This is a genomic window from Achromobacter sp. 46006, from assembly GCF_059761975.1.
The window spans coordinates 1-55916 of the sequence record NZ_JCBANN010000033.1 but is presented as its reverse complement, the minus strand read 5'-3'; the positions used below and the strand labels follow the sequence as shown (position 1 = coordinate 55916).

The 55916-nt window shown below is 68.5% G+C and carries 55 protein-coding genes and 1 pseudogene (1 of these 56 running past the window's edge); 43 read left to right on the top strand and 13 right to left on the bottom strand.

Going from position 1 to position 55916, the window contains the following annotated elements; genetic code table 11:
- Positions 1-37 carry the final stretch of a copper homeostasis membrane protein CopD gene (gene copD / locus AC6LKG_RS16655; RefSeq protein ID WP_498166022.1) on the top strand. The gene continues 851 nt to the left of window position 1, outside the view, so 37 of the gene's 888 nt are visible here — the last part of the coding sequence; the start codon falls outside the window, past its left edge; the stop codon is at positions 35-37.
- Positions 38-89: 52 nt separating this feature from the next.
- Here copD and AC6LKG_RS16650 read toward each other — a convergent pair whose 3' ends face one another.
- The 3 genes from AC6LKG_RS16650 to AC6LKG_RS16640 form a co-directional block, all read right to left on the bottom strand.
- Positions 90-1556 carry a hypothetical protein gene (locus tag AC6LKG_RS16650; RefSeq protein ID WP_498166020.1) on the bottom strand — a complete coding sequence of 489 codons (1467 nt, stop codon included), beginning with the start codon at positions 1554-1556 and terminating at the stop codon, positions 90-92.
- Between the two features lie 67 nt (positions 1557-1623).
- Positions 1624-2337 (bottom strand): glutamine amidotransferase, encoded by a 714-nt coding sequence (locus AC6LKG_RS16645; protein WP_498166019.1) that lies wholly within the window; start codon positions 2335-2337, stop codon positions 1624-1626.
- 136 nt (positions 2338-2473) lie between these two features.
- The gene (locus tag AC6LKG_RS16640; RefSeq protein ID WP_498166018.1) at positions 2474-3418 is read right to left on the bottom strand and encodes a LysR family transcriptional regulator; all 945 of its coding nucleotides are present in this window, start codon (positions 3416-3418) and stop codon (positions 2474-2476) included.
- A 181-nt stretch (positions 3419-3599) separates the two neighbouring features.
- Here AC6LKG_RS16640 and AC6LKG_RS16635 point away from each other — a divergent pair, with 181 nt between their 5' ends.
- The 8 genes from AC6LKG_RS16635 (at position 3600) to AC6LKG_RS16600 (ending at position 12568) form a co-directional block, all read left to right on the top strand.
- Entirely contained in the window at positions 3600-4805 is a 1206-nt protein-coding gene (locus tag AC6LKG_RS16635; RefSeq protein WP_498166016.1) for an aminotransferase class V-fold PLP-dependent enzyme, read from the top strand.
- 44 nt (positions 4806-4849) lie between these two features.
- Positions 4850-6403 carry an ABC transporter substrate-binding protein gene (locus AC6LKG_RS16630; protein WP_498166014.1) on the top strand — a complete coding sequence of 518 codons (1554 nt, stop codon included), beginning with the start codon at positions 4850-4852 and terminating at the stop codon, positions 6401-6403.
- A gap of 10 nt (positions 6404-6413) precedes the next feature.
- The gene (locus tag AC6LKG_RS16625) at positions 6414-7370 is read left to right on the top strand and encodes an ABC transporter permease (RefSeq protein ID WP_498166011.1); all 957 of its coding nucleotides are present in this window, start codon (positions 6414-6416) and stop codon (positions 7368-7370) included.
- The gene (locus AC6LKG_RS16620) at positions 7367-8197 is read left to right on the top strand and encodes an ABC transporter permease (protein WP_498166010.1); all 831 of its coding nucleotides are present in this window, start codon (positions 7367-7369) and stop codon (positions 8195-8197) included. Before AC6LKG_RS16625 ends, AC6LKG_RS16620 begins: the two co-directional genes overlap by 4 nt.
- Complete coding sequence (locus AC6LKG_RS16615; protein WP_498166008.1) at positions 8194-9060, top strand: ABC transporter ATP-binding protein; 867 nt, start codon at positions 8194-8196, stop codon at positions 9058-9060. Before AC6LKG_RS16620 ends, AC6LKG_RS16615 begins: the two co-directional genes overlap by 4 nt.
- A complete protein-coding gene (locus AC6LKG_RS16610) occupies positions 9057-9896 on the top strand; it encodes an ABC transporter ATP-binding protein (protein ID WP_498166007.1) in 840 nt (279 codons plus the stop codon). The genes AC6LKG_RS16615 and AC6LKG_RS16610 overlap by 4 nt, the downstream gene beginning before the upstream one ends.
- 121 nt (positions 9897-10017) lie before the next feature.
- The gene (locus AC6LKG_RS16605; protein WP_498166005.1) at positions 10018-10416 is read left to right on the top strand and encodes a DUF2946 family protein; all 399 of its coding nucleotides are present in this window, start codon (positions 10018-10020) and stop codon (positions 10414-10416) included.
- An 88-nt stretch (positions 10417-10504) separates the two neighbouring features.
- Positions 10505-12568, top strand: coding sequence for a TonB-dependent copper receptor (locus AC6LKG_RS16600; RefSeq protein ID WP_498166003.1), 2064 nt, complete (start codon positions 10505-10507; stop codon positions 12566-12568).
- Here the strand turns inward: AC6LKG_RS16600 and AC6LKG_RS16595 are convergent.
- Positions 12558-12743, bottom strand: coding sequence for a hypothetical protein (locus AC6LKG_RS16595; protein ID WP_498166000.1), 186 nt, complete (start codon positions 12741-12743; stop codon positions 12558-12560). The genes AC6LKG_RS16600 and AC6LKG_RS16595 overlap by 11 nt on opposite strands.
- A 153-nt stretch (positions 12744-12896) precedes the next feature.
- On the opposite strand from AC6LKG_RS16595, the gene AC6LKG_RS16590 reads away from it, so the two are divergent.
- The 20 genes and pseudogenes from AC6LKG_RS16590 to AC6LKG_RS16495 all read left to right on the top strand — a co-directional run bounded on the left by AC6LKG_RS16590 (position 12897) and on the right by AC6LKG_RS16495 (position 33232).
- Complete coding sequence (locus AC6LKG_RS16590; RefSeq protein ID WP_498165998.1) at positions 12897-13400, top strand: sigma-70 family RNA polymerase sigma factor; 504 nt, start codon at positions 12897-12899, stop codon at positions 13398-13400.
- A complete protein-coding gene (locus AC6LKG_RS16585; protein ID WP_498165995.1) occupies positions 13387-14370 on the top strand; it encodes a FecR family protein in 984 nt (327 codons plus the stop codon). Before AC6LKG_RS16590 ends, AC6LKG_RS16585 begins: the two co-directional genes overlap by 14 nt.
- A 162-nt stretch (positions 14371-14532) precedes the next feature.
- Positions 14533-16914 (top strand): TonB-dependent receptor, encoded by a 2382-nt coding sequence (locus AC6LKG_RS16580; RefSeq protein WP_498166025.1) that lies wholly within the window; start codon positions 14533-14535, stop codon positions 16912-16914.
- 113 nt (positions 16915-17027) lie between these two features.
- Positions 17028-18701 carry an NAD(P)/FAD-dependent oxidoreductase gene (locus AC6LKG_RS16575; protein WP_498165993.1) on the top strand — a complete coding sequence of 558 codons (1674 nt, stop codon included), beginning with the start codon at positions 17028-17030 and terminating at the stop codon, positions 18699-18701.
- 44 nt (positions 18702-18745) lie between these two features.
- Positions 18746-18901: pseudogene (locus AC6LKG_RS16570) on the top strand (aldehyde dehydrogenase family protein); the annotation flags it as partial.
- A gap of 209 nt (positions 18902-19110) precedes the next feature.
- Positions 19111-20319 carry an amino acid ABC transporter substrate-binding protein gene (locus AC6LKG_RS16565; RefSeq protein ID WP_498165992.1) on the top strand — a complete coding sequence of 403 codons (1209 nt, stop codon included), beginning with the start codon at positions 19111-19113 and terminating at the stop codon, positions 20317-20319.
- A gap of 54 nt (positions 20320-20373) precedes the next feature.
- A complete protein-coding gene (locus AC6LKG_RS16560; protein ID WP_498165989.1) occupies positions 20374-21237 on the top strand; it encodes a branched-chain amino acid ABC transporter permease in 864 nt (287 codons plus the stop codon).
- The gene (locus tag AC6LKG_RS16555; protein WP_498165986.1) at positions 21234-22181 is read left to right on the top strand and encodes a branched-chain amino acid ABC transporter permease; all 948 of its coding nucleotides are present in this window, start codon (positions 21234-21236) and stop codon (positions 22179-22181) included. Before AC6LKG_RS16560 ends, AC6LKG_RS16555 begins: the two co-directional genes overlap by 4 nt.
- Positions 22178-22912, top strand: coding sequence for an ABC transporter ATP-binding protein (locus AC6LKG_RS16550; RefSeq protein WP_498165985.1), 735 nt, complete (start codon positions 22178-22180; stop codon positions 22910-22912). The genes AC6LKG_RS16555 and AC6LKG_RS16550 overlap by 4 nt, the downstream gene beginning before the upstream one ends.
- The gene (locus AC6LKG_RS16545; protein ID WP_498165982.1) at positions 22909-23631 is read left to right on the top strand and encodes an ABC transporter ATP-binding protein; all 723 of its coding nucleotides are present in this window, start codon (positions 22909-22911) and stop codon (positions 23629-23631) included. The genes AC6LKG_RS16550 and AC6LKG_RS16545 overlap by 4 nt, the downstream gene beginning before the upstream one ends.
- Positions 23632-23687: 56 nt before the next feature.
- A complete protein-coding gene (locus tag AC6LKG_RS16540) occupies positions 23688-24998 on the top strand; it encodes a DUF2254 domain-containing protein (RefSeq protein ID WP_498165981.1) in 1311 nt (436 codons plus the stop codon).
- A gap of 54 nt (positions 24999-25052) precedes the next feature.
- Complete coding sequence (locus AC6LKG_RS16535) at positions 25053-25454, top strand: DUF2946 family protein (protein WP_498165979.1); 402 nt, start codon at positions 25053-25055, stop codon at positions 25452-25454.
- A 103-nt stretch (positions 25455-25557) separates the two neighbouring features.
- Positions 25558-26340: a helix-turn-helix domain-containing protein gene (locus tag AC6LKG_RS16530; protein WP_498165978.1), complete on the top strand. Its 783-nt coding sequence runs from the start codon at positions 25558-25560 to the stop codon at positions 26338-26340.
- A gap of 134 nt (positions 26341-26474) precedes the next feature.
- Positions 26475-26738 carry a FeoA family protein gene (locus AC6LKG_RS16525; protein ID WP_498165976.1) on the top strand — a complete coding sequence of 88 codons (264 nt, stop codon included), beginning with the start codon at positions 26475-26477 and terminating at the stop codon, positions 26736-26738.
- Entirely contained in the window at positions 26731-28554 is a 1824-nt protein-coding gene (gene feoB / locus AC6LKG_RS16520; protein ID WP_498165974.1) for a ferrous iron transporter B, read from the top strand. The genes AC6LKG_RS16525 and feoB overlap by 8 nt, the downstream gene beginning before the upstream one ends.
- On the top strand, positions 28554-28859 hold the full coding sequence (locus AC6LKG_RS16515) for a DUF6587 family protein (protein ID WP_498165973.1): 306 nt from the start codon (positions 28554-28556) through the stop codon (positions 28857-28859). Before feoB ends, AC6LKG_RS16515 begins: the two co-directional genes overlap by 1 nt.
- A 154-nt stretch (positions 28860-29013) precedes the next feature.
- Positions 29014-29439 (top strand): universal stress protein, encoded by a 426-nt coding sequence (locus AC6LKG_RS16510; RefSeq protein ID WP_498165971.1) that lies wholly within the window; start codon positions 29014-29016, stop codon positions 29437-29439.
- A 92-nt stretch (positions 29440-29531) separates the two neighbouring features.
- A complete protein-coding gene (locus AC6LKG_RS16505) occupies positions 29532-30323 on the top strand; it encodes a L,D-transpeptidase (protein WP_498165969.1) in 792 nt (263 codons plus the stop codon).
- On the top strand, positions 30320-32704 hold the full coding sequence (locus AC6LKG_RS16500) for a phosphoketolase family protein (protein ID WP_498165967.1): 2385 nt from the start codon (positions 30320-30322) through the stop codon (positions 32702-32704). The genes AC6LKG_RS16505 and AC6LKG_RS16500 overlap by 4 nt, the downstream gene beginning before the upstream one ends.
- A gap of 69 nt (positions 32705-32773) precedes the next feature.
- Positions 32774-33232: a universal stress protein gene (locus tag AC6LKG_RS16495; RefSeq protein WP_498165965.1), complete on the top strand. Its 459-nt coding sequence runs from the start codon at positions 32774-32776 to the stop codon at positions 33230-33232.
- Here the strand turns inward: AC6LKG_RS16495 and AC6LKG_RS16490 are convergent, their stop codons facing one another.
- Positions 33233-34606 (bottom strand): MBL fold metallo-hydrolase RNA specificity domain-containing protein, encoded by a 1374-nt coding sequence (locus AC6LKG_RS16490; protein ID WP_498165962.1) that lies wholly within the window; start codon positions 34604-34606, stop codon positions 33233-33235.
- 166 nt (positions 34607-34772) lie between these two features.
- On the opposite strand from AC6LKG_RS16490, the gene AC6LKG_RS16485 reads away from it, so the two are divergent.
- The 6 genes from AC6LKG_RS16485 to AC6LKG_RS16460 all read left to right on the top strand — a co-directional run bounded on the left by AC6LKG_RS16485 (position 34773) and on the right by AC6LKG_RS16460 (position 39106).
- A complete protein-coding gene (locus AC6LKG_RS16485) occupies positions 34773-35258 on the top strand; it encodes a CBS domain-containing protein (protein ID WP_498165960.1) in 486 nt (161 codons plus the stop codon).
- A complete protein-coding gene (locus AC6LKG_RS16480) occupies positions 35255-35776 on the top strand; it encodes a flavodoxin family protein (RefSeq protein WP_498165958.1) in 522 nt (173 codons plus the stop codon). Before AC6LKG_RS16485 ends, AC6LKG_RS16480 begins: the two co-directional genes overlap by 4 nt.
- Before the next feature lie 163 nt (positions 35777-35939).
- Positions 35940-37010, top strand: a complete 1071-nt coding sequence (locus tag AC6LKG_RS16475; RefSeq protein ID WP_498165955.1) for a PAS domain-containing sensor histidine kinase — start codon at positions 35940-35942, stop codon at positions 37008-37010.
- A complete protein-coding gene (locus tag AC6LKG_RS16470; protein WP_498165952.1) occupies positions 37007-37660 on the top strand; it encodes a response regulator in 654 nt (217 codons plus the stop codon). The genes AC6LKG_RS16475 and AC6LKG_RS16470 overlap by 4 nt, the downstream gene beginning before the upstream one ends.
- A 170-nt stretch (positions 37661-37830) precedes the next feature.
- Positions 37831-38559, top strand: a complete 729-nt coding sequence (locus AC6LKG_RS16465) for a helix-turn-helix domain-containing protein (RefSeq protein ID WP_498165949.1) — start codon at positions 37831-37833, stop codon at positions 38557-38559.
- 127 nt (positions 38560-38686) lie between these two features.
- On the top strand, positions 38687-39106 hold the full coding sequence (locus AC6LKG_RS16460) for a hypothetical protein (RefSeq protein WP_498165947.1): 420 nt from the start codon (positions 38687-38689) through the stop codon (positions 39104-39106).
- Here AC6LKG_RS16460 and AC6LKG_RS16455 read toward each other — a convergent pair.
- Positions 39091-40323 carry an MgtC/SapB family protein gene (locus tag AC6LKG_RS16455; RefSeq protein WP_498165944.1) on the bottom strand — a complete coding sequence of 411 codons (1233 nt, stop codon included), beginning with the start codon at positions 40321-40323 and terminating at the stop codon, positions 39091-39093. The genes AC6LKG_RS16460 and AC6LKG_RS16455 overlap by 16 nt on opposite strands.
- A gap of 193 nt (positions 40324-40516) precedes the next feature.
- Between AC6LKG_RS16455 and AC6LKG_RS16450 the strand changes: the two genes are divergently transcribed.
- The gene (locus AC6LKG_RS16450; RefSeq protein WP_498165941.1) at positions 40517-40975 is read left to right on the top strand and encodes a universal stress protein; all 459 of its coding nucleotides are present in this window, start codon (positions 40517-40519) and stop codon (positions 40973-40975) included.
- 12 nt (positions 40976-40987) lie between these two features.
- Here the strand turns inward: AC6LKG_RS16450 and AC6LKG_RS16445 are convergent, their stop codons facing one another.
- The gene (locus AC6LKG_RS16445) at positions 40988-41614 is read right to left on the bottom strand and encodes a lipid-binding SYLF domain-containing protein (RefSeq protein ID WP_498165939.1); all 627 of its coding nucleotides are present in this window, start codon (positions 41612-41614) and stop codon (positions 40988-40990) included.
- A gap of 188 nt (positions 41615-41802) precedes the next feature.
- Here AC6LKG_RS16445 and AC6LKG_RS16440 point away from each other — a divergent pair, with 188 nt between their 5' ends.
- Entirely contained in the window at positions 41803-43569 is a 1767-nt protein-coding gene (locus AC6LKG_RS16440; protein ID WP_498165937.1) for an adenosylcobalamin-dependent ribonucleoside-diphosphate reductase, read from the top strand.
- Positions 43570-43579: 10 nt separating this feature from the next.
- On the opposite strand, the gene AC6LKG_RS16435 is transcribed toward AC6LKG_RS16440, so the two are convergent.
- Positions 43580-44626, bottom strand: a complete 1047-nt coding sequence (locus tag AC6LKG_RS16435) for a CHAD domain-containing protein (protein ID WP_498165935.1) — start codon at positions 44624-44626, stop codon at positions 43580-43582.
- A 241-nt stretch (positions 44627-44867) separates the two neighbouring features.
- Between AC6LKG_RS16435 and AC6LKG_RS16430 the strand changes: the two genes are divergently transcribed.
- Positions 44868-45515 carry a BON domain-containing protein gene (locus AC6LKG_RS16430; protein ID WP_498165933.1) on the top strand — a complete coding sequence of 216 codons (648 nt, stop codon included), beginning with the start codon at positions 44868-44870 and terminating at the stop codon, positions 45513-45515.
- Between the two features lie 141 nt (positions 45516-45656).
- Here AC6LKG_RS16430 and AC6LKG_RS16425 read toward each other — a convergent pair whose 3' ends face one another.
- From AC6LKG_RS16425 to AC6LKG_RS16405, 5 genes are all read right to left on the bottom strand, one after another.
- Positions 45657-46640, bottom strand: coding sequence for a zinc-dependent alcohol dehydrogenase family protein (locus AC6LKG_RS16425; protein ID WP_498165931.1), 984 nt, complete (start codon positions 46638-46640; stop codon positions 45657-45659).
- Between the two features lie 24 nt (positions 46641-46664).
- Positions 46665-47312: a BON domain-containing protein gene (locus tag AC6LKG_RS16420; protein ID WP_498165929.1), complete on the bottom strand. Its 648-nt coding sequence runs from the start codon at positions 47310-47312 to the stop codon at positions 46665-46667.
- Positions 47313-47400: 88 nt separating this feature from the next.
- Entirely contained in the window at positions 47401-47826 is a 426-nt protein-coding gene (locus AC6LKG_RS16415) for an Hsp20/alpha crystallin family protein (RefSeq protein WP_498165927.1), read from the bottom strand.
- 145 nt (positions 47827-47971) lie between these two features.
- A complete protein-coding gene (locus tag AC6LKG_RS16410) occupies positions 47972-49198 on the bottom strand; it encodes a hypothetical protein (RefSeq protein WP_498165925.1) in 1227 nt (408 codons plus the stop codon).
- Positions 49199-49304: 106 nt separating this feature from the next.
- Positions 49305-49922, bottom strand: a complete 618-nt coding sequence (locus AC6LKG_RS16405; protein WP_498165923.1) for a TetR/AcrR family transcriptional regulator — start codon at positions 49920-49922, stop codon at positions 49305-49307.
- A gap of 133 nt (positions 49923-50055) precedes the next feature.
- Between AC6LKG_RS16405 and AC6LKG_RS16400 the strand changes: the two genes are divergently transcribed.
- The 5 genes from AC6LKG_RS16400 (at position 50056) to AC6LKG_RS16380 (ending at position 55884) form a co-directional block, all read left to right on the top strand.
- Positions 50056-51156 (top strand): MBL fold metallo-hydrolase, encoded by a 1101-nt coding sequence (locus AC6LKG_RS16400; protein WP_498165921.1) that lies wholly within the window; start codon positions 50056-50058, stop codon positions 51154-51156.
- Positions 51157-51284: 128 nt separating this feature from the next.
- The gene (locus AC6LKG_RS16395; protein WP_498165919.1) at positions 51285-52265 is read left to right on the top strand and encodes a hypothetical protein; all 981 of its coding nucleotides are present in this window, start codon (positions 51285-51287) and stop codon (positions 52263-52265) included.
- Between the two features lie 241 nt (positions 52266-52506).
- Positions 52507-53832, top strand: coding sequence for an MFS transporter (locus tag AC6LKG_RS16390; protein WP_498165917.1), 1326 nt, complete (start codon positions 52507-52509; stop codon positions 53830-53832).
- On the top strand, positions 53829-54848 hold the full coding sequence (locus tag AC6LKG_RS16385; protein WP_498165915.1) for a histone deacetylase family protein: 1020 nt from the start codon (positions 53829-53831) through the stop codon (positions 54846-54848). The genes AC6LKG_RS16390 and AC6LKG_RS16385 overlap by 4 nt, the downstream gene beginning before the upstream one ends.
- 64 nt (positions 54849-54912) lie before the next feature.
- Positions 54913-55884, top strand: a complete 972-nt coding sequence (locus tag AC6LKG_RS16380) for a LysR family transcriptional regulator (RefSeq protein ID WP_498165913.1) — start codon at positions 54913-54915, stop codon at positions 55882-55884.
- The last annotated feature ends 32 nt before the right edge of the window (positions 55885-55916 follow it).

Below are 55916 nucleotides of genomic sequence, written 5' to 3'. Positions count from 1 at the left end.
CAGCGTCGGTGTGCTGGGCCTGATGTCGCCGTCGTAGGCGGCGCGTGTCCACGGCATGCCGGCGGCAGGCGCCGTCGTCCTGCCGGTCCTCACCCCGCCAGCACCAGCAGCAGGGCCAGCGCCAGCAGCAGGCCGAAGGCGGCCAGCGCGAACGGCAGCAGTTGCGCATACACCGTACGCTCCTGGCCGTGGCCATGGGACAGGCCGGCGGCGATGGACATGCGCACCGGCGAGAAGAACCCCATCGAGGTGCCCGATACGTGCAGCAGCGCCGCCGCGGCCGGCAGGCTCAGGCCGGCGTGCAGGGCCAGGGATAGCTGCGACGGCATGAACAGGCTGTTGGGCGCGTTGCCGCTGTTGGCCAGGATGCCGAAGGCGCCGGCCATGAGCGGCGTGATCAGCAGGGTCCAATCGTTCAGGGCGCGGAACAGGCCGTCGGCGTAGGCTTGCGAAATGCCGGCGCCCGCCAGCACCTCGGCCATCATCGCGAACAGGAATACCGAAAGCACCGCATGCCTGCCGGTGCGCCAGGCGTGGCGGGCATTGTCCGCCAGCAGGCCCGGCCGGCGGCGCACGGCCGCCATCAGCAGCGCGCCGCCGATCAGCCAACTGCCGGCATGCAGGAACGGCGCCCAGGCGGGCAGGTCGGGGTAGGGGCTGAAGCGCGCCAGGCCGGCCAGGCCGTGGTTCAGCGCCGGCACCAGGCGCGTGGCGACCAGGCAGGCGATCAACGCGATGTATGGTAGCGCGCCCTTGGCTGCGGCGCGCAATTGCGCGCGTCGGGGACGTCGGTCCAGCACGAAGCGCAGCACGATCAAGGGGCCGAAGGCCGCCAGCAAGGCGGTTTCCGGGCCCAACAGCGCCGTGGCGGCTGTCAGCAGGGCCAGACTGGCCAGCATCCAGGCCGCCTCGCGCCCGCGTTCGGCCCAGGTGGCCGGCAGGCCCGCGCGCCGCGCGGTGAACCAGAACAGCGTCATCCATATGCCCATCAGCAGGGCCACGGGCGCCATGCCGTACAGGGCCAGTTGCGCCGGCGGCACGCGCGCGTAGGCGGAGGCCAGCAGCGTGCCGCTGCCCATTGCGCCCCACGGGATCAGGGTCTGGCTCAGGAGCGCGAAGATCATCAGCTCGCGCGGCTTGAACCCGAGCGGACGGATCAACAGCACGGTGCCCAGCATGCCGACGCCGAAGCCGGTGGCCGATTCGGCGAATGGCCCCACCAGGAAACAGGCGAAGAACAACAGGCGGCGGCGCGCCAGGGCATCGGCCGGCGTGTTGGCGGCCTCGGCGCCGGCCGCTGACGGGCCGCCCCGCGCCGCCATCTGCCAGAACAGCAGGCCGCCCAGGATGTAGGGGGTGATGACGGCGCCGATCCAGAGTCCGCGCGCCAGCGCCTGGCCCAGCGCGCCAGCCCCAAAAGCGCCGGGGGCAGCGAAGCCTGCCACAGGTATCGCGGCCAGTAGCCCGAGGACGGCGGCCAACGTGGTGTTGAGGCGGCCGCTGGCGATGGCACCGATCACGATCAGCGCCGGCAGGGACCATAGCAGATACATCATGGCGCGGCGCCCGCCAGGAGGGATTTGCGGCCGCCGCGGCGCGGGGCGGGAGCGCGGCGCGCCACGCTTAGCAGGCCGCCGCGAAGGCGCGCAGGATGTCCCGCGCGTGCGGCGTGGGCGCCAGCGCCGCACGCAGCGCGGACACATCATGGCCTTCGGCCGCCAGGAGGTCCTGGCGCCGCGCCAGGCACGCATCCATCAGCCCGGCGGTGAATTCCGGGTGGAACTGCACCGACAGCGCGCGCGGGCCGTAGCGCAGGATCTGGTGCGGATCGTGCGCCGTGCCGGCGAGCACGATGGCGCCGGCCGGCGGCCGCAGCACGCTCTGCTCGTGTGTCAGGTGGGCCGGAAAATGCTCGGGCAGGCCAGCCAGCAGCGGGTCGGCCGCGGCGGCGGGCAGGCGCCTCACGGGGTGCAGCCCGACCTCGCGGCCGCGCGGATGGTAGTCGACCTCGCCGCCGAAAGCATGGGCCATGAGCTGGTGCCCGTAGCAGATGCCGAGCAGCGGCAACTGCGTGTCCATCGCGGCGCGCAGCCACTGGGCGGTGCGTTCGCTCCAGGGCGCGCGGTCGGTGACCATGGCCCAGGAGCCAGTCAGCACCGCGCCGCGCAGCGCTGCCGGATCGGGCAGGGCCTCGCCATCGGCCGGATGGATCACGGCCAGGGGCGTATCCACGCCCGCCAGGGCCGCCGTGACCCAATCGGCCTGCTCGCCATGGGTGGCGCGCAGGTCTTCGGGCGGTCGGCCCATTTGCAGGATGGCTAGCGGTCGGCGAGGCATGGCGATAAGGGATGGGCGGCGCCCGGACGGGCCCCGCAGCATGATGAGGCCGGCGCGCCCATTCATCAATAGCCTGGCCTGGCTATCTGTCATGAGCGGAATTGATATCGGCCCCGGCGGCGCATGGGGGCAGCCCTTACGGAAACGCCATCAACGCATCCGCCTCGCTCGCCAGCGGATCGACCAGCTCGACCCGCTGCGGCGCCATTTCCTTGACCAGCCGGATCAAGGCGCGCGCGAATTCGCGCGCCTGTTCCGATGGCGCGAACGAACTGGGCAGCAGAAAGCCGTAGGGCATGGTCAGCCGCGGTTCGAAGTCGCGCAGCACGATGCCCGGCACATTGGCCGCCAGGATCGGGTCGGCCAGGGCGATGCCCATGCCCAGCGCGGCCAGTTGGCAGGCCGATTGGCCGGACGAGGTTTCCATCACCAGCCGCAGCGGCAGGCGGCGCTTCTCCATCAGGTCGTCGATATGCTGGCGCAGCAGGGTGAAAGGGCGCAGGGCGATGAAGGGTTCGTCCTTGATGTCATCGGCCGTCACCACGCGCTTGGCCGCGAGCCGATGGCCCTCGGGCATGGCGATCACCAGGCGCACCCGGGCGAAGATGCGCGAGTGGATGCCGGGAAAGTCGATCGGCAGCGCCGCCACGCCCAGATCGAACTGCTGGCCGGACATCCACAGGCCGACGTCGACGCGCGAGCGCACCTCCAGCGATACCCGCACCTTGGGATGGCTGCGGGCGAACTCGGCGATGGCGCGCGGCGTGACGCTGTAGGCGAAATAGGGTTGTGTCAGGATGCGCAGCCACGCATCCTGCTGGTTGCGGATCGATTCGGCGATGCGCGAGACCTCTTCGAAGCCAGCCAGGATGTGGCGCGTGCCTTCATAGAAGCGCAGGCATTCCTGCGTCGGAATCAGGCCGCGGCCCTGCCGCAGGAACAGCGGGAAACCCACTTCCTCTTCCAGCGCGGAAATCAGGCGGCTGACCTGCGGCTGGGTGCGATGGATGCGGTGCGAGGCTTCGGTGACGCTGCCGGTTTCGAGCACCGCGCGCAGCGCCTGCAGGCGATTCAGGCGCATAGGGACAAACCCCGACAGGCCGGCCCGGGGCAGGCCGAGCGGCAGGCCTCGTCCCAGAGGGAAAGCAAGCGGCGCGCGACCGACACTTTACAAAAGCGCATGAATCAATACTCCAAACGAAATTGACGCATGAATTCGTGCAATCTTAGGATCATCCCACCTTCAATGAAAGAGGCGCGGCGTGAATATCCTGGACAAACCGGTTTCCGTGGGCGGACCCGCGGCACTTTTTCCCGATGACCGCAATGGCATCGAAAAGCTCGACTGGAGCAACATCGGCGAGGCGTTTCCCATCAAGCAACGGCGCGCTTACCTGAACAACGCCTCCATCGGGGCGCTGAGCCTGCCGGTGGTGGCGGCGGTGAACCGCTTCATGGAGGACGTGCGCGACAACGGCCGCAACGCCTATCCGCAGTGGTGCCGCTATGCCGAAGAGACCATCAAGGCCCGCATCGGCCGCCTGATCGGTGCGCACCGCGACGAGATCGCCTACGTCAAGAACACCACCGAAGGGCTGGTGAACGTGGCCAACGGCTTTCCCTGGCGCGATGGCGACAATCTGATCCTGCCCGACATCGAATATCCGTCCAATGTCTACTGCTGGATGAAGCTGGCCGCGCGCGGCGTTACCATCCGCTGGGTGAAGAACCGCAACGGCCGCATCCTGGTGGATGACATCCGCAAGCTGATGGACGACCGCACCCGCCTTGTGTCGCTGAGCGCGGTGCAGTTCTCCAATGGCTTTCGCCAGGATCTTGAGGCCACCTCGAACCTGTGCCACGAGCGGGGCGTGTACCTGAACCTGGACGCGATCCAGTGGGCCGGCGCGCTGGAGCTGGACGTGGAACGGCTGGGGGTCCACTTCCTGTCGGTGGGCGGCCACAAGTGGATGCTGGCGCCCATCGGCACCGGCTATTTCTATTGCCGCAAGAGCGTGCTGGGCCTGCTGGACCCGCCGAGCGTGGGCTACCACAGCGTCGACAGCACCGAAGACCACATGCACTATCTGCTGGAATACCGGCCCAACGCCGGCCGCTTCGAAGAGGCGCTGGCCAACTTCACCGGCATCTGGGGCCTGGACGCCGCGGTGCGCGTGCAGTTGGCGTTGACGCCGGCGCGGATCGAGGCGCACATCCTCGAACTGACCGACTATGCCGGCGCCGCCTTGCAGCGCAAGGGCTATCAGATCGTCAGCGCGCGGGCGCCGGGCGAGGCCTCGGGCAACCTGTCGTTCAAGCATCCCGGCCACGATGCGCAGGAGTTGGCAGAACGCCTGCGCGAGGCAGGCGTGGACCTGGCGGTGCGCGGCGGCAACCTGCGCATTTCGCCCAGCTACTACAACGATTCCACTGAAATCGACCGGCTGGTCGAGGCGCTGCCGTCCTGACGACGCGCCCGCCACCGGCCGGCATTTTGCACAAGGGGTAAAACATGACGAAGATGCACAACTGGCGCCGTCTGGCGCACCTGCTGGGCGCTTGCGCCCTGGCGGCCGGCGTTTCGGCCGCGCACGCCGCCGAAACGCCCAAGACCGGCGGCACGCTGCGCTACGGCACCGTGTCCGAGATCGTGTCGCTCGACCCGCACGTCTATGGCGGCAGCGCCTGGAAGGTGCTGATCGAGGCGCTCTACAGCCCGCTGGCGGGCTACGACAAAAGCGGGGCGATCGTGCCGCGGCTGGCGCAGCGCTGGGAGCAGCCCGATGCCCGCACCATTGTCTTCCACTTGCGGCCAGACGTGGTTTTCCAGGATGGCACACCGGTGACCGCCGAGGATGTCAAGTTCTCGCTCGACCGCATCCTGGACCCGGCCACCGGCGCCACCCTGCGCTCGAACCTGCAGGGGATCTCCGTCACCGTGGTCGATGCGGCTACCGTCAAGGTGCAGAAGCCATCGCCCGACGCCACCATGCTGAGCGTGCTGGCCTTGCCCGAAGCCGCCATCGTGTCGCGCAAGTGGGTCGAAAGCGGCGCCAACCTGAAGCTCTCGGCCAATGGCACCGGCCCGTTCCAGTTGAAGCAGTACGAGCCCGCGGTGCGCGCCAGCCTGGTGCGCAACCCGCACTATTTCGTCAAGGGCCAGCCGTACCTGGATGGCGTCGACTTCCGCATGATCAAGAGCGACGACGCGCGCGTCAATGCGTTGCGCAGCCAGTCGCTGGACATGATCGACTTCGTGCCCTGGAAAGACATCGACGTGCTGCGCCGCAATGCCGGCATCAAGATCGACACCGCCGGCGGGGCCTTCATGAGCGTGTGGTTCAACACCGCCAAGAAGCCGTTCGATGACGCCCGCGTGCGCCGCGCCGTTTCGTATGCCATCGACCGCGAGGCGGTATCCAAGGCGGCCTTCTTCGGTTATGGCAAACCGATCTATGGCGCGCCCACGCCGGCCGATTCGCCTTACCACGACAAGGCGCTGGACGGCACCTTCAAGCGCGATACCGCCAAGGCCCGCGCGCTGCTGGCCGAGGCCGGCTACGCCAACGGGGTGGATGCGTCCATGGTGGTGTTCCAGGGATTGGGCATCTACACCACCATGGCGCAGGTGGTGCAGGCCAACCTCAAGGAGGTCGGCATCAACCTGAAGCTGGAGCCGGTCGAATGGGCCACCCTGGTCGAGCGCAAGAACCGCGGCGACTACCAATCGATGATCTACGGCGTGTCGGTCAAGCTGCCCGACCCGGATGCCTATGCCTACTACCTGGGCGGCGATTCGAGCTACTGGGCCAAGCCGGTCGGCTACCGCGATGCCGAACTGGAGAAGCTGCTGGCCGAGGGCCGCGCGCTGACCGACCCCAAGGCGCGCCAGCCGATCTATCGCCAGGCCGAGCAGCGCATCCTGGAGACCAGCCCGTGGGCTTTCGTGAGCTGGCGCGAGCAGGCCCAGGGCTATCTGCGCAAGGTCCACGGCTATACCCAGTTGGGCGGGGCCCTGAGCGAAAGCAGCCCCGGTATCTCGCTGCCCACCATGTGGCTGAACTGAGCGCGCCGGCATGCTGCCTTTTCTGCTCAGACGCCTGGGGTCGGCGCTGATCACGCTGGCGCTGGCGACAGGCGTGGTCTTCATCGCCATCCACCTGCTGCCCGGCGATCCGGTCGCGATCATGCTGGGCGATCAGGCCGGCAGCGATCCGGTGGCCGTGGCGCGGGTGCGCGCCCAACTGGGCCTGGACCTGCCGCTGGCCACGCAGTTCACGCACTGGGTCGGGGCGCTGGCGCACGGCGATCTGGGCGTGTCGCTGCGCACTGGCGAGCCGGTGGCCGACGAACTGGCGCGGCGCATTCCGCGCAGCCTGGAACTGATCGGCGCCGGCCTGCTGGTGGCGGTGCTGCTGGGCGTGCCGCTGGGCGTGGTGGCGGCGCGGTCGCGCGGCCGGCTGGCCGGCATGGCGGCATCGGTGCTGGCGGTGGCTGGCTTTTCGGCGCCGGTGTTCGTGCTGGGCATCCTGCTAGTGCTGGTATTCAGCCTGGCGCTGGGGTGGCTGCCGTCGTCGGGTTTCGTGGCGTTCTCGGACGACCCCTGGCAGCACTGCCTGGCGCTGATCCTGCCGTCGCTCACCATCGGCCTGAACTTCATGGGCGTGGTGGCGCGCATGACGCGCGCCAGCCTGGGCGATGTCATGGGCCGCGACTACGTCAAGCTGGCCCGCGCCAAGGGCCTGCCGCGTGGCCAGGCGATCCTGCGGCACGCGCTGCCGAACGCGCTGGTGCCGGTCATCGCCATTATCGGCGTGCGCGCCGGCAACCTGCTGGGCGGCACCGTCATCATCGAGGCGCTGTTCGACTGGCCCGGCCTGAGTTCGCTGCTGGTGAGCGCGGCATTCTCGCGCGACTATCCGGTGATCCAGGGCGCGCTGCTGGCCATCTTCGCCTTGTTCATCCTGATCAGCCTGGTCATCGACCTGGCGCAGGGCTTTGTCGACCCCCGCATCCGCAGGCCATCCGCATGATTGCATCGCTTCGTATCCCCAAGACCGGCGTGGCGGTCCGGCTGGCGCTCGGTTTCCTGGCCGTGGTGGTGCTGGCCGCCATCTTCGGCCCTGCGCTGGGCCTGGCCGATCCGTACCGCATCGACGCCGCCAACCTGCTGGCGTCGCCGTCCTGGCAACACTGGCTGGGCACCGACGAGTTGGGCCGCGACCTGCTGGCGCGCGCTGTCTACGGCGCCCGCGTATCGCTGTCCGTGGCGGCCGCCGCGGTGGTACTGGCCGGCGTGGTGGGCGTGGCGGTGGGCGTCGGCGTGGCCTTCCTGGGCCGGCGCGCCGAAGCCGCCGCAATCCGCGTGGTGGACGTGTTCGTATCGCTGCCGGAGATCTTCGTGGCGCTGGTGGTGCTGGCCTTCATCGGCGGCAACCTGCCGACGCTGGTGGGCACCATCGGCATCCTGTACGCGCCGCAGTTCGCCCGCGTTGCGTGGGGCGTGGCGCGCGGCATCCGGGCGCGCGAACACGTGTTGGCGGCCAGCTCGCTGGGCGCGGGCACGCCCTGGATCATCTGGCACGAAGTGCTGCCGAACATGCGCTCGATCATCGCGGTGCAGGCCTCTTTCACGTTCTCGTTCGCCATGCTGCTGGAGGCGGGCCTGAGCTTCCTGGGGCTGGGCGTGCGGCCGCCGGTGCCGTCTTGGGGCCAGATGGTCGGCTCGCTCAAGGATTACCTGTTCACCAACCCGTGGCCGGTGCTGGTGCCGGCGCTGGCGTTGTTCTTCACGGTGCTGGCCGTCAACGTGCTGGGCGACTGGTTGCAGGATGCCCTCAATCCGGAGTTGCAACGATGAACCATGATGCCGGGGTATTGCTGGCGGTCAGGAACCTGCGGGTCGATTTCGACACCCCGGGCGGCCGCTACGCCGCCGTGAAGGGCATCGATCTGACGCTGCGTCGCGGCGAGGTGGTGTGCCTGGTAGGCGAGTCGGGCTCGGGCAAGTCCGTGACCGGCTATTCGCTGATGGGCCTGGTGGACCCGCCGGGCCGGGTCGCGGCCGATATGCTGCAATTCGACGGCCGCGACCTGCTGCGCGCCTCGGAACGCGAGAAAGACGCGCTGCGCGGCAAGGAAATCGCAATGGTGTTCCAGGAACCCATGACCGCGCTCAACCCGGGCCGCACGGTGGGCAACCAAATCGCCGAAGTCATCCGCCTGCATGGCGGCGCCGGCCGCAAGGCGGCGTGGGCGCGGGCAGTGGCGCTGCTGGATCGGGTGGGCATCCGCGAACCGGCGCAACGCGCCAGGGCCTATCCGCATGAACTGTCCGGCGGCATGCGGCAGCGCGTGATGATCGCGATTGCCTGCGCCATGTCGCCCCGGCTCATCATCGCCGACGAGCCCACCACGGCGCTGGACGTGACGGTGCAGGCGCAGGTACTGGAGCTGTTGTTTTCGATCCAGGCCGAGACCGGCGCGGCCGTGCTGTTCATCACCCACGACCTGGGCGTGGTGGCCGAGATCGCCGACCGGGTGGTGGTCATGCGCGCCGGCGAAGTGGTGGAGGAGGGCGGCGTACAGCGCATCTTCGCCCAGCCGCGCCACCCCTATACCCAGGCGCTCCTGGCCGCCGTGCCGGACGTGGACGCGCCGCGTGACCGGGCCCGCCGCCTGAGCGCGCCGCCATCTCGCGCCGCGCAGGGGGCCGGGTCATGACCGATTTCATTCTGCGCGCCGAAGGCGTGGCCAAGGACTATGTCGCCGCCCGCGGACTGCTGGGCCGGCCGACCCGCGTGGTGCACGCCGTCAAGGGCGTGAGCCTGGCGGTGGCGCCGGGCACCACGCTGGCCCTGGTGGGCGAATCCGGCTCGGGCAAGAGCACGCTGGGCCGCTGCATCGCCGGCCTGCTGCGTCCGACGGCGGGCCGCATCCAATTGGCCGGTCACGACGTCAACCAACTGGCCGGCGCGGCCTTGCGCATGTTCCGGCGCCAGGTACAGACCATTTTCCAGGACCCGTACTCCAGCCTGAATCCGCGTCGCACGGTGGGCCAGGCCATCATGGACGGCATGGTGATCCATGGCCTGTATACCCCCGAGGAACGCCGCGCGCGCATGCTCGCGCTGCTGCGGCGGGTCGGCTTGCAGCCGGATCACGCGCAGCGCTTCCCGCACCAGTTCTCGGGTGGCCAGCGTCAGCGCATCGCGATTGCACGGGCATTGGCGCTGGAACCGCGTTTCATCATCGCGGACGAAGCGGTCTCGGCGCTGGACGTGTCGGTCAAGGCGCAGGTGCTCGATCTGCTGGCCGACCTGCAGGCCGAGCATGGGCTGACCTATCTGTTCATTTCGCACGACCTGGGCGTGGTGCGCCATTTCGCCGACCGCGTGGCCATCATGGCCGCGGGGGAACTGGTGGAAGAGGGCGAATGCGACCGCATCTTCGAGGCGCCGGCGCACGACTATACCCGGCGGCTGATCGCCGCCGTGCCGCGGCCGGACCCGGCGCGCCGCCGGCTGCGCGCGCCGGTGGCGGCGGGGCGGGAGGGCTGATCCGCGTCAGCGATCAGGCTGACCGCAACGCCCTCGAACTTTCCCAGCGTCCTACTGCACCGGATGCCATCCGTTTTGCATGGCGGTGCGTGCTACCATCCGCTCCTTCAAGAGGATGCGAATGCCCGCCAGAGGTGCCCTTGACCAACGACGCTGGACCGCGCTGGCCGCGGCGGTCCTGTTCGTCTTCCAGGCGCTGATCGCTTCCGCCGCACTGACCGGCCCGGGCGCCGCTCCCGGCGCCACCACCATCATCTGCACCGCCAGCGGGCCGCGCCTGGTCACGCTGGACGCCGACGGCGTCGCGCGCGACACGCAGCAGCACAGCGGCGCCATGCCGCATTGCTGTTTTGCCGGCTGCGCCATGCTGGGCGGCGCCCCGCTGCCGGGGTTGCCATTGCTCGCCTGGCTGCCACCCGACACGCCGCGACCGTTGCCGGCGCCCACCCTCGACATCCATTTCTCCAGCGCGCAGGCGCGGTTGCCGCGGCAGCCGCGCGCTCCGCCTCTGTCGGCCTGAACCCCGTCTTTGCCATTTTTTTGCTGGCGCGCATCGATGCGGCCCGTACGGTCGCGCGCGTCCAGCCCGTTCAGATCCAGAGATCCCCATGCGCAAGAAACAGCAAATCCTGCGGGCCTGCGGCCTGGCCACCGCCGTGGCCGCGTCGTTCCCCGCCTGGCCCGGCAACGTCGACGCCGACGGCATCACGGTCACCGATGCGGTGGTCATCACCGGCGTGGCGCCCAGCGCGCCATTGACCTTCGCCACCGACCCGAAGATCCCGCGCCAGCCCCTGCCGGCCAGCGACGGCACCGACTACCTCAAGACCATTCCCGGCTTCTCGGCCATCCGCAACGGCGGCACCAACGGCGATCCGGTGCTGCGCGGCATGTTCGGCTCGCGCCTGAACATCCTGACCAACGGCACCTCGATGCCCGGCGCCTGCCCGGCGCGCATGGACGCGCCCAGCTCGTACATCTCGCCCGAGAACTTCGACAAGCTCACCGTCATCAAGGGGCCGCAGACGGTGCTGTGGGGGCCGGGCGCCTCGGCCGGCACCATCCGCTTCGACCGCGACACGCCGCGTTTCAGCGAACCCGGCGTGAGCTTGGACGGCAGCCTCGTGGGCGGATCAAACGGCCGCAACGACCAGGCCGCCGACCTGACCGTCGGCAACGACAAGGTCTACACCCGCATCACCGCCAACCATTCGCACGCCCAGGACTACAAGGACGGCGACGGCAACCAGGTGCCGTCGCGCTGGGACAAGTGGAACGCCGACCTGGCGCTGGGCTTCACGCCCGACGCCGGCACGCTGTACGAGCTGACCGCCGGCACCGGCGACGGCAACGCCCGCTACGCCGGGCGCGGCATGGACGGTTCGCAGTTCAAGCGCGAAAGCTTCGGCCTGCGCTTCGAGAAGCGCAACCTGGGCGGCGTGCTGGACAAGCTGGAGGCGCAGCTCTACTACAACTACGCCGATCACGTGATGGACAACTACACGCTGCGCGCGCCGGACCCGCACGGCATGATGCCGATGGCGATGGCCGCGAACGTGGACCGCGCGACCTGGGGCGGGCGCGTCGCCGGGACCTGGAAGCTGGCGCCGGACCTGGGCCTGGTGACTGGCCTGGACCTCCAGCAGAGCCGTCATCGCTCGCGCAGCGGCAACGCCATGGTGTCTTACCGCGAACAAAACTGGGTCAAGGATGCCAGCTTCGCCAACACTGGCGTCTTCGGCGAGCTGACCTGGCATGCCGCCGACGACAGCCGCATCATCGGCGGGGCGCGGGTGGACTGGGCCTCGGCCAAGGACTTCCGGCGCGACAATGGCTCGATGATGATGCCGATGCCCAACCCCACCGCCGGCGAACGCCGCAACGAGACGCTGCCCAGCGGCTTCCTACGCTACGAGCGGGACCTGGCGGACCTGCCGGCCACGGTGTACATCGGCCTGGGCCATGCGGAACGCTTCCCGGACTACTGGGAACTGTTCTCGCCGAACCAGGGACCCGATGGCTCGGTCAACGCGTTCAGCGGCGTCAAGCCCGAGAAGACGACGCAGCTCGATTTCGGCGCGCAATACAAGACCGAGACCCTCGATGCGTGGCTGTCCGGCTACGCCGGCTATGTCGACGACTTCATCCTGTTCGACTACGCCATGGGCGGCATGCACGGCAGTTCGACGCAGGCCAGCAACATCGACGCGCGCATCGCCGGCGGCGAGCTGGGGCTGTCCTACCAGGCGGCGCCGCGCTGGAAGCTGGGCGCGACGCTGGCCTACGCCTGGGGCCAGAACCGCAGCGATGGCCGCGCCTTGCCGCAGATGCCGCCGCTGGAAGCCAGGCTCAGCGCCGCCTACGACGATGGCACCTGGTCGGCCGGCGCGCTTTGGCGGCTGGTGGCGGCGCAGCGCCGCTACGCGCTGAACCAGGGCAATGTGGTGGGCAAGGACTTCGGCCCCAGCGCCGGCTTCGGCGTGTTCTCGCTGAACGGCGGCTACGCGGTCAGCAAGCAGGTCAAGCTGTCGCTGGGCGTGGACAACCTGTTCAACAAGACCTACGCCGAGCACCTGAACCTGGCGGGCGACGCCGGCTTCGGCTTTGCCGCCAACACGGCCTTCAATGAACCCGGCCGCACCCTCTGGGCGCGGCTGAGCTTCAAGTATTGAGCGCCGTCCGGATCCGCTTGAGATCCCGTTCCAGCTCGATGCGCATCGCTTTCAGCAACGCCCGCGCGTATTCCGAAAGCGGTGTGCCGGGCCGGAACACCAGCAGGCTGGCAAAGCCGATGTCCAGTTCCAGCGGCTTGATGGTCAAGCCGCGCGCCAGGTAGTCCAGCGCCATGACCGGATGCACCAGGCCGATGCCCACGCCGTGCAGGGCGAACTCGCCTGCACTAAGGGCAGGGCGCCGGACGCGGCCGGAGCGCGGGGGTTTGTTTATGAAAATGGAAACCATTATCATGCATATCATGCATGCCTCTGTCGATTGTGCGTCATGTCCTTGCGTCCGTCCCGTCCCTCCGGCTTCCTGGCCTATTACGAAGAGCTGCTCGCGGTCTGGACCCGCAGGCTGGGCTGCCGTGACGCCGCGCGCGACCTGGCCCACGACGCGCTGGTGAAGTGCCTGGAAACCGATCCAGCCCAGGTGGCGCAGCCGCGCGCTTACTTGCACCAGGCCGCGCGCAACGTGGCCGTGGACCAATTCCGCCGTGACGGCGGGCAGGAATGGGTGCCGCTTGATACCATTGCCGACCACGCCAGTCCACTGGGCGACCCGATGGCCCAGGCGCGCACCGGCCAGTTGGGACAGGCGCTGGAAGCGGCGCTGGCGGAACTGCCGCTCAAGTGCCGCCAGGTGTTCGTGTGGCAGCGGCTGGAAGGCCTGACGCAGGCCGAGATCGCAGAGCGCATGGGATTGAGCAAGAACATGGTCGAGAAATACATGATCCGTACCGCGCTGCATCTGCGCGAGCGGCTGGGGGCCTATGCGCCCAACTGACGCCGCATCGTCCGGGCGGGCCGGCCGCGAGGCCGACGCCATCCGCGCCGAGGCCGCGCGCTGGTTCGCGCGCGCCCATTCCGGTGAATGGGATTCGGCGCAGGAACAGGCGCGCGCCGCCTGGCTGGCCGCCGACCGGCGCCACGCCTACGAGTACGGCATGCTGGAATCGATCTGGCAGGCGGCCGGCGGTATCGCGCCCGAGCGCTTGCGCGCCCTGGCCGAGCCGCCGCGCCGCCGCGCGGCCCATCCAGGACGGCGGGCCGCGTTGGCCTTGAGCCTGGGCGCCGCGATCATCGCCGTGGGCGGCTGGGCGCTGTGGCCGCGCGGCGCCGGCTGGACCGAATACCGGACACAGGTTGGCGAACTGCGCAGCGTGGCATTGCCCGATGGCTCCCGCGCCGAATTGAACAGCCGCAGCCGCATCCGCGTACGTTTTGACGATGCCGAGCGGCGCGTCGTCCTGGAGGAAGGCGAGGCGCTGTTCACGGTCGAGAAGAACGCCGCGCGCCCGTTCGTGGTGGACGCCGGGCTGGGCACCGCCACCGTGACCGGCACGCGCTTCGACGTGCGCCGCGATGCGGACCAGGTGCGGGTGCTGGTGGAGTCGGGTTCGGTCAAGGTGGCCGGCGCGCACGACGCGGCGGCCTTGCCGGTCGCGGCCGGGCAGGGCGTGCGCATCGACGCGGCCGGGCAGGCCGGCGCGGCCGAGCCCGTCGACATGGCCGCGACGCTGGCCTGGCGCGGCGGCCAGATCCGCTTCAGCAATACCGACCTGGCCACGGCGGCGCGGGAAGTATCGCGTTATCGCCAGCAGCCGATCGTGCTGGCGCCGGGCGTCGAGCACCTGACCGTGACCAGCGTGTTCCAGACCCGCGACACCGACGCCTTCCTCATGGCCTTGCCGCACATCCTGCCGGTACAGGTGCGCCAGTTGCCAGACGGCCGCAGCGAAATTTCAGCGCGCTGACGCTGTTACAAAATAGTCCGGCCGGCCATTCAGGTTTTTTCGCCGTATTGCGTCTTCTTCTTGATTCCGTGGGGCATGGGGCCCGTCGACAACGGAGCAGGAGCAGAAGCTGTGGTTCACGAGAAAATGGGACAAGGCGCGCTGGTGGCCGCGCGCCTGACGATGGCCGCGATGGCGGCAGTGCTGGCGTTCGGCCCGGGGATGGCCAGCGCTCAGGCGACGGCGCCCGTCGCCATCGACATGCCGGCGCAGTCGCTCGACCAGGCGCTCAAGCGGCTGGCCGAAACGCACGGCCTGCAGATTTTCTATGCGCCCCAGACCGTGGCCGGCATGCAGGCGCCGGCGCTGTCCGGGTCCATGACGCCGCAACAGGCGCTGGCCGCGCTGCTGCAGGGCAAACCATTGCGGCTGCGGCAGGAAGGCTCGGCCACCATCATCGAACCCGAGGCGGCCAGCGGCGGCGCCACCGTGATGGCGCCGATCGAGGTCAGCGCCTCGCGCACGGCCAGCAATCTGGTCAGTCCCGTGCAGCAGACCATCGTGCTGGAGCGCGACGCCTTGCAGGAACTGCGCACCGGCTCGGACAGCCTGGCCAGCGTGCTGGCCAAGACCGTGCCGGGCATGGCCGATTCCAGCCGCACCATGACCGACTACGGCCAGACGCTGCGCGGACGCGGCGTGCTGGTGCTGGTGGACGGCATTCCGTTGAACACCAACCGCGACTCGTCGCGCAATCTGGCCAACATCGACCCGGCCACCATCGAGCGCGTCGAAGTGCTGCGCGGCAGCAGCTCGATCTACGGCGCCGGGGCCACCGGCGGCATCGTCTCGATCACCACCCGGCCCGCCGGCGGCGAACCGGTGGCCGAAACCACCGTGACCGCCGTCAGCCCGCTGAGCCGGCTGAATTCGGCCGGGCTGGGCGGCCAACTGCAGCAGCATTTCGCCGGCAGCCAGGGCATGCTGGACTACGCGCTGGACCTGGGCGCGCGCCACAACGGCGCCTCCTACGACGCGCGCGGCCGCCGCATCGCGCCCGAACCCAGCCAGGGCGATCTGTTCGACTCCAACATCTACAGCCTTGGGGGCAAACTGGGCCTGCGGCTGGACGACAAGCAGCGCCTGCAACTGTCGGCCAGCTACTACAACGCCGACCAGCATTCCGATTACGCCTCGGATCCCTCGGTCGGCCGCCTGCCGCCGGGCACGGCGCGCGCGCTGCCGCTCGACGGCCTGGACCTGGCCGACCAGAACCAGATCCGCAATACCCTGGTGAACCTGGAATACCAGCACCTGGACCTGCTGGGCAGCAAGGTCACGGCGCAGATGTACTACCGCGATTACTACACCCGCTTCACGCCGTTCGACGCGCGCGCCGTGGTCACGCGCGGCGGCAACGTCGACCAGGTCATGCAGAACACAAAGGTGTTCGGCAGCCGGCTGACGATCGACACGCCGCTGGGCGAGCAGTCGAAACTGCTGTGGGGCATGGACTTCAACCAGGAACGCAGCGACATGCCGATCGACGTGTTCGACGCGGCCGCCTACGACGCCAGCGGCGGCAGGGTGTTCCGCAAGACCGGCCGCCTGACCTACATGCCCGAGCTGACCTCGCGCAGCACCGGCATCTTCGGCCAACTGGAGCACCGCTTCAACGAGCAATGGTCGGTGCAGGGCGGGGCGCGCTACGAGTACGCCACCGCCCGCTTCGGCGACTTCGTGCCGCTGTCGCAATCGCGCGTGGCGTCGCCGGCCTCGGTGCGGGGCGGCTCGGTCAGCTACGACGCCTTCCTGTTCAACGCGGGCCTGTCCTACGCGCCGATCCGCGGCCAGGAGCTGTACGCCAACTTCAGCCAGGGCTTCCAGTTGCCGGACATCGGCGTGCAGATGCGCAACGCGCGGCCGGGCTTCGACATCGGCTCGTCGGACCTGCAGCCGGTCAAGACCAACAACTACGAGCTGGGCTGGCGCGGCGGGGTGGGCAACACCACGGCGTCGCTGGCGCTGTTCTACACCACCTCCAAGCTGGGCGACGTGCAGAGCTTCAACAACGGCCTGATCCTGACCCGCACCGAGGAGCGCATCCACGGCATCGAGGCGACGGTGGACTACCTGACCGACGACGAAACGTGGGGCGCGGGCGGCACCTTTACCTGGATGAAGGGCCGCGAGCGGCCCGACAACGGCCAGTGGCGCGACATGACCGGCTACCGCATCCCGCCGCTCAAGCTCACCGCGTACCTGCAATATCGGCCGAACGAGCGCTGGAGCAGCCGCATCCAGGCCAATTACTTCGGCGCGCGCGACTACCGGCTGAATGGCGTCGAGAGTTTCGGCCGCCGCGACGTCAGCGGCTATTTCACGGTGGACCTGATGAGCCGCTACCAGTTCACGCCCAAGGACACGCTGGTGGTCGGCGTCGAGAACCTGTTCAATCGCGACTACTACCCGCTCTACAGCCAGTTGATGCGCACCAGCACCAACACCAGCCGTCTGCCGGCGGCGGGCACGGTCTTGACGCTGACCTACCAGCACCGCTGGTAGGCCTCGCGGCCGCCGGCGTGGCGCATGGCCGGGAAGGGGGCAGGGGCGGGCGCCAGCGTGTTCTAATACGCGTCTTTACGAGCCCTTGAACCCTGACACGGTTCCCCTGCCTCATGCTGCGCCTGACCGAAATCATCCTGCCCCTGTCGACCTCCCAGGACGACATCGAAAACACCCTGCGCGCCGCGGCCTGTAGCCGCCTGGGGATAGCCCCCGAGGCCCTGCGCGCGCTGACCATCTTCCGCCGCAGCTACGACGCGCGCAAGCGCAGCGCCATCACGCTGACCTATTCGGTGGACGTCGAGGTGGCCGACGAGGCCGCCGTGCTCAAGCGCGTCGCCGGGTTGCGCACGGTGATGCCGACACCGCCCATGGAATACCAGTACGTCGGCCAGGCGCCGGCCGACCTGCCGGAGGCCAGCCGCCCGGTGGTGATCGGCTTCGGTCCCTGCGGCCTGTTCGCCGCGCTGATCCTGGCGCAGATGGGCTTTCGTCCCATCATCCTGGAGCGCGGCCGGGTGGTGCGCGAGCGCACCAAGGATACCTGGGGCCTGTGGCGCAAGAACACCCTGCAACCCGAGTCGAACGTGCAGTTCGGCGAGGGCGGGGCGGGCACGTTCTCGGATGGCAAGCTCTCGACCCAGGTCAAGGACCCCAAGCACTACGGCCGCAAGGTGCTGCAGGAATTCGTGGCCGCCGACGCGCCGCCCGAGATCCTGTATGTCAGCAAGCCGCACATCGGCACCTTCCGCCTGGTCAAGATGATCGAGCAGATGCGCGCGCAGATCGCCTCGCTGGGCGGTGAATTCCGCTTCGAGAGCCGCGTCGACGATATCGAGATCGAGGACGGCCGGGTGCGCGGCGTGCGTCTGGCGGGCGGGGAGTTCATCGCCGCCAGCCACGTGGTGCTGGCCGTGGGCCACAGCGCCCGCGACACCTTCCGCATGCTGCACAAGCGCGGTGTGTTCATCGAACCCAAGCCGTTCTCGCTGGGCTTTCGCATCGAGCATCCGCAATCGGTGATCGACCGCGCCCGCTTCGGCCCCAGCGCCGGCCATCCGGTGCTGGGCGCGGCCGACTACAAGCTGGTGCACCATGCCGGCAACGGCCGCGCGGTCTACAGCTTCTGCATGTGTCCGGGCGGCACCGTGGTGGCCGCCGCGTCGGAGCCCGGCGGCGTGGTCACCAATGGCATGAGCCAGTATTCGCGCAACGAGCGCAATGCCAACGCCGGCATCGTGGTCGGCATCGAACCCAAGGACTTCCCCGGCATCGAGGACTCGCCGCTGGCGGGCCTCGATTTCCAGCGTCACTGGGAAAAGCGCGCCTATGAGCTGGGCGGCGGCGACTACAGCGCGCCGGCGCAACTGGTCGGCGACTTCCTCGCCGGGCGGCCCTCGACCGCGCTGGGCAGCGTCACGCCGTCGTACAAGCCGGGCGTCAAGCTGACCGACCTGTCGGCCAGCCTGCCCGACTACGTCATCGCCGCCATCCGCGAGGCCCTGCCGGCGTTCGAACGGCAGATCAAGGGCTTCTCCATGCACGACGCGGTGCTCACCGGCGTCGAAACGCGCACCTCTTCGCCGCTGCGCATCACGCGCCGCGACGATTTCCAGAGCATGAACACCAACGGCCTGTTTCCGGCGGGCGAGGGCGCGGGCTATGCCGGCGGCATCATGTCGGCCGCCATCGACGGCATGAAGGTGGCCGAGGCGGTGGCGCTGCACCTGCTGGGCCGTACCGACATCACGGGCGGCAACCGCCGCGGCGCCAGCGACGACTATTGAGGCCGATCAGGTCCGCCAGCCTGGACGGCGCGGTCCCGGCCAGGGCCGGCATGGTGATCCTCAACTCGGGCGCCGTGGGCACGGCATCGGTGCCTTTCGGCGGCGTCAAGCATTCGGGCTACGGCCGCGAAGGCGGCCATTACGGCATCGAGGAGTATGTCGAGGTCAGGTATGTACTGCTGGCGGGGTTGGATCAATGAGCAATCGGGCGGCCGAGCACGGGGAGCGATGACCGCCTGCCGTAATACGCATAATGTATATTATGTAAAGTAAAGAATAGGCGCAGGGTTGGCATTACGGCCCGCTGACGGCCTTGCCCATCGCCAATTCGCGAAGCCAAGCTTCAGGTCAACGTCAACCTATGGGTCGAGAATGGGTTGCACAAAATCCAATAATAGGAGACACCATCATGTCTCGGAGACTATTGCATGCCCTGCCCGTCTTGGCGTTCGTCCTGTACGCAGGCGCCGCTACAGCGGCGGATGCGCCGGAAGTCGTGCTGGGCGCCTCGATTCAGCTTACGGGCCCCGTCGCCAACACCGGACGCTACTACCGCGACGCCTACCAGATCGCGGTGGACAAGATAAACGCCGCTGGCGGCGTGAAGATCGGCGGCGTACCCCACAAACTGGCGCTCAAGATCTACGACAACCAGTCGGACGTCAATCTCAGCGTGCGCCAGTACACCCAGTTGATCACCCAGGACAAGGCAAACCTGCTGCTCGGCCCCTTCGCCAGCAATTTCGCACTGGCCGATTCCGCCGTATCGGAAAAGTACAAGGTGCCCATGGTCGAGGGCGGCGGCGCCTCCGACCAGATATTTTCCCGCAAATTCAAGTACATATTCGGCACGCTGGCCCCGGCCAGCAACTATTTCGGCACTACCGTGCAAATGCTCAAGGCGCTCAAGCCGGCGCCGGCCAGCGTGGCGTTGCTATACGCAGACGATGCATTCGACGTTTCCGTCGCCGACGGTACCCGCCCGTTGCTGAAAGCGGCGGGATTGCAGATCGCGATGGACGAGCGCTACAGCACCAATGCCACCGATTTCAACTCGCTGTTGTCGCAGATCAAGAGCAAGAACGTGGACGCCGTGCTGGTGGCCGGCCACGAGACCGAGATATTGAACTTCGTGCGCCAGGCCAAGAGCCTGGCGGTTGCGCCCAAGATGTACTCGTTCACCGTTGGCGTGCCATCCGAGGATTTCCGCAATGCGCTGGGCCGCGATGCCGACTATGCCTTCGGCATGACCGCATGGCTGCCTTCCACGGCGCTGAAGGACCGCTGGTTCGGCGACGCGCAGCAGTTTGCCCAGGCCTACAAGGCGAAGTACGGCTATGACCCGGACTATCACGCGGCCTCAGGCGTGGCCGATGTCGAAGCGCTGGTTCACGCCATGGAAGCCGCGGGCAGCACAGCGCCGCAGAAAGTGCGCGACGCCCTGGCCAAGAGCAGATTCGACAGCCTGTACGGCCCCATTGCCTTCAACGCAAAGGGCCAGATCGACCTGCCTCAGGTCGTGATACAGGTCCAGGGCGACAAGCTGGCGGAAATCTATGGGGCCAAGGGTTTCATCACCCAGCCGAAGTACCCCATGCCGGCCTGGGATGCGCGCTAGGGCCCGCGGTGCCCGAATAGTCCCCTCACGCACGCTTTCCCGGACCTCGCACCAATGGACCTGCTGGCGCAAATCCTCGCCAACGGCATTTTGCTCGGTGGCCTGTACGCCGTGATGGCGCAGGGCCTGGCGCTGGTCTGGGGCGTGTTGAATATCGTCAACCTGGCGCATGGCGCGTTCATCATGCTGGGCGCCTATGCCTCCTGGTATCTGTATAGCGACCTGGGCGTGGACCCGTTCCTGGGCCTGCCGCTTACCGCCGCGGTCATGTTTGCGCTGGGCTATGCGCTGCAGCGTGGCTTGCTGAACCTGGTGGTGCGCTCGCCCATGTTCAACACACTGCTCATCACTTTCGGGCTGGAAGTGGTGCTGACCTACCTGGCGCAATGGGTGTTCTCGGCCGACTTCCGCACTATCAATCCGTCTTACGCAGGCAACAGCTATTCGTTCGGTCCGGTGACGCTGCCCGTGGCTCGGCTTGCCGCTTTCGGGGTGGCGCTGGCGTTGACCCTGGGCATGTGGCTGTTCCTGCTGCATAGCCGGCTGGGCCGCGCCATTCGGGCCACGGCCCAGAACCTGGTGGCGGCGCGGCTCTACGGCGTGGAGCCGCGCCATCTTTACGCGGTGACCTTCGGCCTGGGCCTGGCCCTGGCCGGCGCCGCCGGCGGCCTGTACGGCACGGTGTCGCAGATCAACCCCTACATCGGCGCCACGCTGACGGCGAAGTGCTTCGCCATTTCCATCATCGGTGGGCTGGACAATCCGCTGGGCGTGATGGTTGGCGGGTTGTTCCTGGGCATCGTGGAATCGCTCACCATGCTTTACGTGGGTCCGACGTATGCCGACGTCGCCAGCTTCGGCACCCTGCTGCTGGTGCTGCTGCTGCGGCCCAGCGGCCTGCTGGGAAAGGCGGCATGAAGACACTGCGCGCTATCCTGTTGCTGCTGGCGGTGGCCCTGCTGGCGGGTGTGCCATGGTACGGCTCGGACGTGCTCGTACAGTTTGGCATCAATACGCTGTTGCTGGCGGTGCTGGCCCAGGGTTGGAACATCATCGGCGGGTATGCGGGCTATGCGTCCTTCGGTAATTCGGTCTTTTACGGCCTGGGCAGCTACGGCGTGGCCATCGCCATGGCGCAGTGGGAACTGCCCTTCCCGGTCGGCCTGGCGCTTGGGGTTGCGCTGGCGATGGCTTTTGCCGTGCTGCTGGGTCTGCCGGTGCTGCGGCTGCGCGGCCATTACTTCGCGATCGCCACCCTGGCCCTGGCCCAGGTCATGACGGCCATCGTCTCCAACATCAAGCTGGCCGGCCAGAATATCGGCCTGGTGCTGCCGCCGCTGAATAACGATCCCATGTTCTACGAGCTGGCGCTGGGCCTGCTGGTGCTGGCAACCCTGACCATCGCCGGCCTGACGCGCAGCAGATTTGGGTTTGGCCTGATCGCTATCCGCGAAAACGAGGAAGGCGCCGCGGTCATGGGTGTCAACACCACCCTGTACAAGGTGGCGGCATTCGCCCTGTCGGGCCTGTTCAGCGCGCTGGCTGGCGGCATCCACGCCTACTGGATCACGTTCCTCGACCCGGAGAGCGCCTTCGACATCAGCCTGAACGTCAAGATGATCATCATGGCCGTCTTCGGCGGCGCTGGCACCGTGCTGGGTCCGGTGGCGGGCGCTTTTTCGCTGTCGGCGGTGTCGGAACTCCTTTCCAGCGAAATCACCAGCGCCGCCGGCCTGTTCTTCGGCGTGGTCATCGTCGCCGCGGTGGTGCTGATGCCGCGCGGGCTGGCCGACCTGCTGCGACGCTTGCGCAAGTCGGGCTGGCGCTATTTCATCGAAAACATCCGGGCGCACCGGCTATGAACGCCATCCTCGACATCCGCAATATGACGCGGCGCTTCGCCGGCCTGGTGGCCGTGAACGACGTCAGCTTCACGCTCGGCGAGGGTGAAATCCTGGGCCTTATCGGCCCCAATGGCGCCGGCAAGACAACCCTGGTCAGCCTGATCAGCGGCACGCTGGCGCCCAGCCAGGGCGAGATCCTGTACCAAGGCAAGCTGATCGGCCAACTGCCGGCCTATCGGCGGGCCCGATTGGGCATTGGCCGCACTTTCCAGATCATGCGGCCCTTCCCTGGCCTGTCGGTGCTGGACAACGTGGCGGTTGGCGCGCTGTTCGGCCGTGGCGGCGGCCAGCCCAAGCTGGCGCTGGCGCGCGAGCAGGCCCGGGCCTGCCTGGATTTCGTCGGCCTGGGGCGAGCCGCCGGCCAACGCGCCGACGAACTGGGCGGTCCGGACCGCAAGCGCCTGGAACTGGCCAAGGCGTTGGCCATGCAGCCCAAGGTGCTGCTGTGCGACGAGGTCATGGCGGGACTGAACCTGGTCGAGATCGACGAAGTCATCGAGATCATCCGCAAGGTCCGCGGCACCGGCATCAGCGTGCTGGTCATCGAGCACGTCATCAAGGCCATCAAGAGCCTGTCGGACCGGCTTTTGGTACTGCACCACGGGGAAAAGATCGCCGATGGCGCGCCGGACGAGGTGCTGGCCAACGCCGAGGTGGTGCAGGCCTACTTGGGCAAGCAGCGCACATGAAGGACGCCGACGCCCCTGTGTTGAAGGTCGAGGGCCTGAGCGCCGGCTACGGCGGGCTGCCTGTGCTGCATGACATCTCCCTTGAGATACGGCGCGCGGAACTCGTCGCGCTGGTCGGCAGCAACGGCGCCGGCAAGACCACCCTGCTGCGGGCGCTGTCGCGCGTGCTGCCCAGCACGGGCAGCATCGTGATGGATGGCCGGCCGCTGTCCCGTCCCACCCCGGACGAGGCCTTCGCCCGGGGCATGGTCCAGGTGCCCGAGGGGCGGCAGTTGTTCGATCGCATGACGGTGCAGGACAATCTCCTCATGGGCGCCTACCGGCGCGCCGACAAGGCGGCCGTCGCGCGCGATCTGGACCGGGTCTACGGCTTCTTTCCACGGCTGTCGGAACGGCGCCGGCAACTCGCCGGCAGCATGTCGGGCGGCGAGCAGCAGATGTGCGCCATGGCACGCGCGCTGATGGCCGCGCCGACGCTCATGATGATCGACGAAATGAGCCTGGGCCTGGCCCCGGTGGTGGTCGAGCAGTTGATGGGCGTGCTGGCGGACATCCTGCGCGAAGGCGTCACGGTCCTGCTGGTCGAGCAGGATATCCATCTGGCGCTATCGGCGGCCGACCGCGGCTATGTCATGGAAACGGGCCACATCGTGCATAGCGGCCCCGCGCGCGCACTGTTGGACGATCCAAGGGTGCGGCAGGCGTACCTGGGAATCTGAGTACCGCAGAGAGACATCATGTATCGTTACACCACGGTCTTTCCAAGGAGACATGCGTGGCGCGCTGGCGATGGCTACTTCTGCAATTCACCCGCAAGTTGTGGGTGCGCGCAACCCTGATCGGAGCGCTCGGCATCCTGGCGGCGATGGCGGCGGCGCTCGCCGAACGCTACCTGCCGTGGGACCTGCCAGGCAGCATCAGCGCGCAGGCGGTCGACAGCATCCTGTCGATCATCGCGTCGAGCATGCTCGCGGTGACGACTTTCTCGCTGAGCATCATGACGTCGGCGTTCGGCGCGGCCACCAACACCGTCACGCCGCGCGCGACGGTGTTGCTGATCCAGGATGGCATCACGCAGAACGTGCTGTCCACGTTCATCGGCTCATTCCTGTTCAGCATCGTCGCGCTCGTGGTCTTGCAGACCGGCGCCTATGGACCGCGCGGACGGCTGGTGCTGTTCGTGGTGACCGTCGGCATCATTGTGCTGATCGTCATCGCGCTGCTGCGCTGGATCAACCACCTGATGCTGCTCGGCCGGGTCGGCGAGACCACCGATCGGGTCGAGCGCGCCACCCGGACGGCGATCGAGGCGCGGCTCGACAACCCCTTTCTCGGCGGCCGCGAATTGCGCAATGCCGGCCGCGCGCGGCCGCCCGCGGCCGAGGCGGTGCGCGCGGGCACCACCGGCTACGTGCAGTTCATCGACATGGCGGCGCTGCAGGCCGAAGGCGAGCGCGCGGGTCGGCCGCTCCAGGTGCCCGCCATTCCCGGCACCTTTGTCTATCCGGACACCGTGCTGGCATGGCTCGGCCAACCGGACGCCGGGCCGGATGGCCAGGCAGGCCCCGAGGCGGACCCCGACGCGGACCCCGAGGCGCGCGCCGAGCGGATCCGGCAAGCCTTCAGTGTCGGCACCCGCCGCAGCTATGACCAGGACCCGCGCTTCGGTATCGTGGTGCTCAGCGAGATCGCGATTCGCGCGTTGTCGCCAGCCGTGAACGACTCGGGCACGGCGATCGACGTCATCGGCCGCTGCGCGCGCCTGCTCGCGCTGTGGGCCGAGGGGCCGCGCGCCGACCCCGGGCAATCCCCCGAGTTCCCGGACGTCCACGTGGCGGCGATTCGCTCGGAAGACCTGTTCGACGATGCCTTCCGGCTGGTGGCGCGCGACGGCGCGGCGCAGATCGAAGTCCAGTCGCGCTTGCAGAAGGCGCTGCGCGCGTTGCGGCATACTGGCGACCCCTCTTTCCGGCAAGCCGCCGCCTATCAATCGCAACTGGCCTTGCAGCGGGCGGAACAGGCCATGGCGATGGACGCCGACAAACAATTGCTGCGCGACATCGTGGCGGACGCGCGCATGCCTTAGAATAATCGCGCCATGGCTACCAGCGCCCGTCCGGGCCCTTCCCTCGCGCTTCGCATGCCGCACGCTTACCGCGTGCTGTGGGCGCTGCTGGTGGCGCTGCTGCTGCGCGGCCTCGTGCCGGCGGGCTACATGCCCGATACCCGCGCGATGGGGCAAGGCCGGGTCGCCCTGACCCTCTGCACGGCCGCCGGCACGGTGTCGACCGTCCTCGTGTCCCTGGCCGCAGAACGCCCCGATTCCCCGCACCCTGGCCAGCAGGCCGCCACCGGCCTGGATTGTCCCTTCGGCCTGCTGACACACCTGGTCCCGGCGCTACCGCTGGCCGCGCCCGCCATGGCGCCGCTGCGGCTGGCGGCCATGCCTGCGCCCGCACCGGCGTCCCGGCAAGCCCGGCCGGCGCTGCCGGCCCAGGGGCCGCCGCTCGGGCCGCGCGCCCCACCCGTTCTGCCCGGCTGATCGCCACCGGCGCGGCGCGCCCGTCCAGGCGCGTCCATGCCGGCTTGCGTCGCTGCCCCGTCCCGGGCCGCGACTTCCGCCGTTTCCGCGAGCCCCGCAGACCATGACAACGACCTTCTTCCAGGTGGCGCAAGACGCCGCCGCCCTTCCCTATCGACCCGCCGCCTCTTGCCGCGATTGCCGCCTGCGGGCGGCCTGCCTGCCACGGCACCTGAGCGAGGCCGAAACGGCCCGCCTGGGCGACGCCATCGACACCCGTATCCGCCTGAAACGCGGCGACCTGCTGTTCCAGCAGGGCGACAACCACGACGCGGTCTTCGCGGTGCGCGTCGGCAGCCTGAAAACCCAGTGGCGCACCTGCGACAGTACGGATCAGGTGGCGGGTTTCCACATTCCCGGCGACCTGCTCGATTTCTCCGGGCTGTTCGACCGGCGGCATGCCACCACCGCGGTGGCGCTGGAAAACGCCGAGGTCTGCGTGATACGGCTGGAAGCCCTCGACGCGCTCGGGCTGCAATTCCCGCGGGTACCGCTGCTGGTGCGCGGCCTCATGAGCGCCGAACTGGCGCGCCTGCAACGTTTGATGGCACTGGCCCGCTTGCGCGCAGAGCAGCGGCTCGCCACGTTCCTGCTGGACCTGTCCGACCGCTATGCCGCCCTGGGCTATGCCGCGGACAGATTCTGCCTGCGCATGACCTACGGCGACATCGGCAGCCTGCTGGGCATGACGCTGGCCACGGTCAGCCGGCTGCTGGGGCAGCTTGCCCGCGACACCGGGTTGGTCATCCATGCCAGGCAGGTCGAGATCACCGACCGGCAAGCGCTGCGCGCCGTGGCCGGCGGCGCCTGTGCGCCATCCGGCGCGGGCCGCTGCACAAGCCACTGATTCGGAGCGATCCAGACCCCTGCGGCCCGGGCCGCAAGCGTCTGGATGGCTGCTTTTTTCGTCCTGTACCGCAGTTTCGCTGAATTCGGCGCAGGCCCATATATTCTGGAACGATTGCTACTTCGGTTCTTCTTATGATTCAGCCTCTACTCCGCCTTTGTGATCTCGCGTTGCAGGATCGCGCCCTGATCGACCACGTCGCGCCGGCCCGGCCGGACGACCCCATTGCCGACCGCCTGCGCGAACTAGGCTTCGTCAACGGCGAGCCCCTGCGGCTAACCGCGCGCGGGCCATTGGGCGGTTCGCCCCTGCTGGTGGCGATCGGCACGACCCGGTTCGCGCTTCGTCGCGACGAAGCGGCCCGGGTGATGGTCACGCGCGAGGCAACCCATGGCTGATCCCACGTTGCGCCTGGTGCTGGTTGGCAACCCCAACGCGGGCAAGACCGCCCTGTTCAACCAACTGACGGGCGGGCGCCAGAAAGTCGCCAACTATGCCGGCGTCACCGTCGACCGCAAGGAAGGTTTCTTCTCCACGCCGGCCGGCCGGCGTGCCCGCATCCTGGATCTGCCCGGCACCTACAGCCTGACCGCCGCCAGCGCCGATGAACAGGTCACCCAGGACGTGCTGCTCGGCCGCCATCCGCGCGAAGTCCGGCCGGACCTGGTGGTGATGGTCATCGACGCCACCAACCTGCGCCTGCACCTGCGCCTGCTGCTGGAAATGCGGCGCCTGGACCTGCCGATGGTGGTGGCCCTGAACATGGCGGACGAGGCGCGGCGGCGCGGCATCGACATCGACGTGCCGGCGCTGTCGCGGCGCCTGGGCGCGCCGGTCATCGAGACCGTCGCGGTGCGGCGTGCGGGAGCCCAGGCGCTGCTGGCGCACTTCGACGCGCCGATTCCGCCCCAGCCTCCCCTGCCGCCCGTGGCCGACCCCCAGGCCGAACTGCGGCAGATCCTGGCGGACACCGTGCGCATGCCGGATACCGCCACCGCCCGCGACGACCATATCGACCGCTGGACCCTCCACCCCGTCTTCGGGCCGTTGATCCTGGCGCTGGTCATGTTCCTGACGTTCCAGGCCGTGTACGCCATCGGCAAACCCCTGACCGACGCCATCGCCGACGGGGTCGCCGCCCTGGGCGACCGGGCCGCGGCGGGGCTGGCGGACGGGCCCCTCAAGAGCCTGCTGCTGGAAGGCCTGTTCGGCGGCCTGGGCACGGTATTGGGCTTCCTGCCGCAGATCCTGGTGCTGTTCCTGTTCATCCTGGCGCTGGAGGAATCCGGCTATCTGCCACGCGCCGCCTTTCTGCTCGATCGCGCCATGGTGGCGGTGGGCCTGACCGGCCGCGCCTTCATTCCCCTGCTCTCCAGCTTTGCCTGCGCCATTCCCAGCATCATCGGCAGCCGCAGCATTCCCGACCGGCGCGATCGCCTGGTCACGATCCTGGTGGCGCCGCTCATGACCTGCTCGGCCCGCCTGCCCGTGTATGCCCTGCTGATCGGCGGCTTCATCCCCGACGTGCCGGTGCTGGGCGTGTTCAACCTGCAGGGCACGGTGCTGTTCGCGCTGTATGCGGGCGGCATCCTGGCCGCGCTGGGCGTTGCCTATTGCGCCAAGCGCCTGCGGCCGGCCGTGGCGGCGGCGGCCCTGCTGATGGAGTTGCCCGCCTACCGCCTGCCCAAGTGGCGCGATATCGCCATCGGTCTATGGGAGCGGATCTGGATTTTCCTGAAGAAGCTGACCGGCGCCATGCTGGCCCTGACCGTGCTGATGTGGTTCATCGCCCATTTTCCGGCGGCGCCGGCAGACGCCGCCGGGCCGGCCATCGAATACAGTTTCGCCAGCACGCTGGGCCGTTGGATGCAGCCGCTGTTCGCGCCGCTGGGCTTCAACTGGCAGATCACGCTGGCGCTGATCCCGGCCTTCGCCGCGCGCGAATCGGCGGTGGCGACGCTGGCGACGATATACAGCGTGGCCGACGGACAGGATGCCGCGCTGGGCCACATTCTGGCGGGCAATTTCCCGGTCGCCAGCGCCCTGGCGTTGATGGTGTGGTTTGCCTTCGCGCCGCAGTGCATGTCGACGCTGGCCGTCATCAAGCGCGAAACCGGCGATTGGCGCAACGTGGCGCTGTCGTTCGGCTACATGTTCGCGCTGGCCTATGTCGCCACCTTCGCGACGTATCGGCTCGCCGGGTGGCTGCTGTGATGCCCGCCGCCCAGGCGTGGCAATACGCGGCGGTCGCGCTGGCCGTGGCAGGGAGCGCCGTCGCCCTCGCAGCACACCTTTCGCCGGGGCTGCGAGCCTGGCTGCGCAAACGGGCTGCGCGCGGCCTGATGCATCGGCGCCTGCCCGCGCCTTTGCGCCGCCTGGGCGGCCGCTTCGCGGCGGCGCGTCCGCGGGCTTGCGGGCAAGGCGGCGGACGGTGCGCGGGATGTGCCGGGTCCACGCCGGGCACATCCCAGGCGCCTATCCTGCCACCACGCAGCCGGCGCCGCGGCCCGGCCCCCTAGGCGGTGGGCGGCCTGACGACCGGCGCGCACGCCAGCCCGGACGGGGCGGAAAAAAAGCGTGCGGGCTTGACCCCGGTCAAGCCCCGGCGCTGCGGCGGCGCGATGATGGCGGCATGCCGCGTTCGCGCAAGGCCCTTACCCGCCTGGAGGTTCCATGAAAAACGTACTCATCCCGGTCGATGGATCGGCCAATGCCCTGCGCGCCGTGCGCTACATGATCGAGCATATCCGTGAATACGGCGCGTGCAACCTGCACCTGCTGAACGTGCAGTTGCCCATCGTCTCGGGCGCGGTACTGGCCTTCGTGTCGAGCGACATGATCCAGCAGTATTACGAAGACGAAGCCCGCACGGCGCTTGCCGATGCCCGGGCGGCGCTGGACAAGGCGGGTATCATGTATCAGTCGGATCTCAGGGTCGGCCAGGTCGCAGAAACCATCCAGGCCTACGCCACCGAGCACCAGTGCGACCATATCGTGATGGGCTCGCGCGGATTGGGCGCCGCCGGCAGCTTGATGCTGGGCTCGGTGGCGCTGAAGCTGCTGCATACGGTGCACGTGCCTGTCGTCATGGTGAACTAGCGGACGGCGCCCTCGTGGCCGGACCGAAACCTGCGCGGCACCATGGAGGCCCCGTGTTCCCGTTGCGTCTTCCGCCGATACGGCAGCGGCCCTTGCGCCGCATCGCCCTGGCCGGCCTGCTGCCCCTGGCGGCCGGATTCGCTGCCCAGGCCCAGTCCAGCGCACAGGACGTGGCGCGGGCGTTCAGCCAACAGGTATCGCCGGTGCTGGCGCCGCCCGTCGAGGAACAGGAGCGTTATGGCGAACTGGCGCAGGATGCCCTGCGAGCAGCCGGCATCACCCCCCTGGGCCCACAGTTCGTCTTGGTGGTGGACCGCGACACCAAGATCCAGGCCGCGCTGCTGTACTGGTTGTCCCGGCCGCCGGTTTTCCTGGGGGCCGCGCCGGTATCGACCGGCCGCGTCGGCCAATTCGACCATTTCGAAACGCCCATCGGCGTCTTCGCCCATACACTGGACAACCCCGACTACCGCGCCGAGGGCACCCGCAACGCCAACGGCATTCTGGGCTATGGCGTCAAGGGCATGCGGGTCTACGATTTCGGCTGGCAGACCGCGCACAAGGGATGGGGCGACCGCGCACCCGCCACCATGCGGTTGCAGATGCACGCGACCGATCCGTACCGGCTGGAGCAACGCCTGGGCACCGCCCAGTCCAAAGGCTGCATCCGCATCCCGGCAACGCTCAACCGGCTGATCGACCGGTTGGGGCTGCTGGACGCCGACTACGAACTGGCGGCGGCACTGGTGGGGACTCCCTGGGTGCTGCTGCGCGACCGCACGCCGATGCCCGGCGCTGGCCGCTACCTGATCATCGTCGACACCGCGCGCGCCGCCCGGCCATCGTGGGCAGCAGGGGCGCAACCTGACAAAGGAAAACCATGACGTCCGTGCCTTCCAGTGCCGAGGTCGACCGCCTGCACGCCTATTGGCAGGCCAGCAACTACCTGTGCGCGGGGATGCTGTATCTGCGCGACAACGCCCTGTTGCGCCAACCCCTGCAGCCGGCCCACATCAAGCGCCGCATACTCGGGCATTGGGGAACCTGTCCCGGCCAGACCTTCACCCTGACGCATCTCAACCGCCTCATCCGCGAACATGGCCTCGATCTGATGTATGTGTGCGGTCCCGGACATGGCGCGGCCGCCGTAGTGGCCCACGCCTACCTCGATGGACGCTATTCCGAACGCTACCCCGAATGCTCGCAGGACGAAGCCGGCATGACGCGGCTGTTCCAGCGGTTCTCCGCGCCGGGCGGCATCGGTTCGCACTGCTCAGCGCACGTGCCGGGATCGATCCATGAAGGAGGCGAACTCGGCTACAGCCTCTCGCATGCCTTCGGGGCCGCCTTCGACAACCCGGCGCTGGTCGTCGCGGCGATGGTCGGGGACGGCGAGGCGGAGACCGGACCGCTGGCTGCCTCGTGGCAGTCGGCCAGGTTCCTGAACCCGGCGCGCGATGGCGCGGTGCTGCCCATCCTGCACCTGAATGGCTACAAGATCGCCAACCCGTCGCTGTTGGCTCGCATCTCCCACGCCGAGCTGCAGGCGCTGTTCGAAGGCTACGGCTATCGCCCCTGCTTCGTGGAAGGCGACGACCCGCCAGCCATGCACCGCAAAATGGCGCGCGCGCTGGGCCAATGCCTGGCGGAAATCCGTGCGATCCAGGCACGCGCACGGGGCGGCGGCGCGAGCCCCCACATCCGCTGGCCCATGATCGTGCTGCGCACCCCGAAAGGCTGGACCGGCCCGCGCCAGTTCGATGGCCACGCGGTCGAGAACTCGTGGCGAGCGCACCAGGTTCCCCTGCCCGACCCGGCGGGCCGGCCCGATGCCCTGCGCGCCCTGGAAGCCTGGATGCGCGGCTACCGGCCCGAGGCCTGGTTCGACACGGCCGGCCGGCTGGCCGCCGATCTGCGCCAGTTGGCGCCCACCGGAGACCGCCGCATCAGCGCCAACCCCCACGCCAACGGCGGATTGCTGCGGCGCGCGCTCGAACTGCCGCCGGTGGCCCCCTACTCCCAGCCAGTGGCCGCGCCTGGCGATGCCGACGCCTCGCCCACGCAACGCTTGGGCGAGTACCTGCGCGACGTGATGCGGGCCAATCCCGACCGCTTCCGCCTGTTCGGGCCGGACGAGACCGCCAGCAACCGCCTGGCGGCCGTCTACGAGGCCAGCGGCAAGACCTGGATGGCACAGCGCCTGGACAGCGATGCGGATGGCGGCCACCTGTCGCCCGACGGGCGCGTCATGGAAATCCTGAGCGAACATACGCTGCAGGGCTGGCTTGAAGGCTACACGCTGACCGGCCGGCACGGCCTGCTGGCCACCTACGAGGCTTTCGCGCACGTCATCGACTCGATGTTCAACCAGCACGCCAAATGGCTGGACAAGGCGCGTCACCAGGTGCCGTGGCGCGCACCGGTGCCGGCGCTGAACCTGCTGCTGACCTCGGTGGTCTGGCGCCAGGACCACAATGGCTTCAGCCACCAGGACCCGGGGTTCCTGGACGTGGCCGCCAACAAGCACCCTGACGTGGTGCGCATCTACCTGCCCCCGGACGCCAATTGTCTGCTGCGCGTGGCGGAACATTGTCTGGCTTCGACCGGCTACGTCAACGTGATCGTGGCGGACAAGCAGCCTCACCCGGTCTACCTGGCCGCGGAGGACGCCGCGCGCCACTGCCAGGCGGGGATCGGGGCCTGGGATTGGGCCGGTACCCATACCTTGCACGAGCCGGACGTGGTGATCGCCTGCGCCGGCGACGTGCCCACCGGGGAAGCGCTGGCCGCCGTGGCGTTGCTCAAGGCCCTGTTCGGCGGTCTGAAGATCCGCTTCGTCAACGTGATCGACCTGTTCACCCTGGTGCCGCAAGCGGTGCATCCGCACGGCCTGTCCGATGAGGCGTTCGACCGCCTGTTCACGCTCGGCCAGCCGGTGATCTTCAATTTCCACGGTTATCCGGCGTTGATCCACCGCTTGTGCTACCGGCGCCGCAACCACGGGAACTTCCATGTGCACGGCTATCGCGAACAGGGCGACGTCAATACGCCATTCGAACTGGCTGTGCTCAACGGGATCGACCGCTACAGTCTGGCGATCGATGTGCTGGCGCGCGTGCCGCGGCTGCATGCCAGCGGCGTCGCCGCGCGCGCGGCATTGCTGGCGCAGCGCGACCGACAGGTTGCCTATGCCCGGGCCGAAGGCATCGACAGCGAAGAGATCCGCAACGGCAGATGGCCTGCCCCCGGCCCGCGCGATTACTGACGCCGGTCAATAGCCGCGGCAAGCGCGGGTCGATACTGTCCGTATTTTCCCTATTGTCGGAGAACCGCCGTGTACCAACGCATTCTCGTGCCCGTCGACGGCAGCCCCACCTCGGTGCTCGGCCTGAAAGAAGCTTGCCAGTTGGCGCGGCTCACCCATGCCAGCCTGCGCCTGATCCACGTCATCGACGAACTGTCGTTCGCCCTGGCCCTGCAACCCTATGGCTACTACGCCGGCGAATTGCTCGACATGCTGCGCAAGAATGGCACCGAAATCCTGCAGACTGCCCTGGCGACCGCCCGGCAACAGGATATCAAGGCCGACAGCGTGCTTTACGAAAGCCTGGACAAGACCGTGGCGCAACGCGTGCTGGCCGAAGCGGCGGAATGGAAGGCGGACCTGATAGTCATTGGCACCCACGGCCGTCGCGGCGTGCGGCGCATGATGCTTGGAAGCAGCGCCGAAGAAGTGTTGCGCAACGCCACCATTCCAGTGCTGCTGGTGCATGCGCCGCAAGGCACGTCGTAGTCAGGCCAGCGCCACGCTGTCGTTCTGCTCCACCGCGCGGCAGCGCCAACCCAGCTCGTCCTTGATCCGCAGGCGCAGCGCGTCGGCCGCGCCGGGTTCGCCATGGACGATGAAAGTCTCGCGCGGCGGCCGCTCGAATCCGCCCAGCCAGCGCAGGATTTCATCGGCATCGGCGTGCGCCGACAGCATCGTCAGGTTGTCGATCTCGGCGCGTACCGGGACGTAGCCGCCATGGATCTTGACCGACGCGGCGCCATCCAGCATGGCCGCACCGCGCGTGCCCATGGCCTGGAAACCCGCGAACAGCACCGTGTTGCGCGGATCGGGCAAGTAGTGTTTCAGATGGTGGATCACGCGGCCGCCGGTTGCCATGCCACTGGCCGACACGATGATCTTCGGCATCGGCGAGGCGTCCAGCGCCTTGGACTGTTCCACATCGGTCACGCAGGTCGCCACGCCGAACGCCGTGCGCGCCTCGGCTCGCGTCAGCCGCTGGTCGGCCAGGTGCCGCAGGTAGACATCCACCGCGCCGCTGGCCATCGGACTGTCCAGGAACACCGGCAGGTCGCGCGGAACGCGTCCAGCCTGCTTGAGCTGCCACAGATGGAACAGCAGCGCCTGCGCCCGTCCCACCGCGAACGACGGGATCACCACGGTTCCGCCCCGGCGGATGGTTCGCAGGATGATGGCCTCCAGCGCGTCCAGCACGCTTTCCTTGCCGTGCGCCCGGTTGCCGTAGGTGGATTCGACCACCAGGTAGTCGGCTTGCGCCACCGGCTGCGGCGCCGGCATCAGCGGATCGGCGTAGCGCCCCAGGTCGCCGCTGAACACCAGCCGGCCGCCTGGATACGCGACCTCGACGATGGCGGCGCCCAGGATGTGGCCGGCGCGCCGCAGCCAGGCCCGGCAGCCGCCCGGCAGGTCGATCGCAGTGTCGATATCGACTGGGCGCAGCGCTGCGATCGCGCGTTCGGCGTCCGCCACCGTATAGAGCGGCAGCGCGGGCTTGTGGCTGGAGAGGTTGTGCCGGTTCAGGTAGTCGGCATCGGCTTCCTGCAGATGGGCGCTGTCCAGCAGCAGCAGGCGGCACAGGTCCAGGGTGGCGTACGAGCAATAGACCGGGCCGCGAAAACCGTCGCGCACCAGCCTCGGCAGATAGCCGGAGTGGTCCAGGTGCGCATGCGACAACAGCACCGCGTCGATCTCGGCGGGCGGCACCGGAAATGGCGCCCAATTGCGCAGGCGCAGCGTCTTGACGCCCTGGAACAGGCCGCAATCGAGCAGGACCCGCCGGCCCTCGACTTCCAGCAAGTGGCGCGAGCCGGTAACAGTGCCGGCGGCTCCCAGGAAACGCAGCATCGGACGGTTCGGCATGGTTCCTCCTTGCGGATGCGCAGCCAGCATCGCACAGTGCGGCTGCGTGGGAAACGGCGCTCAACGTTCGGATTGACCTAGGTCAAGGCCGCGCGTAGCCGCCGGCTCATGATGGAAACAAGGCGACGTGCCTGCCAGCGTACCGCCTTTTCCTCTGGAGAACAGCATGCTCGCGAGCGAACTCATGACTCCGAATCCGTATTGCGTCAATGCCAGGACGCCCGTCTCGCACATCATGCGCGCCATGGTCGAGCGCGAAATCAGCGCCGTCATGGTGGTGGGCGACGACGGCACGCTGATCGGCCTGGTCAGCGAAGGCGACCTGGTGCGCCGACAGGACAGCGCTCACCAGAAGAAGCTGGACCACTGGCTGGCGCAATTGGCCGAAGGCGAAGCCCTGAACCTTGAATTCCTGCACAGCCTGCAGTTGGGGGAACGTTCCGCGGCCAGCGTGATGAGCAGTCCGGTCATCACGGTCGAGGCATCCGAACCGCTGTCGCGGATCGCCGATTTGCTGCTCAAGCATGCCATCAAGCGCGTGCCGGTCACGCGTGACGGCAAGCTGGTCGGGGTGGTCAGCCGCCGCGACATCCTGCGCGCCCTGCTGGCCCAGGAAGAGCACGACCCGGCCTCGCGCCCGGAGGCGTCATGACGCGCATCGGCATTGTTTTCTATTCCCGTAGCGGCACCGCCCGCGCGGTGGCCGAACGACTGGCCGCCATGTCCCACTGGCCAGTTCATGAGATCCGCGATCGCCAGCCTCGGCTCGGCCTGCGCGGGGACCTGCGCTGCATCGCCGATATCCTGTTCAAGCGCACCCCGGCGTACCGGTATGACGGGCCGGCCCTGGACGCCTATGACCACGTGGTGCTGATCGCACCGGTCTGGCTGCGCTCGCTGGCCGCGCCCATGCGCGCATTCCTGCTCAATGAGCGCCAGTGGATCCGCGCCTACTCGGCGATCTGCGTAATGTCGGGTCATGGCGGTTTTCGCGCGGTCGATGACATGGCCGGCCTGATCGGCGCCAAGCCGCGCTCCATCCTGCTGCTCAAGCAATTCGACGTGCTGGCAGGCGAGAGCGACGCGTCGCTGTGCCGCTTCAAGGCGCAGTTGCGGGCTTTCGGCGGCGCGGGCGATTGGGATGACCCGGTGCTGCCTGCCGTCGATTGATTATCGACGCCGGCCCGAAAAAACAGGGACATAAAGATCTGGCCCGTCTGGCCCCGTACGCAACGACTATGGCGCACGGTCGGGAACTGTGCTGCAATGATTCGAAACTTAGTCCAGGTTCGACACGCGCACACCCGATCTGCCCATGGAGCCTCCGGCCAACGTGCCTCCGCTTCTCGACATCATCCAGTCCGCCACGGAACCCATCATCACGGTCGATGAGCGCCAGCGCATCGTGATGTTCAACCCGGCGGCCGAGCGCGTTTTCCTGCGCCAAGCCGCCCAGGCCATTGGCGCCAGCCTCGACATCCTGATTCCCGCGCGCTTTCGCACCGTCCACGCCAGGCACGTCGAACGCTTTCGCCAGACGGGTATTTCCGAGCGCAAGATGGGGCTGGGCGCACCGTTGTGGGGGGTGCGCGCCAATGGCGAGGAGTTTCCCATGGAAGCCTCGATTTCGCAGACGCGCAGCGAAGCCGGCGTGTTCCTGTCGATCTTCCTGCGCGACATCACGGAACGGCAGCGGATGGAACAGACCCTGCTGGCTTCCCGCGACGAACTGACGCGGCTGTCCAACGCCCTGCTGCACGTGCGTGAACAGGAAAAAAAGCATATTGCGCGGGAACTGCACGACGACCTCGGCCAGAGCCTGACGGCGCTGACCATGGAGCTGTCGCAACTGGCCGCGCGCCTTGGGCCGGCGGATACGGACCTGCATGAGCGGGTCGAGGCCATGCGCCACCTCATCAAGCTGACCTTCACGTCCTTGCGGCGCATTGCCGCCGACCTGCGGCCCGTCATGCTGGACGATCTGGGGCTGGCCGCGGCGATCGAATGGCTGGTGTCGAATTTTGTCTCGCGCTACGGCATCGAGACCGACGCGCAGATCGACGTGGGCCAGGGCGAGCCCGCCAAGCAGGTGGCGACGACGCTGTTCCGCGTGGTCCAGGAGGCGCTGACCAACATCGCCAAACATGCCCAGGCCAGCCAGGTGCAGGTCCAGCTTACCTGCGACGCCACCCAGTGCTGCCTGATCGTGCAGGACAACGGCGTGGGCGCCACGCCGGAAAGCCTGACGCGCAGGGTGCCTTTTTCACTTGGGCTGCAAGGTATCCGCGAGCGCGTGCGGCTGCTCAATGGCGATGTCAGCGTCACCACCCGCAGGAAAGGCGGCTTTCGCCTCCAGGCCACCCTGCCCGCGCAGCCAGCCCAGCCCCCCTGGGAGGCGCCATGATTGCCGTCATGCTGGCGGACGACCATACCCTGGTGCGCGAAGGGCTGCGCCGCCTGCTTGAGCCGGCCGGCGACATCGCGGTGCAGGGCGAAGCCAGCAATGGCACCGAAGCGCTGCGGCTGCTGGCCGAACGGGCGTGGGACCTGCTGGTGCTGGATCTGTCGATGCCCGGCCATGACGGCATCGACCTGATCCGCCTGATACGGCGCGACTACCCCGCCGTGCCGATCCTGGTGCTGACCATGCACGGCGAGCCGCAATATGCGGCCCTGGCGATCAAGGCCGGCGCGGCCGGCTACCTGACCAAGGAAAGCGCCGCCACGGAACTGGTCCAGGCGGTACGCCGGGTGGCGGGCGGCGGTCGTTTCCTTAGCCCTTCGGTCGCCGAAAGCATCGCTTTCGAGCGGCATGGCGACGGCGCGCAGCAGCCGCATCTGCTGTTATCAGATCGGGAATCCGCGGTATTCCGCCACCTCGCCCGCGGCCTCAACAATACCGATATCGGCCAGTTGCTGTTCCTGAGCGTCAAGACGGTCAGCACCTACAAAAGCCGGATACGGGTCAAGATGCGGCTGCGCAACCAGACCGATCTGGTGCGCTATGCGCTCAAGCACGGGCTGATCGATGACCAGGACAACCCTGGCGGTTGAAACGGCGGCCCGCTGTAGGAAGCTTCCTACATCCGTAGGCCAGATCGCATGAAAAGCGGCGCGCTGCGCCGATAGCGCCGCTGCCGGCGGCCGCGCATACTGATGGCGTACACGTGCCGGCCGCGAGCCGGCGTTCCTGGACGAATGTTTGCCGCCGAAGAGGTGCAACCATGGATACGACGTTGTTCCCGTTGTCGACTCCCCAGCCGGCTCGCCAGGCGCCTTCCGGCGAATGTGCGTCCTGCGTCGTGGCGCGGCTGTGCCACCCGCCGAGCGCCGTATCCCTGGCGTCGGCCGCGCGCGGCCGGCGCAGCGTGCGCCGCGGCGAAGCGCTGTATCGCGCCGGCGACCCGCTGCACAATCTGTATCTGCTGCGCGCCGGCTCGATGAAGATCCGGGTCACCAATACCGCGGGGCTTGAACAGATCACGGCGTTTCCCGCGGCCGGTTCGCTGCTGGGCCTGGATGCCATCGAAACCGGCGTCCATACCTGCGATGCCATCGCACTGGAGGATTCGGTCACCTGCGCCCTGCCCTACCATGAACTGGAGGCCAATTGCGAGCGCGACGCCGCCGTCGGGCGGCAATTCCATCGCCTGATCGCGCACGACATGAACCAGTGCCAGCGCCTGCTGCTGACCCTGGGCCGCATGACGACCGACGAGCGTATTGCCAGCTTTCTGGTCGATACCTCCGAGCAGATGGCCGCGCATGGCTATTCTCCGCGCCAGTTCGTCCTGAAAATGACACGCGAAGATATCGCCAACCACTTGGGCATGAAGATCGAGACGGTGTGCAGGGTCTTCTCGCGCCTGCAGTCCGCCTCCCTGCTCCACGTCAGCAAGCGTCACCTGGAGATCCTGGACGTCGACGCCCTGCGCCGCATGAGCTGCGGCTGACCCCGACCACGGGCGCCCGCAAGCGGGATTGAGTTTGGTCAATATCCGGGGGCGCGACGCGCCTATGCTGGACTTCCCGGGCCGCACCGCATCGGCGCGTGCGCTTCACTCTACGGAGAATCCCGCCATGCAACTCGAATACGAACCCCACGCAACGCTGTACAAGTACGGCCTCCACAGCTTCCTGGCTTCTGCCTCCGGCTATTTCGACACGCTGCGGCAGTTGCGTACGCTGCAGCTCAAGACAGACAAGGAGATGCTGGCCTTTGTCGCCAACGCGCGCGCCGAGGTCGACGCCGCCGACACCGTGGGCGCCGTAATGGCGGTACAGCAGAAATTCATGATGGAGCTGATGGGCCGTGAGATGGCCTATCTGCGCGAGCTGGAAAAGATCGGCCGCGAAGCCTCTGCCGTGACCGCCGCCGCCATCCGCAACAGCCAGAGCCCCTGGCAGGAGCGCATGGCGCAGATCGCCGAAGGCGCCGCGCAATTCCTGGCGCCAGGAAATGGCGCGAGCGGCGACCGCCACGCTCAGACCAGCGCATAGCCGGCCCAGGCGGCCGCGATCATCAACAGCAATCCCGGCACCACCTGCGCGGCGAAGCGGCGTCCTCCGCTCGCTGCCGCGAATACCGCCTTGCTGACGGCATTGGCCGACAGCGCCGCCAGCACCGGCACCACCGTCTGCGCAGGCAGAATCCGGTCGGAGGCCACCAGGGTCGCCACGGAAGCCGCCGCCGCGTGGGTATCGGCAAACCCGCCGAGCAGCGCCGCCAACGCGATGCCGCCCCGCCCCAACCAGGCGTTCAGCGCCGCCGTGCCCACCAGCACTGCCGCCGCCACCAGCGCCAGTGTCAAGGCTGCCTGCAGCTTGAACGGCCGACCGGGCTCGATCGGCATGGCGGGCGGCTGGCGCATCGCCCTGAAGAGAAACAACGCGCCGTAGGCCAACGCCGCCACGCCGCTGCATGCAAGGGGCACTATCAATGCCTGCAGCGTGGCCGGGCTGACCGCCAGCAACACCGTGGCCATCAGCACCAGGGTGGAGATCGAGGACAGCACCGCGCCCGCCACCGCGGGCCCCATGAGTGACGGTTCGGCGAGCGCCCGCTGGCCCATGGCGCCGATGGTCACCGTGCTGGAAATAAAGCCTGACGCGAAGCCCGCCAGCGGCAGCCCGACCCGCGGTCCAAACAGCCGCAAGGCGACGTGGCCGGCGGCGCTGACTGCCATCACCAGCACGGTGAACTTCCAGACGGTGCGCAGATTCAGGGCCTGAAAGGGTCCAAGATAGGTATCGGGCAGCATAGGCAGAACCACCAGCGCGGCGGCCGCCAGGATCAGCGCATCCACCAGTTCGTCGTGGCTCAGCACCTTGCGCACGAAACGATGCAAGCGCGTGCGCGCGGCCAACAGGATCGCGGCCGTCACCGCCAGGCCGGACGCCAGCGCCGGATCGTGCAGGCACAGGCTGCCCAGCAGCAGGTTCAACAGCAAGGCCGTCTGGGTCGCCATGCCTTGCCCCGTGCCGGCGGCGCGCGCATGCACCAGCAGCACCATGCCCAGCCCTACCGCCGCCAGGCCCACCAGCAACGGCCCTCCCAGGTACATGGCGACCGCGCCGGACAGCGACGTCAGCGCGAAACTGCGTACGCCGGCGGCCGGCCGCGCCAGCCCGATGCGTTTGCGCCGTTCACGCTCCACGCCAATCAGCAAGCCGATGCCCAGCGCGATGGCGAACGGGAGAGGAGTCTGCGTGTCCATGGTGTCCACGGTATATCAGGGTGGCCCGGCCACCGCTGGAAATGCCATTGTGGCGGCAAAGACGCCCTGCGGGAATCGGCAATGCGGCCGATTCGCCGCTGGCGCGGGATTTCCGCGCGGCTTGACTCCCGTCAACAACGAAGCGACAGGCGGCCCGTACCGTAAAACCATCCCGTCCCTCCGGAGAACGCTCATGTACCAACGCATCCTCGTGCCCGTCGATGGCAGCCCCACCTCCGAACGCGGCCTGCAGGAGGCCATCCGCCTGGCGCAACTCACCCATGCGCACCTGCGCCTGATTCACGTGATCGACGAACTGTCGTACGCGCTTGGCATCGATGCCTATGGCTATGCCGCGGGCGAGTTGCTGGACCTGCTGCGCAAGGATGGCGCCGAGATCCTGCAACACGCCACCGCATCGGTGCGCGCGCAAGGGGTGCCGGTCGACAGCGTGCTGTACGAGAACCTCGACAAGACCGTGCAGCAGCGCATCATCGCCGAGGCAGAAATGTGGAAGGCCGACCTCATCGTGATCGGCACGCATGGCCGGCGTGGTGTGCGCCGGCTGCTGCTGGGCAGCAGCGCCGAGAGCGTCCTGCGCACGTCGCCGGTGCCGGTGCTGCTGGTGCGCGGGCCGCAGGACACGGCGTGAGCGGCCTGCCCATCATGGCCGCGATGGTCCGTCCACGCAGGGCTGAACCACATCCTGGCACAGGAACAACGGCACCTTGATGAATTGGCTGCCCGACAGCGACAAGCCGCGCGCAAGGCGATCCGCCGCCAGGATGAAGCCGGCAATCGGCGCAGTCGTGGGCACGCGCGACCCCGCCAGGGCCTTTTCGTCCAGGATCTGGATGGTGCCGTTCTCACCTTCAACCCAGCCCGGGGCCGCCAGAAACGCGCGCAGCGGCTCGTGATCGGAAAAGAACAATACGACGGCCTTGCCATCCAGGCCAAGAATGGCCCCGGCCGGGCCGGCGATGACGTTGTAATAGGTCCGCTCGCCCGAGGCCTCGATCAGGACGCCGCGCCCATAGGCCACGCCGAGGATGCCGCCATCGGCGCGCAGGCCAGGCACCACCAGCACGCCGAAGGCGCCGGCCACCAGCGCCTGCGCCCGCGGTGAAATGCGGTATAGCCGCAACAACGTGGCCTCGGCTTCACGGTCGACCCGGTCCAGCATGGCGGGGGGCACCGCCGTCCGGCCGGAAGCCGGCTGGGCCCGCGCGGCGCTGGTCGCCAGCAGGACAAGAATGACGAGCAGCAACAACAGGAGGATGGGCTTTTTCATGGGGCGCTCCCGCGGTCCGCGCCATGCCGGCCGCGTCATCGGCGCCCGGCTTGGCTTCACTTTGATTGACGCACGGACACGCCGGCCGGCTGTTGACAAGTGTCAACCAGCGGCCCACGCGGCGATGCTACACCGAGGAGGCGACGCGGCCATCCGGAACGCGCCGTCAGTCTTCGAGGACGAGCGCCATGCCGCATCCTGCGGATATCTCCGACCTGGTCTTCGCCGACCGCTACGCGCGACCGGGTGAAGCGACGCGGGTCGACACTTACCGCCGGGTGGCGGCCGCCCTGGCGCAGCGCGAGGCCCGGGCCGACCGTACCCGCCATGCCGCCCGCTTCTTTGACAATTTCCTGGGCGGCGCGATCGGCGCCGGCCGCATCATGGCCAATGCCGGCGCGGGCGACGACACCACCATGATCAACTGCTTCGTGCAGCCGGCCATCGATCCGGCCCCAGGCTGGCCGCGCGGCATCGATAACGCACTGGCGCGTGCCATGCGCACGCTGTCCATGGGGGGTGGCGTGGGCTACGACTTCACCCCGGTGCCGCCAGCCGGAATCGGTTCGGGCGGCGTGTGTGCCGCCATCGACCGCTACGACCGGGCCTGCCGGGCGCTTGCCGCGACCGGCCAGCGGCGCGGCGCGCAGATGGCCGTGCTGGCTTGCGATCACCCCGACCTGCCAGCGTTCCTGCGCGCCAAGGCGGGCCGACGCCGTTGGCCGACCTTCAACCTGTCAGTGGCGCTGAGCGACCGGTTCCTGCGCGCGGTCGAACAGGACCAGCCCTGGGATCTGCGCTACGCCAGCCCGCCGCCACCCGCAGCGGCCTCGCCGCAGGCCGGCCGCGACGGCGACGGCGCCTGGCGCTACGCGCGCCTGCCGGCCAGGCAACTCTGGGATTGGATCTGCACCGCGGCCTGGCGCGACGCCGAGCCAGGCGTGCTGTTCATCGACACCATCAACGCCCTGAATCCGTTGCGCGACAGCGAGCGGCTGGCCGCCACCAACCCCTGCGGCGAACAACCCCTGCCTCCCTATGGCAGTTGCGTGCTCGGCCCGATCCAGGTTTCGCGTTTCGTGCGCCATCCATTCGGCGCGGGCGGGCCGCCCGGCTTCGACTTCAACGCACTGGCGCGGCGCGTGCGCATCCAGGTAAGGCTGTTGGATAATGTGCTGGACCTGACCCGCTGGCCGCTGCCCGAACAGGCCGCCGAAGCCCGCGCCAAACGCCGCATCGGCGTAGGCCTGTCCGGCCTCGCGGACGCCTTGCTGATGCTGGGGCTGGATTACGGCGATGCGCGGGCACGGGCCTGCGCCGGCGGCATCGCACGTTGCATTCGCGACCATGCTTACCTGGCGTCGGCCGAACTGGCGCAGGAGCGCGGCGCCTTTCCCGCGTTCCTGCCGCAGCCCTACCTGGACGCCGGCGCCGGCATCCGGCCGCCATTACCCCCGGCCGTCCTGGCCGCGATCGGGCGGCATGGCCTGCGCAACAGCCACCTGGTGTCGTTCGCCCCGACCGGCAGCGTCAGTATCGCGTTCTTCGACAATTGCTCATCGGGGATCGAGGCGGTCCATGCCTGGCAATACCGCCGCAGGCTGCGCCTGGGCGGCACGCCGGTCAGCGTGCTGGCGACAAATCCCGCCTGGCGGCTGTGGCGTCGCATGCACGGCGATGCCGCCCTGCCCCCCTATTTCCGCCGCGCGGCCGAGCTGCCCGCGGCAGCGCATCTGGCCATGCAGGCGGCCCTGCAACCGTGGGTCGATGCCGCAATCTCCAAGACCGTACCGCTGGCGCCGGCCAGCACACCCGCCGAGGTCGGAGCCTTGTTCCTGCAGGCCTGGCGCCTGGGGGTGAAAGGCCTGACCGTGTTCCGGCCCGACCCTGCCATGGCGGCGGTGCTGGAGCCGCCCGAACTCGCGCTTGCGTGCGCCACCGGCATGTCGTGCTGAGGACGCCGCGCTACGCCGGCAGCCGTGGCGGCGCGCCTTGCGCCAGGCGGCGCGCCACCGGTCCCTTTTTCGCCTCTGACCAGAACGCAGGCCGCCGCAGGAATCGCTTGCCGGCCTTGCTCGCTTCGGCATCCGCCTTGCGCCGCAGTCGCCGGCAGGTGTCGGCCACGCGCTGCCGCGCCAGTTTCCCGGTGGCCAGGCTGACGCAGGTATCTTGCGCCAGCCGTGCCGCGGTGCGCAGGTCCTGCGAGCTGCCCAGGGCGGCCTGCAATCCGGCCAGGGCCTTGGCATAACGTTCGAGTCCGCGACTGGGGCTAAGTTGCAACAGCGCTTCGCTAGCGTAGCGCAGCCGCTTGGTCTGGATGCGCGCCTGGTGCTGGCGCCGGGCGCCCCGACCCGGCGCGTCCAGGCGTTCGCGCAGCGCCGCATCCCACCGCCCCAGCCGACGGCGGATGGCGCGGTACAGTGCCTTGGGCTCGCGCTCGGCCAGGGCGGCATGCAATTCCTCGCTGCGCTCGCGCAACAATCGCACCATGCCGTCGAAACGCTCGCTGCGCAGGCTCGCGTACATTTCGGCGTGCACCACCGCGGAACGGGCCTGGGCCCGCCGCATCGAGACCTGGCGGTCGATGTCGGGCTCCGCATCGCATAGCCGCGGCAGCACGTCGGCCATGAACACGTCCCAATCGCGCGCGCGCGACAGGGGCTGCATGGCCCAGGCGACCTCCCGGCGCAGCACTCGGCGCATGGGTTGCCGGTCGCCGGGGCGCGGCAGCAGGTCTGACAACGCACACAGCCGCCGCACATGGACCCGTAAATCATGGATCTGGTCTGCGGCGGCCGGCCCCACTGCGGCCTCGCCCTCGGCCAAGCGGTGCGCACGGCTCCGAATCTCGCCACACCAGGTTGTGGCGACCGCTTCCAGTCCGCCATGCAATGGGGATGGCCATGCGGTGCCGACATTGCCATTGCCTTTGGCGCCAGCGGCGCGTTTGGTGGCGGGGGTTTCCCGCGCGTCGCCGCCATTGGCCGGTTTCGGCCGTGTTGATCGTGTCATGACCACGCTCCTCGGGGTGGGGTCACTGCCACGGTACTCGCCAGCGGCCGCCGCTTGTTGACGCCGGTCAAGCTTGCGCGACCCAAGGCACGGCGCGCGACCCCAATTTTCCGGTTGACCAGACTCAATATGCGCAGTCCGCAGCGCGCCAGACTGGGAATGCGGAGCGTCGGGTTCGCGCGCGGGCCTTGCCCGCACGCCGGCCGCTCCCTTCATTCGCACTTGCCATCGGAGATTCAACATGAAAGACGAAGAACTACGCCGCAATGTCCTGGACGCCCTCGAATTCGATCCGAGCATCGACGCTTCCGGCATCGGGGTCGCCGCATCCGGCGGCGTTGTCACGCTGACCGGCCACGTCAGGAGCTACAGCGAAAAGTACGACGCCGAGCGGATCGTCTCGCACCTCAAAGGCGTCAAGGGCATTGCCCAGGACCTGGAGGTGCGCACCGCCCTGCAACAGGAAAATTCGGATGACGAGTTGGCCAGGCGCGCGCTCAGCAGCATTGGCTGGAATGTGTCGATTCCGGACGACAAGATCCAGGTGAAGGTCCAGCAGGGGTGGGTTACCCTCACGGGCAAGGTCGACTGGCACTATCAGCGCGCGGCCGCTGAAAGCGCGGTGCGCCGCCTCTGCGGCGTCAAGGGCGTTTCCAACCAGATAGCCCTTGAAGCAGGCGTCCCCGTGGGAGACATCAGGGAACGCATCCAGAACGCGCTCAAGCGCAGCGCGGAGCTGGAGGCCAATGACATCCATGTGTCGGTGCGCGACCGCAAGGTGACGCTGACCGGCAAGGTCAGAAGCTGGGCCGACCGGCACACAGCCGAGCTGGCCGCATGGAGCACGCCCAGCGTGGCGGGCGTGGACGACCGCCTTGAAATCCGCTGACAACCCACGCGCGATTGCCGTGCCGTCCCCGCCGGCGGCACGGCGACAGCGTTCCGGCGCAGCACCCGCCATACGGCCTCCCGACGCTGCCGGCCCGCTTCCCGGCTACGCGTGCGTGATCCCGCAGGAACGGACGGGGATTCACGGAATCAGCACGGCCGTCGCTTGCAGCCGTCCCTGGCGCAGGTCTTCCAGGGCCGCGTTGGCATGTTCGAGCGGATAGGTACGCACGTCGCAGTGCACGCCCGCCGTGGGCGCCAGCGCCAGGAATTCCCGGCCGTCCGCGCGGGTCAGATTGGCCACCGACACGAGCTTGCGCTCGCCCCACAGCAGGCGGTAGGGAAATGCGGGGATATCCGTCATGTGGATGCCGCCGCACACCACGCAGCCCCCTTTGCGCACCGCTTGCAGCGCCATCGGCACCAACTCGCCGACCGGCGCGAAGATGATGGCGGCGTCCAGCGGTTCCGGCGGGGCGTCGCCACTGTCGCCGGCCCACACCGCGCCCAAGGTGCGCGCATGCCGTTGCGCGGCGGTATCGCCCGCCCGCGTGAATGCATGCAGGCGGCGGCGTTGCCAGGCGCAAATCCGTGCCAGCACCTGGCCCGCCGAGCCAAAGCCGTAAACGCCGAGGCGCGCCGCCTCGCCCGCCGCGCGCAACGCGCGCCAGCCAATCAGGCCCGCGCACATCCACGGTGCCATTGACTCGGGTGCGCCGCGCTGCGGCAGCGGATAGAGATAGGCGGCATCGGCCAGCATGTGCGAGGCAAAGCCGCCGTCCCGGGTATAGCCGGTAAAGGCGGCCGCGTCGCACAGGTTTTCGCGTCCGGACAGGCAGAAAACGCAGCGGCCGCAGGTCCATGCCAACCAGGCTGCGCCCATGCGCATGCCCAGCAGATCGGGATCGACGCCCGGCCCCGTTTCCTCGACCAGGCCAACCACCTCGTGCCCGGGCGTGACCGGATAGCGCAGGTCCGGCAAGTCGCCGTCCACCACATGCAGATCCGTACGGCACACCGCGCAGGCTTCGACCTTGAGCCGCACCTGGCCGGCCGCCGGCCGCGGCGTGGGCCGCCGCTCCATGGCCAAGGCCGCGCCCGGCGCCCGTTGCGACATGGTCCTCATGGCGTGCTGCGCGCCATGGCCGCGTCAACCCACCACCAGCCTGTCGGCGACCTCGACCACGCCAGGCGCCGACCAGGCGGCGCGTTCGGCCGCGCCACGCTCGCTCCAACTGTTGACCGTGCCGTTGAGCGTGACCTTGTTGTCCTGGACGACCACCTGGACGCGGTTGGCCTCCAACTGGGCGCTGCGCAGCAGCGCATCCTCGATGCGGCGCTTGATGTCGCCGGCACGCACATTGGGCGCGACTTCGATCGTGTTCGAAATCCCGATCACGCCCGAGAGCTTGCGCACCGCGCGTTCGGCGGCGTCGCGCTGGTAGAACCAGTCCACGGTGCCACTCAACGTCACCCAGCCCTTTTGCACGGTGACTTGCACCTTGCCATCGGGCACGGTGGCATCCCAGGTGATGATGCTCAAGGCGCGCGCGGCGATCTGGTCGTCCGCTAGCTGTTTGGCCGATGCCGTTCGCACCTCGATTTCCTGGGCGATGCCGCGCACGCCCTTGACGCGCTGCACGGTGTGTTCGGCGGCCAGCTTCTGTGCGTAGCTTTCCACGTGGCCGCTGAGCGTCACCACGCCATTGTCCACCGCCACACCGATGTGCAGTTCATCGATGCTGGGCTCGAATTCCAGCGCTTGCCGAATCCGTTCCCGCAGTGCTTCGTCGCTCATGATGTTCTCCTGGTATGGGGGCCGGGCGCCCCGGTCCGCGTGTATTGCGAGGGCGCCTGGCGCCCCTTTTGCCGGTTGCCTGGCGGCGTCATTCGATCTGCAGCGTCTTGCCTTGGCTGCCCGCCATTTTCGGCAGCGTCAGCACCAGCACGCCGTTTTCGCACACGGCCTTGGCGGCGGACGAATCGATCGGGCTGGCCAGCGTGACCGAGCGCTCGATCTGGCCCCAGTAGCGTTCCTTGCGCAGGACCTTGCCTTCGTCCTTGACCTCGCTGCGCTGTTCCTTGTTGGCGGAGATCATGACGGTGGCGCCGTCGATCTGCACCGAGATATCCTTCTTGTCGACGCCCGGCAGTTCGGCTTTCAGGACATACGTGTCGCCGTTCTCGGTGACGTCCAGGTCCATGCGCGGCAATTCGCCATCGGCGCGTTGCCGCATGGGCCGCAGGAAGGCTTGAAAGACATCCGCGAACGGATCGGCCGAGAGCGGGCTGTAGGGGGTGAGTCGGGACATGATGGCTCCTTCGATGACGGTGTGGACACACCTGTCCCGCCATCTTGAGCCGTCGTCTCCGATGCTCGTTGACCTTTGTCAAAAAGGCATCGCCCACTGTTTTCCGGTTATGCACGGCTGCCCTGTATTCCGGCGCCCGGCGGACTCAATTCCCCAGCAGGCGCACCGTCTGCGGGTTGTAGCCGGCATAGGCGCCCGCGCCGCAGGCGACGACCGCCCGTGCTTGCGGTGGCACGCCAGTGGCGCGCACGGCCAGCTCGCCGCCGCGCAGCCGCAATTCCCGGAACCGTTCCGCGGCCACCGAGCCGTCCGGCAGGAAATACAGCCGCACCCGTGGCAACCCCTTGTCGGGATCTTTCCGGCTCGCGGCGCTGAAGGCGGGCACCACCGCCCTCGCCTCGTGCCAGCGCGAAGGTTCCTCCAGCGTCTGCCAGCGCACATGCAACGGCTGCTCCAGGTCCAGCATCGCGGGACTGCCGCCGCGCGCCGGATCGCATGGCTGGCCGGCCTGGCTGCGCGCGGCATGGCCGCCCAGGTCCAGCGTCTGGCCGTTGATCTCCAGGCGGGCGATGGCGTGCGGGGTGTTGTTGTCCAGGCTGACGATCGCCAGCCCGGCAACGCGGGCCGACGTCATGGCGTCCTCGGTGGTGGCGGCAAGACGCCCGAGGCTGGGCGCGACCTCGACGCGGTCGGGATAATGGAAGTATTGATGGACCAGCAGCGCCGCTTCGCCATGGCCGAATGCCGGCAGCAGCTTGTCCAGGTCGGGCGCGGGTTGGCGCCGCAGCGGCAGGGATTCGCCGGCCTTGCCATCCGGCGAGGAATACCCATAGCGATCGACGTCCGGTTTCAGGTGTGCGCCGGCGTAGGGAAACGCGCCGGCCGCCACCAGGTTCGGACCGGGGTAGCGGCGGAAGCGCGAGAACCGGTGGTTTTGCGCCGAGGCGGGCTCCATAAAGGGAGAGCCGCCGCCATCGTTCGAGGACGCGGCGCGATAGTCCAGCCAAAGCGTGCGGCCGCTGAAGTTGACGTGGTTTTCGGTGATCGCCGGGTTGGCATCGCGGAAACGGTCGGCGCGCCCTCGGCGCAGGCTGTCGTCGACCGGCACGATCAGCAGCGCCAGCAGCGAGGGCAGGAACAGCAGCGCGTGGACCCGCCCGGGCACCTGGCCGCGATCCCGCACCAGGTACGCGATCCAGGTCAGCGTCAAAACGACGGCCAATGGGCCGCCGTACAGGATCCCGTAGGACAGCAATGCCGCGATGCCCCAGCCGAGGTTGTCGCTGAATACCGCGACAAGGCCCAGCGAGGCCAGTAGCGTCGCCAGCACGAACGACACGATGATGCCAAACAGATAGTTCGTGGTCTTCAATCGATCAGGCCTCGTCGGATTGCCCGGGATGGACAGTGGGGGCTGGCGGATACGGCACTATAAGCGGCGCAGGCCTCGCCGGCGCGCTATCGGCGCGGCGCGTGATTCATTCGCCGCGCCCGTAGCATCCCAGGAACATCGCCACCGCCGAATCCGCCACCCGCTCGCGCTCGGCGGCGCCCAGCGGCGGCTGCCCCAGCGTGACCTGGGGCCAGAAGGCGAAGTTCTTGATCAGCCCCTGCAATTGCTGGCCGGCGAATTCCGCGTCGGTCGCGGCCAGGCGGCCGTCGGCGATGGCGGCGCGGATCCAGGCGGTTTCGCCGCCCTCCTTCGCGCCCATGCGGCAGACGATGGCCTGCGCGCGTTGCGGCGTGTGGATGATCTCGGCCATGGCGACGCGCGCCAGGTCGATGAAGTTCGGATCTCCCAGCAGCTCCAGTTTCCGCAGCAGCCATTGGCGCAGTTGCGCCGCCAGGGGCTGGTCGGCGCGATAGACGACCGTGGCGTCGGCGATGCTGCGGTTCCACAACTGTTCCAGCATCAACTCGAACAGTTCCGCCTTGCTGGGGAAATGGTTGTAGACCGTGCGCTTGGACACGCCGGCCGCGGCGGCGATGCGGTCCATGCTGGTGGCTTCGTAGCCCGCCGTGCGGAATTCCTCCACTGCGGCGCGGAGGATGGCTTCGCGCTTTCTGTCGGTGAGGCGCTGCGGCGCTGCTGCCATGAAAATGTCCTGATTGTGGCGATAGCGAAAATTCTACACTCGACGGTGTACTTTCGTGGAAAGGGAAATTACACTGGCAAGTGTACTTTTTGGCCTGACCGGCCCTTCCCTCCACTTCCCCTGGAATCGCGCCGTGACCGCTCACCCGCCCGTCTTCCCCGATGCACCATCCGCCGCCGCTGCCGCTGCCGCCGCGACGCGCTACCGTGACGGCCGCTTCCACAATGCCCGGCCGCGCCCGTCTCTGGGCTTCTGGCAAGGACTGAAACTGAGTTGGGCCTTCCTGTTCGGCAAACCGGCGGGCACCGTGCCTGCCGAGCCGATTCCGGTGCGGCCGCTGACCCGCGCCGACCTGGGCGCCGCGCCCGACCGCAGCCTGTTCCGCTTGGGGCATTCGACCCTTCTGCTCAAGCTGCGCGGCCATTACTGGCTGACCGACCCGGTCTTCTCCAAGCGCGCCTCGCCGGTGCAGTGGCTCGGCCCCGCGCGCTTTCATGCGCCGCCCATCGACATCGATGAGCTGCCGCCGATCGCCGGGGTCATCCTGTCGCACAACCACTATGACCACCTGGACCGCACCGCGGTGCTCCGCCTGGCCGCCCGCACTGGTCGCTTCATCGCGCCGCTGGGCGTGGGCGACCAACTGATCGCCTGGGGCATCGATCCGGCCAAAGTGCGGCAACTGGATTGGTGGCAGTCGACCGTGGTCGAGGGCCTGCGCCTGACGGCCACCCCGGCACAGCATTTCTCCGGCCGCGGCCTGCGCGACGGCGACCGCAGCCTGTGGGCCTCGTGGGTCATCGACGATGCCGGGACGCGCATCTTCTTCAGCGGCGACAGCGGCTATTTCGATGGCTTCAAGGCCATCGGCGACGCCTTCGGGCCGTTCGACCTGACGCTGATGGAGACCGGCGCCTACGACAGGCGCTGGGCCTTCGTGCACATGCAGCCGGAAGAGACCCTGCAGGCCCACCGGGACTTGCGGGGCCGCTGGCTACTGCCGATCCACAACGGCACCTTCGACCTGGCCATGCACGCATGGCACGAACCATTTGAGCGCATCGCCGCGCTGGCCGCCCGCCACGGCGTGGCGCTGACCACGCCGCAGATGGGCGAGCGGCTGGACCTGGATGCGCCCCATGCCGGCTCGGCATGGTGGCGTGCCGTCGCGGCCTCAAGCCCAAGCAAGGGCGCGTGCCGCCGCCGATTGCCGGCGGCGAACCAGGCGCGGTGAATCGCGTCGCCGCGCCTGGCGGCGGCAAGCGCTGCTCTCACTGCCTCGCCCGATCAAAGCGGGCAGCGCCGCCGCGGCTCGCCCGGGCGCGGCGCGACACTGTGCTAAGGTGCCCCATCGGCATCCGGATGACAACCAGAACCATGCGCGATCCCCTGCTCTGCCCGCGGTCCGCGTGGATCGCCACGCTGCTGGCATCGACCCTCGCGGCCATCGCCGCGCCCTCGCAGGCCGGCACCCTCTTCAACCGCAACGGGCTGCGGGTCGAACAGACCGGCATCGGCTTCCAGGACTACCAGGAAGGCCGGCGGCGCAACGCCAGCCAGTACACCCTGGCCTACCAGCGCCAGCCGCTCTGCGGCAAGGGCGTCAAGCTGGGCGAGCGCTTCCTGCCTGCGGGCGATGCGCGCCGCGCGCGCGACTATTTCTGCGGTCCGGCCAAGGCCATCAATGCCCACGGGGTGCTGGCCTTCGTTACCCGCACCGCCGGCCACGGCAACCTGCTGTACCTGGATGTCAGCGGCCCGGACCTGCGCATCACCGACATTCCGGTGCACAAGGAAGGCGACGGCGACAGCATCGGCGGCCTGGCGTTCCTGGACGCCGGCGAGCCTGGCTGGACGCGCTACGAGAATGGCTGGTACGAAACCACGCTGATCCGCCATGAGCCTTTCCAGGCCGTGCGGCTGGGGCGCGGCCGCCTGCTGGATATCGACAACGGCGTGGCCTTCCTGCTGGTGCCGCGCGGCCAGGAGGTGCAGACCGTCAAGCCGGCCAGCGTGGGCCAGACCGCCAACGGCACGCCAGTGGTAATTGCGGCCGAGCTGCGTCAGCGGCCTACGCCCTTGCGTTTTCGCGCGGTTGAGCTGGCCGCCGGCCGCGAGCTGGCCAGCGTGGCCGCGGGCGACGCCTGCCTGGATGCGCCGAGCATGGACTTCCGCGGCACCGGCGCCGCGTCGTCGGCACGAGTGCCGTACGCCGGGCTGGCCGTGTGGCGGTCGCGCAATCTGGTCTACGCAGCGGGCGCCCGGCCATCCTTGCGCCTGGCGGCGGCCAACGAACTGCGTCCGGTGGCCAACTGCCGGGCCGACTGGCAGCCGGCGCGCTGAGGCGCCTTGGCGTGCCCCGCGCGCGTTCGGCCATGCGCACCACCCCGCAGCATCGCCGCCGTGGCAGGCCGGATCGGGCAATTCCTGTCCTGTCGCTGCTGTAGGCATCGTCGGCCAATATCAGGGTTTCCACTCATAAATCCGCTGAATTCCGCGGATAAGAATTCAGAATTTTTCTTATGGCCGAGGCCCGCGTATAACGATCTACGCAGCAACCTCAACCATCGACAGAGAGAAATTCATGAGGGGAAATTCCAAGACGGGCCACCAGCCGGTGCGCGCGTCGACCGCCGCATTCATCGGCACGATGATCGAGTGGTACGACTTCTACATCTACGCCACCGCCGCCGCGCTGGTGTTCGGCAAACTGTTCTTTCCATCCGCCACCGGCTTCTACGGTACGCTGGCGGCCTTCGGCACCTTTGCCGTGGGCTTTTTCGCGCGGCCGCTGGGCGGCGCGCTGTTCGGCCACATTGGCGACCGCATCGGCCGCAAGAAATCGCTGGTCATCACGCTGCTCATGATGGGCTCGGTGACCGTGCTGATCGGGCTGTTGCCGACCTACGCCTCGATCGGCGTCTGGGCGCCGGTGCTGCTGGTGCTGCTGCGCATCGTGCAGGGCGTGGCGGTGGGCGGCGAATGGGGTGGCGCGGTACTGATGGCGGGCGAGCATTCGCCCGACAAGAACAAGCGCACCTTCTTCGCCTCGTTCGCGCAACTGGGCAGCCCCGCCGGACTGATCCTGTCCATGCTGATGTTCAAGCTGGTGACCGGACTGGACGACGCCGCTTTTCTCACCTGGGGCTGGCGCGTGCCATTCCTGTTCTCGGCCGTGCTGCTGGTGGTGGGGTTCCTGATCCGTCTGAGCGTGAATGAGTCGCCCGACTTCCTGGAAGAAAAGCAGGCCCAGGCGCAGCGCGCCAAGCCCGCCCGCGCGCCGCTGGCGCAGGTGCTGACCGGCGCGCCGCGGCTGCTGGCGCTGGCCGTGGGCGCCAACGTGCTGGGCATTGCCGGGTTCTACTTCACCAGCACCTTCATGATCGCCTACACGACCCAGTACGTAGGCCTGAACCGGGCGGTCATCCTGGACTGCCTGCTGGTGGTGTCGGTCATGCAGTTCTTCATCACGCCGCTGGCGGCCCACATCGCCAGCCGCGTCGGCAACCTGCGCTTCCTGGCCGCCATGGCGCTGGCATCGGTCTTCACGCCGTACGCCATGTTCAACCTGGTGGACGTCGGTTCGCTGGCGGCGATCACGCTGGGCATCGGCGTGGCGGTGCTGTTCATGGGCGCCTATTATGCGGTGATCGCCGGCTTCGTCAGCGACAGCTTTCCGACCGCGATCCGCTATACCGGCATCTCCATGGCCTATCAGTTGTCGGGCGCCATCTTCGGCGGCCTGACGCCGATGCTGGGCACGGTGCTGGCCGAGAACTTCAAGGGCCAGTGGTGGCCGCTGGCCGTGCTGTTCTCGCTGATTTCGCTGCTTTCCCTGGTATCCGTGCTGGCGCTGGGCGCCCATGGCCGGCGCCAACTCCAATTCCAACCCGAGGGTCATCGAGCATGAAGGCGTACTTCCACGACGATCAGAAACTGCACCATCCGCAGACCTATTTCTCGCGCGGCAGGATGCGCACGCCGCAGGAAGTGCCGTCGCGCCTGGACGCGCTGGCGCAGGCGGCGCGCAACCTGGGCTTCGAGGTGCAGGCGCCGCCCGATCTCGGCAGTGCCCCGCTCGAAGCGGTGCACACGCCGGCCTACCTGCGTTTCTTGCGGGAGGCGCACGCCGAATGGAAGAAGCTGCCCGACGACTGGGGCGACGAGGTGGTCTCCAACGTCTTCGTGCGCGAACCCAATGCCCTGCGCGGCGTGCTGGCCCAGGCCGCGCGCTACCTGGCCGACGGTAGCTGCCCGGTGGGGCCGAATACGTGGCAATCGGCCTATTGGTCGGCGCAGTGCGCCATTGCCGGCGCCGACCTCATCGCCGCCGGCGACCGCCACGCCTACGCCCTGTGCCGCCCGCCCGGTCACCACGCGCGCCGCGACGCGGCCGGCGGCTTCTGTTACCTGAACAACGCCGCCATCGCCGCGCAACGCCTGCGCGACACATTTGGCCGGGTGGCCATCCTGGATACCGACATGCACCATGGCCAGGGCATCCAGGACATCTTCTACGAACGCAGCGACGTGCTGTACGTGTCGATCCACGGCGACCCCGAAAATTTCTATCCGGTCGTGGCGGGCTTCGAGGACGAGCGCGGCGCCGGCGAAGGCGAAGGCTACAACCTCAACCTGCCGATGCCGCACGGCTCGCCCGAGTCGGTCTTCTTCGACCGCCTGCGCGAAGCGCGCGCCGCGATCGAACGGTTCCAGCCGGACGTGCTGGTGCTGTCGCTGGGCTTCGACATCTTCGAGAAGGACCCGCAGGCCATGGTGGCGGTGTCGGAAGACGGCTTCGAACGGCTCGGGCGCGAGGTTGCCGGGCTGAAGCTGCCGACCTTGATCGTGCAGGAAGGCGGCTACTATATCGAGGGCTTGGAATCGAACGCCGCGCGCTTCTTCGCGGGGCTGGCCGGAACCTGAACACGGGGCCGGCGCGGCGGACGGAAACCGGCCCTGTCCTTTCGCCGGAATCCGCCACGCCGCCATGTGCCCTGCCCCCGCCCGTCCCGCCCACACCCTGTCGCTCGCGCCCGAGCGCATGGACTGGAACCTGCTGCGCACCTTCATGTTCGTGGTGCAGGCGCGCGGCGTGGGCCGGGCGGCGCAGGCCCTGCACCTGAGCCAGCCGGCGGTCAGCCAGGCCTTGAAGCGGCTGGAGGACGCGGTCGGCGGCATGCTGCTGCACCGGCGCAACGGTGAATTCCGCCTGACCGGACTGGGCGAGGAGATCTACGCCGTCGCCCGCGACATGTACGGCGCCATGGCGCGCATCGAGACCGCCGCGGTCCAGGACAGGGACGAGGTCGCCGGCAGCCTGCGGTTGCTGGTCATGAGCCGCATCCAGAGCGCCGCCTACGACGACTTCCTGGCCGATTTCCATCAGCGCCATCCCCGCATCGAATTCCACATCGAGGTGCTGCCCAGCGCCGACATCCTCGATGCCCTGTCCAAGCGCGTGCCGGCGCTGGGCCTGTGCTTGTGCCGCAAGCCGGTCGAGACGCTGGAGCGCCGGCTGTTCCTGCGCCACCATTACGCGGTGGTCTGCGGCCGGCGCCATCCGCTGTTCTCGCGCCCGCGGGTGGGCATCGAAGACCTGATGGACCAGAACTTCGTCTGTTTCGCCAGCGACCAGATCGGCGACACGCTGTCGCCGCTGACCATCTTCCGCGACCAGCAGGGCTTCACCGGCCGCATCGTCGGCACCTCGCCGCACATCGAAGAGGTGCGCCGCATGGTGGTGGCCGGCATCGGCCTGAGCTTCCTGCCCGAGCACCTGATCGTGCCGGACGTGGTCAATGGCGAATTGCGGCGGCTGCCGCCTAATGAAAGCGTGGCCGAGATCGACGTGTTCCTGGCCTGGCACCGGCAACGCAAGCTGAGCGCGCCCGAGACCGCCTACCTGGAAGCGTTCGAGCGCTTTCTGGCGCGCACGCCGCTGGCGGCGCGGGCCCGCTGACCGGGCGCCGCGGCGGCGGCGCGCTTGCCTGA

Excerpts from the sequence above, each read along its gene's own strand:
- AC6LKG_RS16625 (WP_498166011.1), top strand. The coding sequence starts at position 6,414 with ATGCTGCCTTTTCTGCTCAGACGCCTGGGGTCGGCGCTGATCACGCTG.
- AC6LKG_RS16605 (WP_498166005.1), top strand. The coding sequence starts at position 10,018 with ATGCCCGCCAGAGGTGCCCTTGACCAACGACGCTGGACCGCGCTGGCC.
- AC6LKG_RS16465 (WP_498165949.1), top strand. The coding sequence starts at position 37,831 with ATGGATACGACGTTGTTCCCGTTGTCGACTCCCCAGCCGGCTCGCCAG.
- AC6LKG_RS16525 (WP_498165976.1), top strand. The coding sequence starts at position 26,475 with ATGATTCAGCCTCTACTCCGCCTTTGTGATCTCGCGTTGCAGGATCGC.
- AC6LKG_RS16545 (WP_498165982.1), top strand. The coding sequence starts at position 22,909 with ATGAAGGACGCCGACGCCCCTGTGTTGAAGGTCGAGGGCCTGAGCGCC.
- AC6LKG_RS16590 (WP_498165998.1), top strand. The coding sequence starts at position 12,897 with ATGTCCTTGCGTCCGTCCCGTCCCTCCGGCTTCCTGGCCTATTACGAA.
- AC6LKG_RS16395 (WP_498165919.1), top strand. The coding sequence starts at position 51,285 with ATGACAACCAGAACCATGCGCGATCCCCTGCTCTGCCCGCGGTCCGCG.
- AC6LKG_RS16380 (WP_498165913.1), top strand. The coding sequence starts at position 54,913 with ATGTGCCCTGCCCCCGCCCGTCCCGCCCACACCCTGTCGCTCGCGCCC.
- AC6LKG_RS16585 (WP_498165995.1), top strand. The coding sequence starts at position 13,387 with ATGCGCCCAACTGACGCCGCATCGTCCGGGCGGGCCGGCCGCGAGGCC.
- AC6LKG_RS16445 (WP_498165939.1), bottom strand. The coding sequence starts at position 41,614 with ATGAAAAAGCCCATCCTCCTGTTGTTGCTGCTCGTCATTCTTGTCCTG.
- AC6LKG_RS16470 (WP_498165952.1), top strand. The coding sequence starts at position 37,007 with ATGATTGCCGTCATGCTGGCGGACGACCATACCCTGGTGCGCGAAGGG.
- AC6LKG_RS16425 (WP_498165931.1), bottom strand. The coding sequence starts at position 46,640 with ATGAGGACCATGTCGCAACGGGCGCCGGGCGCGGCCTTGGCCATGGAG.
- AC6LKG_RS16555 (WP_498165986.1), top strand. The coding sequence starts at position 21,234 with ATGAAGACACTGCGCGCTATCCTGTTGCTGCTGGCGGTGGCCCTGCTG.
- AC6LKG_RS16610 (WP_498166007.1), top strand. The coding sequence starts at position 9,057 with ATGACCGATTTCATTCTGCGCGCCGAAGGCGTGGCCAAGGACTATGTC.
- AC6LKG_RS16565 (WP_498165992.1), top strand. The coding sequence starts at position 19,111 with ATGTCTCGGAGACTATTGCATGCCCTGCCCGTCTTGGCGTTCGTCCTG.
- AC6LKG_RS16405 (WP_498165923.1), bottom strand. The coding sequence starts at position 49,922 with ATGGCAGCAGCGCCGCAGCGCCTCACCGACAGAAAGCGCGAAGCCATC.
- AC6LKG_RS16510 (WP_498165971.1), top strand. The coding sequence starts at position 29,014 with ATGAAAAACGTACTCATCCCGGTCGATGGATCGGCCAATGCCCTGCGC.
- AC6LKG_RS16415 (WP_498165927.1), bottom strand. The coding sequence starts at position 47,826 with ATGTCCCGACTCACCCCCTACAGCCCGCTCTCGGCCGATCCGTTCGCG.
- AC6LKG_RS16440 (WP_498165937.1), top strand. The coding sequence starts at position 41,803 with ATGCCGCATCCTGCGGATATCTCCGACCTGGTCTTCGCCGACCGCTAC.
- AC6LKG_RS16600 (WP_498166003.1), top strand. The coding sequence starts at position 10,505 with ATGCGCAAGAAACAGCAAATCCTGCGGGCCTGCGGCCTGGCCACCGCC.
- AC6LKG_RS16500 (WP_498165967.1), top strand. The coding sequence starts at position 30,320 with ATGACGTCCGTGCCTTCCAGTGCCGAGGTCGACCGCCTGCACGCCTAT.
- AC6LKG_RS16615 (WP_498166008.1), top strand. The coding sequence starts at position 8,194 with ATGAACCATGATGCCGGGGTATTGCTGGCGGTCAGGAACCTGCGGGTC.
- AC6LKG_RS16455 (WP_498165944.1), bottom strand. The coding sequence starts at position 40,323 with ATGGACACGCAGACTCCTCTCCCGTTCGCCATCGCGCTGGGCATCGGC.
- AC6LKG_RS16530 (WP_498165978.1), top strand. The coding sequence starts at position 25,558 with ATGACAACGACCTTCTTCCAGGTGGCGCAAGACGCCGCCGCCCTTCCC.
- AC6LKG_RS16390 (WP_498165917.1), top strand. The coding sequence starts at position 52,507 with ATGAGGGGAAATTCCAAGACGGGCCACCAGCCGGTGCGCGCGTCGACC.
- AC6LKG_RS16480 (WP_498165958.1), top strand. The coding sequence starts at position 35,255 with ATGACGCGCATCGGCATTGTTTTCTATTCCCGTAGCGGCACCGCCCGC.
- feoB (WP_498165974.1), top strand. The coding sequence starts at position 26,731 with ATGGCTGATCCCACGTTGCGCCTGGTGCTGGTTGGCAACCCCAACGCG.
- AC6LKG_RS16535 (WP_498165979.1), top strand. The coding sequence starts at position 25,053 with ATGCCGCACGCTTACCGCGTGCTGTGGGCGCTGCTGGTGGCGCTGCTG.
- AC6LKG_RS16515 (WP_498165973.1), top strand. The coding sequence starts at position 28,554 with ATGCCCGCCGCCCAGGCGTGGCAATACGCGGCGGTCGCGCTGGCCGTG.
- AC6LKG_RS16435 (WP_498165935.1), bottom strand. The coding sequence starts at position 44,626 with ATGACACGATCAACACGGCCGAAACCGGCCAATGGCGGCGACGCGCGG.
- AC6LKG_RS16560 (WP_498165989.1), top strand. The coding sequence starts at position 20,374 with ATGGACCTGCTGGCGCAAATCCTCGCCAACGGCATTTTGCTCGGTGGC.
- AC6LKG_RS16640 (WP_498166018.1), bottom strand. The coding sequence starts at position 3,418 with ATGCGCCTGAATCGCCTGCAGGCGCTGCGCGCGGTGCTCGAAACCGGC.
- AC6LKG_RS16490 (WP_498165962.1), bottom strand. The coding sequence starts at position 34,606 with ATGCCGAACCGTCCGATGCTGCGTTTCCTGGGAGCCGCCGGCACTGTT.
- AC6LKG_RS16550 (WP_498165985.1), top strand. The coding sequence starts at position 22,178 with ATGAACGCCATCCTCGACATCCGCAATATGACGCGGCGCTTCGCCGGC.
- AC6LKG_RS16595 (WP_498166000.1), bottom strand. The coding sequence starts at position 12,743 with ATGGCGCTGGACTACCTGGCGCGCGGCTTGACCATCAAGCCGCTGGAA.
- AC6LKG_RS16420 (WP_498165929.1), bottom strand. The coding sequence starts at position 47,312 with ATGAGCGACGAAGCACTGCGGGAACGGATTCGGCAAGCGCTGGAATTC.
- AC6LKG_RS16450 (WP_498165941.1), top strand. The coding sequence starts at position 40,517 with ATGTACCAACGCATCCTCGTGCCCGTCGATGGCAGCCCCACCTCCGAA.
- AC6LKG_RS16385 (WP_498165915.1), top strand. The coding sequence starts at position 53,829 with ATGAAGGCGTACTTCCACGACGATCAGAAACTGCACCATCCGCAGACC.
- AC6LKG_RS16485 (WP_498165960.1), top strand. The coding sequence starts at position 34,773 with ATGCTCGCGAGCGAACTCATGACTCCGAATCCGTATTGCGTCAATGCC.
- AC6LKG_RS16630 (WP_498166014.1), top strand. The coding sequence starts at position 4,850 with ATGACGAAGATGCACAACTGGCGCCGTCTGGCGCACCTGCTGGGCGCT.
- AC6LKG_RS16430 (WP_498165933.1), top strand. The coding sequence starts at position 44,868 with ATGAAAGACGAAGAACTACGCCGCAATGTCCTGGACGCCCTCGAATTC.
- AC6LKG_RS16645 (WP_498166019.1), bottom strand. The coding sequence starts at position 2,337 with ATGCCTCGCCGACCGCTAGCCATCCTGCAAATGGGCCGACCGCCCGAA.
- AC6LKG_RS16580 (WP_498166025.1), top strand. The coding sequence starts at position 14,533 with ATGGCCGCGATGGCGGCAGTGCTGGCGTTCGGCCCGGGGATGGCCAGC.
- AC6LKG_RS16575 (WP_498165993.1), top strand. The coding sequence starts at position 17,028 with ATGCTGCGCCTGACCGAAATCATCCTGCCCCTGTCGACCTCCCAGGAC.
- AC6LKG_RS16460 (WP_498165947.1), top strand. The coding sequence starts at position 38,687 with ATGCAACTCGAATACGAACCCCACGCAACGCTGTACAAGTACGGCCTC.
- AC6LKG_RS16620 (WP_498166010.1), top strand. The coding sequence starts at position 7,367 with ATGATTGCATCGCTTCGTATCCCCAAGACCGGCGTGGCGGTCCGGCTG.
- AC6LKG_RS16650 (WP_498166020.1), bottom strand. The coding sequence starts at position 1,556 with ATGATGTATCTGCTATGGTCCCTGCCGGCGCTGATCGTGATCGGTGCC.